Below are 57671 nucleotides of genomic sequence, written 5' to 3'. Positions count from 1 at the left end.
ACCTTGAGCTTCATCCGCTCGTAGTTGCTGGTCGTGTCGTTCCCGGCCTGGAAGCCGAGGCCGACCGCCTTGGAGATGTCCCGCGTCCCGAGGTTGGTCGTGAGGATCAGGATCGTGTTCTTGAAGTCCACGATCCGGCCCTGACCGTCGGTGAGCCGGCCGTCCTCCAGCACCTGCAGGAGCGTGTTGAACACGTCCGCGTGCGCCTTCTCGATCTCGTCGAAGAGGACCACCGAGAACGGCTTGCGCCGCACCTTCTCGGTCAGCTGGCCACCCTCGTCGTAGCCGACGTAGCCGGGAGGGGCACCGACGAGCCGGGAGACCGTGAAGCGGTCGTGGAACTCGCCCATGTCGATCTGGATGAGCGCGTCGTCCTCGCCGAACAGGAAGTTGGCCAGCGCCTTGGCCAGCTCGGTCTTACCGACGCCCGAGGGGCCGGCGAAGATGAACGAGCCACCGGGGCGACGCGGGTCCTTGAGGCCCGCGCGGGTGCGCCGGATCGCCTGGCTGACGCTCTTGATGGCCTCTTCCTGGCCGATGATCCGCTTGTGGAGCTCGTCCTCCATGCGCAGCAGCCGGGAGGTCTCCTCCTCGGTCAGCTTGAACACGGGGATGCCGGTCCAGTTGGCGAGGACCTCGGCGATCTGCTCGTCGTCGACCTCGGCGACGACGTCCATGTCGCCGGCCTTCCACTGCTTCTCGCGCTCGGCCTTCTCGGCCAGGAGGTTCTTCTCCTTGTCGCGCAGCGACGCGGCCTTCTCGAAGTCCTGGGCGTCGATCGCCGACTCCTTCTCGCGGCGGATGGCCGCGATCCGGTCGTCGAACTCGCGCAGGTCCGGCGGGGCGGTCATCCGCTTGATCCGCATCCGGGCGCCGGCCTCGTCGATCAGGTCGATCGCCTTGTCCGGCAGGAAGCGGTCGGAGATGTACCGGTCGGCCAGCGTCGCGGCGGCGACCAGGGCGCCGTCGGTGATGCTGATCCGGTGGTGCGCCTCGTAGCGGTCGCGCAGCCCCTTGAGGATCTCGATGGTGTGCTGCAGCGTCGGCTCGCCGACCTGGATGGGCTGGAAGCGGCGCTCGAGGGCCGCGTCCTTCTCCAGGTGCTTGCGGTACTCGTCGAGCGTGGTGGCGCCGATGGTCTGCAGCTCGCCCCGGGCCAGCATCGGCTTGAGGATGCTGGCGGCGTCGATCGCGCCCTCCGCGGCCCCCGCCCCGACGAGGGTGTGGATCTCGTCGATGAACAGGATGATGTCGCCGCGGGTGCGGATCTCCTTGAGGACCTTCTTCAGCCGCTCCTCGAAGTCGCCGCGGTAGCGGGAACCGGCGACGAGCGCGCCGAGGTCCAGGGTGTAGAGCTGCTTGTCCTTCAGCGTCTCGGGGACCTCGCCCTTGACGATCGCCTGGGCCAGGCCCTCGACGACGGCGGTCTTGCCGACGCCGGGCTCGCCGATGAGGACGGGGTTGTTCTTCGTGCGGCGGGACAGCACCTGCATGACCCGCTCGATCTCCTTGGCCCGCCCGATGACCGGGTCGAGCTTGGAGTCGCGCGCGGCCTGGGTGAGGTTCCGGCCGAACTGGTCGAGGACCAGCGAGGTCGACGGCGTGCCCTCGGCGGGCCCGCCGGCCGCGGCCGGCTCCTTGCCCTGGTAGCCGGACAGCAGCTGGATGACCTGCTGGCGGACGCGGTTGAGGTCGGCGCCGAGCTTCACGAGGACCTGGGCGGCCACGCCCTCGCCCTCGCGGATCAGGCCGAGCAGGATGTGCTCGGTGCCGATGTAGTTGTGCCCGAGCTGCAGCGCCTCGCGCAGGGACAGCTCGAGGACCTTCTTGGCCCGCGGGGTGAAGGGGATGTGGCCGGAGGGGGCCTGCTGGCCCTGGCCGATGATCTCCTCCACCTGCTGGCGGACACCCTCCAGCGAGATGCCGAGGGACTCGAGCGCCTTGGCGGCGACACCCTCACCCTCGTGGATCAGGCCCAGGAGGATGTGCTCGGTGCCGATGTAGTTGTGGTTGAGCATCCGGGCCTCTTCCTGGGCCAGGACGACCACGCGGCGGGCTCGGTCGGTGAACCGTTCGAACATCTGCTGCTTCTCCTTCGACCGGCTGGTCCGGCACTGCCCTCCCCGTCTGTGGGGAGGAGCACCCGACGTCCGTCGGCACGCGGGGGCACCGGTCTTTCCACTGTAGTCGCGGACTCCGACTCCCCGTCGGCACTCGGCCGGGGTGGGGAGGAGGAGCTGCCCGGTCCAACTGATGCTGACGGGACGGTGTTCCACCTCTGTTACGCCGACAGCGATACCGACGTCGGCCCACCGGCCTCCACCGCGGCCAGGTGCCGCGTCGAGCCACCTGGAGCCCCGACGAATCGACCCGCGGGTGGGGACGCTGCGCGCCCCCGCCACGCGGGTCGAGGTCCGACGACGTCGGGGTACTGCTGCGCTACGTCAGTGCGCGGCCTCGTAGGCCTCGACGACGCTGGCCGGGATGCGCCCGCGGTCGCTGACCGCGTGCCCGTTCTTGCGGGCCCAGTCGCGGATCGCGCCGGCCTGCTCGCGGTCCATCCGCCCGCCACCACCGGTGGCCCGCGACCGCCCGCCGCCGGAGGCGCGACCGCCGCCGCGGCCGACCTTGCGGGCGGCCTGCACGTAGCGGGAGAAGGCGTCGCGCAGCTCCGCGGCGTTCTTCCCCGACAGGTCGATCTCGTAGTTGGTGCCGTCGAGCGAGAAACTCACCGTCTCGTCGGCGGGGAGGTTCTCGTCGAGGTCGTCACTCAGGATGACCTGGACCTTGCGCGCCATTCGTGGATCCTCACTTCTCTATTCCCAGCCCCGTGATCGGATGGGTGCGTCACCGACGGCGACGGACACATCACACCACAACTCCCGACCATTCGGCGCTCATTCCACCGAGATTTCGGCGGAATGGGTGAGATCCGGATACGGCGGTGCCGGAATTGGCTCAGGAAGTGAGCGGCCGCACCAACGGGAAGAGGATGGTCTCGCGGATGCCCAGGCCGGTCAGGGTCATCATCAGCCGGTCCATGCCCATGCCGACGCCACCGGTCGGGGGCATGCCGTACTCGAGCGCCTCGAGGAAGTCCTCGTCGAGCACCATCGCCTCGGGATCGCCGGCCGCGGCCAGCAGCGCCTGCTGGGTGAAGCGCTCCCGCTGGACGACGGGGTCGACCAGCTCGGAGTAGCCGGTGCCGCGCTCGATGCCGCCGATGTACAGGTCCCACTTCTCGGCCAGGCCCGGCGTGGTGCGGTGCGCCCGGGTCAGCGGCGAGGTGTCGACCGGGTAGTCCATGACGAAGGTGGGCGCCTGCAGGTCGTGCTGGACCAGCGCCTCGAACAGCTCCTCGACGACCTTGCCCGGCAGCCACGCCGGGTCGACCCCGACGTCGTGCCGCTCGGCCAGGGCGCGCAGGTGCTCGACCGGCGTCTCGGGGGTGACCTGCTCGCCGACCGCCTCGGAGACGACGTCGTAGAGGCGCACCTGCGGCCACTCGCCGGACAGGTCGACCTCGGTGCCGTCGTGGTGGCGGGCGACGTGGTCGCCGAACAGGGCGGCGCAGCACTCCTGGACGAGTTCCCGCGTGATGACCGCCACGTCGGAGTAATCGGTGTAGGCCGCGTAGAACTCGAGCATCGCGAACTCCGGCGAGTGGGAGCTGTCGGCGCCCTCGTTGCGGAAGTTCCGGTTGATCTCGAACACGCGGTCCAGGCCGCCGACGATGCACCGCTTGAGGAACAACTCGGGCGCGATCCGCAGATAGAGGTCGAGGTCGAACGCGTTCATGTGCGTGCGGAACGGCCGCGCCGCCGCGCCGCCGTGGATGGTCTGCAGCATCGGCGTCTCGACCTCGAGGAAACCGCGCCCGGTGAGACCGGCGCGCAGGGCCGCGTTGACCGCCGCCCGCTGCCGGACCGTGCGGCGGGCCTCGTCGCGCACGATGAGGTCGACGTAGCGGCGGCGGACCCGCAGCTCCTCGCTCATCGGCTTGTGCGCCACGGGCAGCGGCCGCAGCGCCTTGGCGGTCAGCCGCCAGGAGTCGGCGAACACCGACAGCTCCCCGCGCCGCGACGTCCCCACCTCGCCGGTGACCAGGACGTGGTCGCCGAGGTCCACGTCGGCCTTCCAGGCCGCGAGCGCCTCCTCGCCCACCCGGTCGCGGGAGAGCATGACCTGCAGCTCGGCGTCGCCCTCGCGCAGCGTCGCGAAGCAGAGCTTGCCGGTGTTCCGCGAGAAGATCACCCGGCCGGCGACCCCGACGGTCTCGCCGGTCATCGTGTCCGGCGGCAGGTCCGGGTGCCCGGCGCGCACGGCGGCCAGCGTGGTGGTCCGGTCGACGTCCACCGGGTACGGGTCGGTGCCGGCCTCGCGCAGGCGGTCGAGCTTGGCCCGACGGACCCGCATCTGCTCCGGCAGTTCGTCCTCGAGGGTCCCCGGCGGTTCGTCCGTCACGGGGTGCGAGCCTACGGGGAGGCCGGACGGCGCCCGGCCGGGGAACGGTGTCCGGCCTGGTGACGCTCGAACGCCAGCCGCAACCCGTGCACGGTGAGGTCGGGCTCGCGCTCGGAGACGGTGCGGCAGCTGTCGACGACCAGCGGCGCCAGCCCCCCCGTGGCGACGACGACCGGCGCGGCGCCGAACTGCTCGACGAGCTCCGCCGAGATCCGGGACACCAGTCCGTCGACGAGGCCGGCGAAGCCGAGCACCAGCCCCGACTGCAGCGCCGCGACCGTGTTCTTGCCGATCGCGTGGTGCGGCACGGTGAGCTCCACCGAGCGCAGCTGCGCCGCCCGGCTGGCCAGCGCGTCGAGGCTCACCTCCAGGCCGGGGGCCAGCGCCCCGCCGAGGAACTGCCCGTCGGGGCCGACGGCGTCGACGTTGGTCGAGGTGCCGAAGTCGACGACGACGACCGGCCGCCCGCGGCCCGCGCCGTCGCGGCCGTACAGCTCGTGGGCGGCGAGCGCCGTCACCACCCGGTCCGCGCCGACCTCCCGCGGGTTGTCCACGTGCAGCGGGACGCCGGTGCGCACCCCGGGGCCGATGAGGACGACGGGCACGTCGAGGGAGTCCAGCAGCTGGCGCAGCGCCGGCAGCAGCGCCGGGACGGCGGAGCAGGCCGACACCCCGGTGACCTCGATGTCGCGCAGCAGCCCGCGCCACAGCATCCGGATCTCGTCGGCGGTCGCCCGCGCCTGCGTGGTGACCCGCCAGCCGCGGACGCACCGGTCGCCGTCGAACACGGCCAGCACGGTGTGGCTGTTGCCGACGTCCACGGTGAGCAGCAACGGTCAGCCCTCCCGCAGGTCCAGGGCCAGGTCGAGGATCGGCGAGGAGTGCGTCAGCGCCCCCACCGACAGGTAGTCCACGCCGGTCTCGGCGACCTCGCGCGCCACCGCGAGGGTGAGCCCGCCGGTGGCCTCCAGCTCCGCGCGGTCGCCCACGGCGGCGACGACCTCGCGGAGCTGCGCCGGGGTCATGTTGTCCAGCAGCAGGAACTGCGCCCCGGCCTCGACGGCCTCCACCGCCTGCGCCGGGGTGTCCGCCTCGACCTGCACCGGCACCCGCGGGGCCCGCTCGCGCACCGCGGCGACCGCGGCGGCCACCGACCCGGCGGCGGCCACGTGGTTGTCCTTCACCATGGCGACGTCGTAGAGGCCCATGCGCTTGTTGGAACCGCCGCCGCAGCGGACGGCGTACTTCTCCAGCGGCCGCAGGCCCGGCGTGGTCTTCCGGGTGTCGAGCACGGTGGCGCCGGTGCCGGCGACCGCGTCGGCCCAGGCGCGGGTGGCGGTGGCGATGCCGCTCGCGCGGCTGGCGATGTTCAGCGCGCTGCGCTCGGCGGCCAGCAGGGCGCGCACCGGGCCGCGCACGGTGAGCAGGACGTCGCCGCGGCGGACCCGGTCCCCGTCGCCGGCGCCCGCGGTGAGGGTCGCGCCGGGCGCCAGCCGGGTGAAGACGCGGGCGGCCACCGGCAGCCCGGCGACGACGCCGTCGGCGCGGGCGACCAGGTCCGCGGTGCCCAGCTGGGCCGGCGGCACGGTCGCGGCGCTGGTGACGTCGTAGGAGACGGCCAGGTCGGGGGCGCCGGGCAGCACCGCGCCGCCGGTGAGGTCCTCGGCCAGGGTGCGCTCGACGAGGGCGTCGACCCAGGCCTCGTCCAGCCCGGTCCCCTCCAGCGACCGCGGGTCGGCGGGGCTCACCACGGGACCACCACCGGCGTCCCGACCGGGCGGCGGGTCAGGTGCAGCTCGCCGCGGCCGTCGAGCCGGACGTCGAGGTGCACCCGCCAGTCGTCGGAGGTCCCCGGGTGGTCCTCGCGCCAGTGGCAGCCGCGGGTCTCCTCGCGGGCCGCGGCCGCGACGGTCACCGCGGCGGCCACCGTGAGCAGGTCGGTCGCCTCCCAGCCGGCCACGCCCGGCGGGGCGCCGGCGCCGTCGGCGAGCCCGCCGGCCAGCCCGCCGAGGACGGCGAGGGCGTCGGCGAGGCCGGCACCGCTGCGCAGGGCCGCGACCGAGCGTGACATCGTGTCGGTGACCTGCCGCCGGCCCTCCGGCTCGAGCAGCCCCGCGACCGCGGGCGCCCCGGCCAGGGGCGCGGCCGGCAGCGGCAGCGAGCGGGCCAGCTCGGCGCCGATGCGCGCGGCGAAGACCAGCCCCTCCAGCAGCGAGTTCGAGGCCAGCCGGTTGGCGCCGTGCACGCCGGTGCTGGCGACCTCGCCGCAGGCGTACAGCCCGGGCACCGTGGTGCGCCCGGCCAGGTCGGTGACCAGGCCGCCGGAGGCGTAGTGCGCGGCCGGGGTGACCGGCACCAGGTCGGTGACCGGGTCGACGCCGGCCTCGCGGCAGCGGGCGACGATGGTCGGGAACCGGGCCGGCAGGTCGGGGATCGACCGCGCGTCGAGCCAGACGTGCCGCACGCCGTCGCGCAGCTGCACCCGGGTGATCGCCTTGGCGACGACGTCGCGCGGCGCCAGCTCGGCCAGCGGGTGGACGCCGACCATGAACCGCTCCCCCGCCCCGTCGCGCAGGACCGCGCCCTCCCCGCGCAGCGCCTCGCTGACCAGGGGCTGCTGGCCGCGCGCGTCGGGGCCGAGGTAGAGGGAGGTCGGGTGGAACTGGACGAACTCCAGGTCGGTGGCGACCGCGCCGGCGCGCAGGCCCAGCGCCACGCCGTCCCCGGTGGACACCGCCGGGTTCGTGGTGGCCGCGTAGACCTGCCCCATCCCCCCGGTCGCCAGCACGACGGCGCGGGCGCGGACGGCGCCGACGCCGTCGGCGCTGCCCTCGCCCAGCACGTGCAGGCTGACCCCGGCGGCCCGGCCCTGGCCGTCGCGCAGCAGGTCCAGGACCATCGCGTGCTCGACGAGGGTGATCCCCGGGTCGGCGCGGACCGCCTCGTGCAGCGCGCGCGCCACCTCCCAGCCGGTGGCGTCGCCGCCGGCGTGCACGATCCGGTCGGCGGAGTGCCCGCCCTCGCGGGTCAGCAGCAGCCGGCCGGTGGCGTCCCGGTCGAACGCAGCGCCCCAGGCGATGAGCTGGGCCAGCCGCTCGGGGCCCTCGGTCACCAGCGCCCGGACGGCGTCGGGCTCGCACAGGCCGACGCCGGCGACCTCGGTGTCGGCGGCGTGCGCCTGCGCGCTGTCGGCGGGGTCGAGCACCGCGGCGATGCCGCCCTGCGCCCAGCGGGTGGAGCCGTCGTCGACGCGCACCTTGGTGACGACGGCGACCGACAGCCCCGCCGCCCGCGCGTGCAGCGCGACGCAGAGCCCGGCGATGCCGGAGCCGACGACGCAGACGTCGGCGGCGAGCCCCCAGCCCGGCTCCGGGGCGGCCAGCCGCAGCGGCAGGCCGGTGACGCTCGCGGCCGCCAGCGTCACCGGACCGGTACGCCGAGGTCGCTGCGCTTCTGGTCGGTCGCGCCGGGCACGGGGGCCGACGGGTCGCCGCCGAGCTCGACGATCCGGTTGGCGCCGTCGACGTGCACGACCTTGGGGATGTAGGCCTTGGCCTCGGTCTCGTCCATGACGCCGTAGCTGATCATGATCACCATGTCGCCGGGGTGCACGAGGTGCGCGGCGGCGCCGTTGATGCCGATCACGCCGCTGCCCCGCTCGCCCGGGATGACGTAGGTCTCCAGGCGGGCGCCGTTGGTGATGTCGACGATCGCCACCTGCTCGCCGGGCAGCAGGTCGGCGGCGTCGAGCAGGTCCTCGTCGATGGTCACCGAGCCGACGTAGTGCAGGTCGGCCTGGGTCACGGTCGCCCGGTGGATCTTGGACTTGAGCATCGTGCGCATCATCGGGGACCTCCGAGGGTGACCGGGACGTTGTCGAGGAGTCGGGTGCTGCCGGCGCGGGCGGCCAGCAGCAGGCGGGCAGGGCCGGCGGCGGGTGCCGGGCCGAGGTCGGGATCGGTGAGCTCGAGGTAGTCGGGCACGAGCTCCGGCGCGCCGGCGAGCACCGCGCGGGCGGCGGAGAGGACGGCGTCGGCGCCGCGCGGGCCGGCGTCCGCCCCGGCGCGCAGCGCCCGGTTCAGCGTGGCCGCGGTGGCCCGCTGTTCCGGGGTCAGGTAGCGGTTGCGCGAGGACAGCGCCATGCCGTCGTCCTCCCGGACGGTCGGCACGCCGACGACCTCGACGCCCAGCGCCAGCTCCCGGGCCATGGCCCGGATGAGGGTGAGCTGCTGGTAGTCCTTCTCGCCGAACAGCGCCACGTCGGGGCGGACCAGGCCGAACAGCTTGGCGACGACGGTGAGCACCCCGGCGAAGTGGCCCGGCCGCACCGCGCCCTCCAGCACCGAGCCCAGCGGCCCCGGCTGCACGGTCACGCCGAGCGAGCCGGGCGGGTAGACGTCGTCGACCTGCGGGTGGAAGACGACGTCGGCGCCCTCCTCGGCCAGCGCGGCCAGGTCGGCGTCCCAGGTGCGCGGGTAGCGGTCGAAGTCCTCGCCGGGGCCGAACTGCGTCGGGTTGACGAACACGGAGACGACCACGCTGCCGGCGCGCTCGCGGGCGGCGCGGACCAGGGTGCGGTGCCCCTCGTGCAGAGCGCCCATCGTCGGCACCAGGGCGACCGGGCCGGGCAGGGCGGCGCGCAGCCGCGCGAGGTCGGCCGCCGTCTCCGCGACGCGTGGGCCGGGGGCGGTGGGGCGGGTGGACATCGGCGTGGCGACGGTCACCGGGAGCCGGCCGGGTCGCCGTCGCGCGCGTCGGCCAGCAGGTCGAGCAGCGGGGCACCCTCGTGCCGCTTGAGCCGGCCGGCGGCCAGCGCGCGCTCCGTCGTCCGCTGCGCCATCGCGACGTAGGCGTCGACCGACCGTGGCGCCCGCTCGCCGAGCGTCTGCAGGTGGTCGCGGACGGTCCCGACGTCGCCCCGGCTGACCGGGCCGGTCAGGCCGCGGTCGCCGCGGCGCAGCCCGTTGTCCAGCGCCGCGGTGAGCAGCGGGGCCAGCACCCGGCCGGGCTCCCCCACCCCGGCGGCGCGCAGCAGGTCGGCCGCCTCGGCGACCAGCGTGACCAGGTGGTTGGCGCCGGTGACCAGCGCGGCGTGGTACAGCCGCCGGTCGTCCTCGGCGACGAAGAACGGCTCGCCGCCCATCTCCAGCACGAGCGTCTCGGCGACGGCGCGGAACTCCGGCGCGCTGGTCACCCCGAACGGGGCGCCGGTGAGCCGGTCGGCGTCCTCGGGGGCGCCGGTGAAGGTCATGGCGGGGTGCAGCGCCAGCGGCAGCACGCCGGCGCGGGCCGCGGGCTCGAGGACCGCCAGGCCGTGCGCGCCGGAGGTGTGGAAGGTCAGCTGACCGGCCCGCCAGACGCCGGTCTCGGCGAGCCCGGCGACCAGGCCGGGCAGCGTGTCGTCCGGGACGGCGAGGACGACCAGGTCGGCCGCGGCGACGACCTCGTCGGCCGGCAGCAGCGGGACGCCGGGCAGCAGCCGGGCGGCTCGCTCGGCGGAGTCGGTGGACAGGCCGGCGGCGGCGACCACGTCGTGGCCGGCGGCGGTGAGGGCCGCACCCAGCACGGCGCCGACGCGGCCGGCGCCGACGACGCCCACGCGGAGGCGGGCGGGTGCGTCGGCGGCCGCGGGCAGCCCGGCGGCGCGGGGGGTCCTGCGGGCAGCAGGCATGGAGCTTCTCCTCGTTCCAGTCCCGAACGGGTACCGGACGTCGGTCGGTCTCCCCCGTTGGAGACCGGTGGGGTGGTGCGGCGGTGCGGGTCGTGCGGTGGTGCGGGTGGCGCGGCCCCGCTGCGACCGGCTGTGTCACGCGGGTGTCGTGCCGATGGCGAGTGTGTGACCGCCCCCGGCGTCCTGCAACGCCGCGGCCCTGTGGGGTCCGTCACGGACACCGGCCGTGGGCCGCCGGAGCGGCCCACCTACCGTGGCGCCGCACCGACGACGGAGAGGCAGGATGCACGTGGGCGAGTTCGAGGGACGCACCGCACTGGTGACCGGCGCGAGCCGCGGCATCGGGCTCGCGATCGCGCAGAGCCTGGTCCGGCGGGGCGCGAAGGTCGTCGTCACCGCGCGCAGGCCCGAGGCGCTGACCGAGGCGGTGGCCGCGCTCGGCGGACCCGACGTCGCGGTGGGCGTCGCGGGCAACGCCGGCGACGCGGCCCACCGCGCCGAGGCGGTGCGCACCGCCGTGGAGACGTTCGGCAGCCTGGACCTGCTGGTCGGCAACGTCGGCATCAACCCGGTGTTCGGGTCGATGGTCGACCTGGACCTCGACGCCTTCCGCAAGATCCTCGACACCAACGTGGTCGGCACCCTCGGCCTGGTGCAGGAGGCGTGGCGGGCGTGGATGGCCGAGCACGGCGGCTCCGTGCTGGTCGTCGCCTCGGTGGCCGGCCTCAAGGCCTCCCCCGGCATCGCCGGCTACGGGGTGAGCAAGGCGGCGTTGGTCAACCTGGTCACCCAGCTGGCCGTGGAGCTCGGCCCGCGGGTGCGGGTGAACGCGGTCGCGCCCGCGGTGGTGAAGACGCGGTTCGCCGGCGCGCTGTACGAGGGCCGCGAGGCCGAGGCCGCGCAGGCCTACCCGGTGGGCCGGCTCGGCGAGCCGGAGGACGTCGGGGAGGCCGCGGCCTACCTGCTGGGCGACGGCGCGGGCTGGGTCACCGGCCAGACGCTCGTGCTCGACGGCGGCTCGCTCTCCCGCGGCCCCGCCTGACGGCCCTCCTGCAGGGGCCCGCCGCGAGCTGGCGAGCGGTGGGGGGCACGGGGGTCCTTCCTCAGTGCTTGCGCAGCACCCGGGCGAGGACGTCGTCGTCCTCGTCGTCGTCGCGGTAGCGGTGCCGCCGCCGGCCGCTCGACGGGGCGGCGCCGGCCGCGTTCTCGGCGAGGATCTGCGCGAGCCGGGCCTCCCCGGGCGTCGGCACGGCCGGTGCCTGGACGGTGAGCGGCTCGGGGGGCAGCGGCGCCGGCGGGCGCGGCCACGCCTCGAGGTCGGACGCCGCGGGGGCCGCCGCGGCCGTCCCGGAGGCGGCGGCCAGCGGCCGCTCGACGGTCAGCTGCTCGGCGGTGTCCGGGTCGTCGGTGCGCCGGCGCCGGCGGGCGGGGTCCGCCTCGGCCGCGACGACGGGAGGCTCCGGCGCGGGCGCGGGCGCGGGCGGCGCCGCCTGCTGCGCCCAGCTGCCGGCCAGGGCGTCGTAGGTGCGGGTGACCGGCCCCTCGACCGCCGGGACCGGGCTGTCCAGGCGGACGGCGGGCCACCCGCCGGTCAGCTCCCGCGGCGGCTCCTCCGCCGACCAGCCGACCGCCTCGAAGGAGCGGGTGCCCGGGCCCTCGACCGTCGGCACCGGGCCGCGGGAGGACTGGGTGCGCATGACGACGCGCTCGAGGAACATCTCGCTGGACAGCTGCTCGGTCAGCTCGGTGCGCAGCCGGCCGAGATCGGTGCGCAGGTCGGCGAGCTGGCCGAGCTCCGCCCGCATGGCCGCGAGCCGGGCCACCTCGTCGCGCAGGCCGCCGGGCCCGGCGACGTCCTCGCGCAGCGCCCCCAGCGCGGCGACGTCCTGCCGCAGCCCGCTCAGCGCCGTGAGCTCGGCGCGCAGCGCGCCGAGCGCGGCCACGTCGGACCGCAGGCCGGTCAGGGCGGCGACGTCGGCCCGGAGCGCGCCGAGCGCGGCCACCTCCTGCCGCAGCGCGCCGAGCGCCGCGAGGTCGTGCCGCAGGGCGGCCACGGCCGCGACGTCCCGGCGCAGGGCGGCGAGCTCGGCCCGCACCGCCTCGTCGGACTCCCGCCGCAGCCGGCTCTCGGTCTCGAGCTCGTGCTGCCGGTGGCCGGCCGCCTCGCGCTCCAGCTCCGGCCGGTGCGCGCGGCCCGGGTCGGCGGGGTCGGCGGCCGCGTCGCGGCGGCGGCCGGTGGCGAGCAGGGCCAGCACGAACGCCCAGGCGCCGGCCACGACGGCCACCCGGAGCAGCTGCGGGTCCTCGGTCAGGAAGACGACGACCGTGGCCGCGACCGCGAGGATCGCGCCCACCGCCAGGCCGACGGTCCGCCACAGCGGGGCGGGGGCGAGTGACGGGGCGCTGACTCGCTCGTCCCGTCCCCCGCGCATGGGCTCCAGCGTAACGGCGCGACGGCCGCTCATCACGCTCCGAACGTCCCTCGTGACACAGACGTCACGGGCCCCGGCGGATCTCCGCCGGGGCCCGTGGCGCGCCGCGATCAGTCCTGGGCGAGCGCCCCGTCCGAACTGAGCACGAGACCGAGGGAGATCTCCCCCTGCTCCAGCGCGCTCTTGGTCAGCGGGCCGCCGGCGGTGTCGAGCGGGACGAACTCGGCGAAGGAGAGCCCGTAGGTCTCCTCCAGCCCCTGCCCGCAGAAGGGCCGGGTCGGGCACTCCGCTGGGCCGCCGAGCACCAACGACCCGTCGCCGCAGGCGTCGGCCAGCTCCGACAGCGTCGCGACGCCCAGTTCGTCGGCGAACGCCTGGGTCACGGCGAAGGCGTTCTGGTCGGCCGCCTCGGACGGCTCGCCGAAGGTCAGCCCCACCTGGTCGGCCAGCGACTGCAGCGCGTCGCGGGTGGCCTGCACGTCCTGGCTGGCCACGGAGTCCGCGTCCGGCCCGTTGACCTGGGCGTTGAGCGCGTCGGCCACGGTGGCGAGGTACTCGGGGAAGACCTGCAGGTCCCCGCCCGAGATGAGGGCCGGCAGGTAGAGCTCGCGGTTGCCGACGGTCCGCACGCTCGCGTCGAAGCCGACCGCGTCGAGCACGTCGGCGTAGATGTTGGCCAGGATCGTCGACTCGGTGAAGCCGGCCTCGCCGACCACGACCGTCCCGCTCCCCTGCTCGAGGCCGTCGGTCACCCCGCTCTGCTCGACCCACTCGGCGGCGACCTCCTCGGCGCTGCGCCGCTCGAGGTCCACCGCGGCGTTGAGCTCGATGAGCTGGTCGGTGTCCAGCGCCGCGGAGACCGCGTTGAGCGCCGGGATGATGGCGGGGTTGTCGGTCGCCGTCGCCGTCGTCACCGCCGGGATGACGTTGTCCGCGTTCTGCAGGCCCAGGTCGTCCTCGAGGACGACGAGCCCCTCGCCGGCGATCGGCGCGCAGGCGTCGCCGCTGGCCGCGCTGCCGCTGGCCTCGCCGCCGCCACCGGTCCCGGAGGAGCCGGAGTCGCCGCAGGCCGCCGTGGCCAGCGCCACCGCGATCGCGAGAGGGGTGAGCACTCGGGTACGCCGTGACATAGCGCCCGCCTTCTGTGTCCCGTGCGGCGCCGGGCCGCACGCGTGTCTGGCGGGAGGTCTCCCGCGTCGGCCATGGAACCCCTCTCCCGAGGGCGGCTCCAAACCGACGGCCGATGTGTTGTGTGCTTGTTATCGAGCGGCGCGGGTCACAGCGGGACGCCGGACGCCGTCGGCTCCGGCTCGCCACGCACGGCGGACGCCCGGGTCACCGACCGGAACGGCAGCCGCTTCGGACCGGGGGTGATCGCCCATGAGATCGCGACGAGCACGGCCTCGGTGAGCAGCGCGAGCGCCGCGACGAGGAACGCCCCCGCGTACATCACGCCGTAGTCGCGCTGGCCGAAGCCGAGGTTGATCAGCCGGCCCAGCCCCGAGCCGCCGACCAGCGCGGCGAGCGTCGCCGTGGCCACGACCTGCACGGCCGCCGTCCGGATGCCGGTCAGCACCAGCGGTGCGGCGAGCGGAGCCTCCACCCGGCGCAGCACCTGCCCGCCGGACATCCCCATCGCGCGGGCGGCCTCCCGCACGTCGGCGTCCACGCCGCGGAACCCGACGAAGGTGTTGGTGAGGATCGGCGGGACCGCGAAGACCGCCAGCGCGATCATCGTCGCCCGGTCGCCGAAGCCGATCGGCGTGACGGCGAAGACGGTCAGCAGGGCCAGCGTCGGGATGGCCCGGCTGACGTTGGAGAGGACGACGACGGCGCCCGATCCCCGGCGCGCCCGGCCGAGGACGACGCCCAGCGGGAGGGCGACGGCCATGGCCCCGAGCACCGCGACGGCCGAGACCACCAGGTGGTCCTGCAAGAGGTCGAGGATGCCGCCGCGGCGGGTCCAGTTGAACGGGTCGTTGAGGTACTGGAACGCCCGCTGGAGCTCGTTCACGACCGGGCCGCCCGCGCCCAGGGCGTGAGCACCCGCTCGACCCCGGCGAGCAGCAGGTCGGCGACCAGGGCGAGCAGCACGCAGCCCACCGCCCCGGTGACGATCTCGGCGCGGTACTCGTTGGCGGCGAACCCGCCGGTGATCAGCTGCCCGAGGCCGCCGTGGCCGACGAGGACGCCGACCGTGACCAGCGCGACGGTCGACACCGTCGCGATCCGCAGGCCGGCCATGAACGCGGGCAGCGCCAGGGGCAGGTCCACCCTCAGGAACAGCTGCCGGGGGCTCAGCCCCATGCCCCGGGCCGCCTCGCGCACGTCGTCGGGGACGCCGCGCAGCCCGGCCAGGAAGTTGCGGACCAGGATCACCAGCGAGTACGCCGTCAGCCCGACCAGGACCGTCGTGGCCGACAGGCCGGTGACCGGGAGGATGAAGGCGAACATGGCCAGCGAGGGGATCGTGTAGATCACCGTCGAGAGGCCGAGGACGGGGCCGGAGAGCCACCGGCTGCGGCGCGCCAGCAGGGCCAGCGGCAGCGCGATCAGCGCGCCGAGCGCCACGGCGGCGACGGTCAACCAGACGTGCTCGCGCAGGTGCGCCAGGATGGTGTCCCAGTTGTCCGTGACGTAGGACGGGTCGAACCAGGGGTTCGGCGCCTCGTCCACCGCGAGCAGGTCGCCGCTCGCCGCGCCCAGCAGGGGGCGCACCGACAGGAGGGCCACCCCGTGGACGCTACTGCCGCACCCGCCCGTCCCGCTGCCCACCTCCCGGTGCAGGCCGCGGGCGAAGCCCCCGAGATCCGGCTGGAGGGGATCAGCAAGGTCTACGCCGACGGCACGGTCGGCGTGGCCGAGCTCGACCTGACCTTCGCCGCCGGCGAGCTCACCGTCCTGGTGGGCCCCTCCGGCTGCGGCAAGACGACGACGATGAAGATGATCAACCGGGTCATCGAGCCGACCACCGGCCGCATCCTGCTCGGCGGCGAGGACGTGACCCGCGTCGACCCCGACCGGCTGCGCCGCCGGATCGGCTACGTCATCCAGAACGTGGGCCTGTTCCCGCACCAGACGGTGCGCGCGAACGTCGCGACGGTCCCGCGGCTGCTCGGCTGGGACCGGCGGCGCACGCGGGCCCGGGTGGACGAGCTGCTGGCCACCGTGGGCCTGGACCCGGCGGTGCACGGCGACCGCTACCCCGCCCAGCTCTCCGGCGGCCAGCGGCAGCGGGCCGGGGTCGCCCGGGCGCTGGCGGCCGACCCGGGCGTGCTCCTCATGGACGAGCCGTTCTCCGCGGTCGACCCGATCGTGCGCGAGCGCCTCCAGGACGAGTTCCTCCGGCTCCAGGAGTCGGTGCGCAAGACGATCGTGTTCGTCACCCACGACATCGAGGAGGCGGTCCGGCTCGGCGACCGCATCGCCGTCATGAGCGCCGGCGGGCACGTGGACCAGTTCGCCCCGCCGGCGGAGCTCCTCGGCCGCCCCGCCAGCGCCTACGTCGCCGACTTCGTCGGCGCCGACCGGGGGCTCAAGCGCCTGGCGGTGACCGCGATCGACCGCGGCGACCTGGTGCGGCCCCCGGTCCTGCGGCCGGGGACGTCGCTGGCCGAGGCCGCCGCGGCGCTGGGCGGCGCCGCCGGGGCCGTGGTCACGGACGCCGCCGGCGGCCCCCGCGGCTGGCTGCCCGCGGCCCGCGCCGCCGGCGTGGGGACCGTCGAGGCGGCGATGCAGCCGCTCGAGGAGCCGGTGCCGGTGTCCGCCACGCTCAAGACGGGCCTGTCGGTGCTGCTGCGGTCCGACGCCGAGGTGGTGCCGGTCGTCGACGGCGGCAGCTACGTCGGCATGCTGACCGCCGGCGCGGTGCACGCCACGCTCCGCCGGTCGATCCAGGGCGGTTAGGCGCGGACGCGGCCGGCCGGGCCCTCCTCGTCGCCCTCGGACGGCGGGATCCGGCAGACGTGCTCCAGCCACAGCGCCGCGCCGGTGAGCGCGGCCGCGGCGACCACGCCGATCACCCCGGTCACCGCGTCGTCGGCCGCGGCGTCGAGCCGGTCCAGCGCGGGGACGACGTGCAGCAGCACCCCGGCCCACACCCCGACGAAGGCGGCGCCGACGTACGCGCTGGCCTGGGCCAGCACCGCGGCGCGGGCGACGAGCATCGGCTCGATCGGCCGCAGCTGCCCGGGGCGGGCCGGGGCGGCGCTCGCGGCCGGCCGCTGACCGCGGGCGGTGCGCCGGGCCTCGCGCAGCGCCGCCAGCCGCGTGCCGAGCGCGCGGGCAGCGAGCGCCTCGGCGACGGCGAGCAGGGCCAGCGGCACCGGCAGCCACCACCGCAGCGGCGGCAGGTCGCCGTAGGCGGAGCGGACGACCAGCCAGGCGGCCAGCGCCAGCCCGACGGCGACGACGAGCAGGTCGCGGCGCCGGACCGGCGTCACGGCCGCCCGTCCCAGGGCACCACCGCCGCGACGTCGTCCCGCGGCAGCGCGGCGAGCAGGTCGGCCACCGGCCCGTGCCCCGGCAGCACGGCCGCGGGGTCGACCGACGCCCACGGCACGAGCACGAACGCCCGCTCGTGCGCCCGCGGGTGCGGCAGCGTGAGCACCGGGTCGGCGGAGACCACCGGCGTGCCGTCGTCGGCGGTGACCGTGACGACGTCGACGTCGAGGGTGCGGGCGCCCCAGCGGACCTCGCGGGTGCGGCCGGCCGCCTGCTCCAGCTCGTGCGCGCGGGCCAGCCAGCCGGCTGCGTCCCGGGGGCCGTCGACCAGCGCGATCGCGTTCAGGTAGGGCGGCTGTTCGACCGGGCCCCACGGCGGGGTCTCGTACAGCCGGGAGGCGGCCACCAGGCCGTCGGCGGCCAGGCCGCCCAGCGCCTCGCGCAGGGTCGCGGCGCGGTCCCCGAGGTTGGCGCCCAGCGACAGCACCGCACGGGTCATCGGCGATCTCGCCGGATGCTCACGGTGACGTCGTCGAACGGCACGCCCAGCTCGGCGTCGGGCTTGTGCACGGTGATCTCCACGGCGTCCACCAGCGGGTTCGCCAGGCAGGCGTCGGCCATCCGCTGGGCCAGCGTCTCCAGCAGGTCCACCGGCTCGCCGGTGAGGATGCCGTGCAGCCCCTGGGCCAGCTCGGCGTAGTTGACGGTCTTCTCCAGGTCGTCGCCGGCCGCGGCGGGGGCGGTGTCGAGCTCCAGGACGACGTCGACGGAGAACGTCTGCCCCTTCTCCCGCTCCCAGTCGTAGACGCCGTGGTTCGCGTGGGCGGTGATGCCGCGGACGGTGATCCGGTCGGGGCGGTGGGGCGGGTGGTCACTGGGCACGGGCTCGGGTCTCCTGTCGGGCGCGCTGCACGGCGGCGACGGTACGGACGGCGTCCACCGAGGCGGCGGCGTCGTGCACCCGCACGCCCCAGGCCCCGGCCTCGGCGGCCAGCACGGTGGTGGCGAGGGTGGCGGCGTCGCGCCCCTCGGCAGGGCGCACGGTGCCGTCGGCGTCGGCGAGCTCGCGGCCCAGGAAGGTCTTGCGGGAGGCGCCGACCAGCACGGGCAGCCCGAGGCCGACGACGCGGTCCAGCCCGGCCAGCACGCGCCAGTTGTGCTCGGCGCGCTTGGCGAAGCCCAGCCCGGGGTCGAGGACCAGCTGGGCGGGGTCCACGCCGGCGGCGACGACGTCCTCCACCCGCGCGGTCAGCTCCGCGCACACCTCGGTCACGACGTCGCCGTAGCGCGCCGCGGCGTACATCTCCCGGCTGTGGCCGCGCCAGTGCATGAGCACCCAGGGCACGCCGGCCTCGGCGACGAGCTCGGCCATGTTCTTGTCGGCGAGCCCCCCGCTGACGTCGTTGACCAGTGCCGCGCCGGCCGCCAGCGCCGCCTCGGCGACCTCGGCGCGGGTCGTGTCGACGCTGACCCGGACGCCGGCGTCCGCCAGCTCCCGGATCACCGGTACGACCCGCCGGCACTCCTCGTCGGCGTCCACCCGGTCGGCGCCGGGCCGGGTGGACTCCCCGCCGACGTCGACGTAGTCGGCGCCGGCCGCGTGCATGGCCAGCCCGTGCGCGATCGCCGTCGGCGCGTCCGCGAAGCACCCGCCGTCGGAGAACGAGTCGGGGGTGACGTTCAGGACGCCCATCACCACGCAGCGCCCGGGCTGCGGGAGCTGGAGGGCCGCGGTCACTTCCCGAGGACGAGGCTCATCGCCTCGGCCCGGGTCGCCGCGCTGTCGCGGAACATGCCGCGCACCGCGGAGGTCACCGTCGACGAGCCGGGCTTGCGGATGCCCCGCATGCCCATGCACAGGTGCTCGGCCTCGATGACCACGATGACGCCGCGGGGCTTGAGGACGTCGTTGAGCGCGTCGGCGATCTGCCGGGTCATCCGCTCCTGCACCTGTGGGCGGCGGGCGTAGACGTCCACGAGCCGGGCGAGCTTGGACAGCCCGGTGACCCGGCCGTCCTCGCCCGGGATGTACCCGACGTGCGCGACCCCGTGGAAGGGGACCAGGTGGTGCTCGCACGTCGAGTACATCGGGATGTCCTTGACCAGGACCATCTCGTCGTGGTCCTCGTCGAACACCGTGGCCAGGACCTCGGCCGGGTCCTGCCAGAGGCCGGCGAAGGTCTCGGCGTAGGCGCGGGCGACGCGGCCGGGGGTGTCCTGCAGCCCGGGCCGGTCCGGGTCCTCCCCCACCGCGATGAGCAGCTCGCGCACGGCGGCCTCGGCCCGTGCCTGGTCGATCGTGCCGGGGACGGGGCGTACCTCGTCCTCGGCCTCCTCGGGGATCTCGCTCACGGCTGCTCCTCGCTGGGGGTCGTCGGCTACGACCGGGGAACGGACCCGCTCACCGTTGCACGGGCGCGCCGACGTCGCCGACCGGGCTGGACCCGCCGGTCAGGTGCCCGTTGCCGTTCTCGCTGCCGCCGGCGAGCTGGGCCCGCTCGGCGGGGGTGAGCACCGGCGGCTGGTCCGACGGCGTCCGCTTGCCGAAGCCGTTGTAGGGCGCCAGGGAGGGCCGCTTGGTGACCGGCGCGCAGATCCGCGCCATGTCCTCCTTGGAGAGGGTCTCCTTCTCGATCAGCTCGAGGACGAGCTGGTCGAGCACGGCCCGGTGCTCGACGAGGATCTCCCAGGCCTCGTCGTGCGCGGCCTCGATGAGGGCGCGCACCTCGGCGTCGATGTCGGCGGCGACGGCCTCGGAGTAGTCCGGCCGCGAGCCCATGTCCCGGCCGAGGAACGGCTCGGAGTCGGTGCTGCCGTACTTCACCGCGCCCAGCTTGGCGCTCATGCCGTACTGGGTGACCATCGCCCGGGCCATGGAGGTGGCCTTCTCGATGTCGTTGCCTGCGCCGGTGGTCGGCTCGTGGAAGACCAGCTCCTCGGCCGCGCGCCCGCCGAGGGCGTAGGCCAGGGTGTCGATCATCTCCGACCGGGTCTGGGTGTACTTGTCCTCGGTCGGCAGCACGAGCGTGTGCCCCAGGGACCGGCCGCGCGGCAGGATCGTCACCTTGTGCACCGGGTCCAGGTTGGGCAGCGCGTGCGCCACGAGGGCGTGCCCGCCCTCGTGGTAGGCGGTGACCTTCTTCTCCTTCTCGCTCATCGCCCGCGTCTTGCGCTCGGGGCCGGCGATGACCCGGTCGATCGCCTCCTCCAGCACCGCGTCGGTGATGACCGTGCTGTTGGTGCGGGCGGTCAGCAGGGCGCCCTCGTTGAGGACGTTGGCCAGGTCGGCACCGGTGAAGCCCGGCGTCCGGCGGGCCAGGGTCTCGAGGTCGACGTCCGGGGCGAGCGGCTTGCCCTTGGCGTGCACCGACAGGATCGCCTTGCGGCCCATCAGGTCGGGCCGGTCGACGGCGATCTGCCGGTCGAAGCGGCCCGGGCGCAGCAGCGCGGGGTCGAGGATGTCGGGCCGGTTGGTGGCGGCGATCATGATGACGCCGCCCTTGACGTCGAAGCCGTCCATCTCGACGAGCATCTGGTTGAGCGTCTGCTCGCGCTCGTCGTGCCCGCCGCCCATGCCGGCGCCGCGGTGCCGGCCGACGGCGTCGATCTCGTCGACGAAGATGATCGCCGGCGCGTTCTGCTTGGCCTGCTCGAACAGGTCGCGGACGCGGCTGGCGCCGACACCGACGAACATCTCGACGAAGTCCGAGCCGGAGATCGAGAAGAACGGCACCCCGGCCTCGCCGGCCACCGCGCGGGCCAGCAGCGTCTTGCCGGTGCCGGGCGGGCCGAACAGCAGCACGCCCTTGGGGATCTTGGCGCCGACGGCCTGGAACTTCACCGGGTTGGCGAGGAAGTCCTTGATCTCCTGGAGCTCCTCGATCGCCTCGTCGGCGCCGGCGACGTCGGCGAACGTCGTCTTCGGGGTGTCCTTGGTGATCTGCTTGGCCTTCGACTTGCCGAAGGCCATGACGCCGCGGCCGCCGCCCTGCATGGAGTTGAACAGCCAGAACAGCAGCAGCAGGAGGATGACGAACGGCAGGAAGCTGATCAGGACGCTGACGAAGACGTTCTCCTGCGTGACGTTCGTGTCGAAGTTCACGCCGTCGTTCTGGTCGCCCTGGCCGGACACCAGGTCGAAGACGTCGTCGGAGGCGCCGATCGGGTAGGAGGCGGTGATCCGGTCGCTGCCCTCGACCGGGTTCGTCAGCTCGATGTCGAGCGTCTGCTCCTTGTCGTTGATCGTGACCTTCTCGGCGTTGCCGTCCTCGATCTGCTCCAGAGCCGTGGCCGTGGAGACGCCTTCGTACTCACCGCCGCCGCGGAAGAGGGTCGAGAACCCCACCGCCAGCAGGATGACGAGGACGACCCAGAACCACACGGAGCGGAAGATCTTCTTGCGTTCCATACACCGATGCCGGGCGGCCCGGACGGGCCTGACCCGTCGACCCTCCTGATCGTCCGGGGGACGCGCCCTGCCCGGCGGGTGGGCACCCGCGCGTCGGTGCAGCGTCGTTGCGCTCGAAGGTACACCGGGCCACCTGTGCGAACCCTGGACGAGAGCCCGGAACGAGCCGGGATTCCCCCGTCGGGAGCACGCCCGGTGACGGGTCCTGGACGGCGGGGCACGGCACCCGGCCGGGGTGGCCCGGTCGCGGGGGCCCGGAGGGCCTCCCGACCGGGACACGGGCAGCGGCTCAGCGCAGGCCGGGGACGGCACCTGGCCGCGGTGCGGTCCGGAGGACCGCAGTGACACAGCCGTCAGGCGTAGACCTCGGGCTTGAGCGTCGCGATGTAGGGCAGGTCGCGGTAGCGCTCGGCGTAGTCGAGGCCGTAGCCGATGACGAACTCGTTGGGGATGTCGAACCCGATGTACTTCACGGGCACCTCGACCTTGACCGCGTCGGGCTTGCGCAGCAGGGCGCAGACCTCCAGCGAGGCCGGCGCGCGGCCGCCGAGGTTCTTCAGCAGCCAGGAGAGGGTCAGCCCGGAGTCGATGATGTCCTCGAGCACCAGCACGTGCTTGCCGGTGATGTCGCGGTCGAGGTCCTTGAGGATGCGGACGACGCCGGAGGAGCTGGTGGCGCTGCCGTAGGAGGAGACCGCCATGAACTCCATCTGGGTGGGCAGCTGGAGGGCCCGCGCGAAGTCGCTCATGAACAGCACCGCGCCCTTGAGGACACCGACGAGCAGGACCTCCTTGCCGGCGTAGTCGCGGGCGACGACGGCGGCGAGCTCGGTGATCTTGTCCTGGATCTGCTCCTCGCTGAGCAGGACGTGGTCGATGTCCGGCCCGTACCCGTGGTCGGGGCCGAGTGCCCCGGTGGCGATGGCGGGGTCCGTCACGGGAGGGGCTCCTCGAGGGGTGCGGGTCCAGGGTCCGCGCCGCGGCGTGCCGGCGGCAGCACGACCAGCCTGCCAGACGCCCGCAGCACCCCTGCCCCGCCGGGTAGGTCCACCCGCCCCTGCCCGCGCCAGCCTGTGACGAGGGTCTCGACCGCCCGCAGGTGCACCGCCTGCAGGTCGGGCACGCCGGCCGCGCGGAGCCAGCCGCGGAGCACCCGCCGGCGCAGCGCCGCGGGCAGCTCCGCCAGCGGCCGGGCCGGCAGGCCGCCGTCCCCGGCCTCCCCGGCGAGCCGGGCGAGGTGGCCGGCGGCGAGTCCGTCGAGGGCGTCGAGGTCCTCCCGGAGCAGGTCGGCGGTGCGGGCCAGCGCGGGCGCGACCCCGCCGCCGAGCACCTCCTCCAGCAGCGGCAGCGCCTCGGTGCGCAGCCGCACGCGGGTGTAGGCGGGGTCGGCGTTCCAGGGGTCGTCCCAGACCGGCAGGCCCTGGTCCGCGCACGCCTGCCGGGTGGTCGCCCGGCGGATCCCGAGCAGCGGGCGCCACCAGAGCACCCCGCCGTCCCTGCGCTCGGCGACCATGCCGGCCACCGAGCGGGGGCCCGATCCGCGGCCGAGCCCGAGCAGCACGGTCTCGGCCTGGTCGTCGAGGGTGTGCCCGAGGGCGACCCGCGCACCCTGGCCGGCCGCGGCGTCCGCCAGCGCGGCGTACCGGGCCGTCCTGGCCGCTGCCTCCGGGCCGCCGGTCCCCTCGACCCGCACCGTCAGGACGAGCACCGGGTCCAGGCCGAGGTCGCGCAGCAGCGCCGCCGCCCGCTCCGCCCGCCCGGCGGAGCCGGGCTGCAGGCCGTGGTCGACGGTCACGGCGCCGACCCGGACACCGGCCGACCGGCCCTCGAAGGCGAGGGCCGCGGCGAGCGCCAGGGAGTCCGCTCCCCCGCTGCAGGCGGCCAGCACCGGCCGGGAGCAGCCGCGCAGGCCGGGCCGGACCGCGGAGCGCAGCGCGGCGACCGCGGGCGGCGGCCCGCTCATGCCGGGGTCAGGCGGGGATGGCCGGGCGGCCGATGACGCGGTCCACCCAGCGCGCGGGGTCGGTGAGCTCCTCGACCAGCGGCAGCGCGTCCGGCCCCGACCACACGCGGTTGAAGCCCTCCATGCCGACCAGGTCGACGACGCCGCCGACGAACACGCGCCCGTCGGCGTACTGCTTCATCTTCTGCTCCAGGCCGAGCAGCCGGCGCAGCACCCGGTCGACGGGGCCGCGGCCCTTGCGCCGCTGGGCGAACCGCTTGCGCAGGGTGCGCACGGTCGGGACGACGTCCGGGCCGACGCCGTCCATCACGTACTCGGCGTGCCCCTCGACCAGGCTCATCACGGCGGTCACCCGGTCCAGCACCGCCCGCTGCTTCGGGTCGCTGACCAGCGCCATGAGGCCCTGCGGCTCGTCGTCGTCGCCGTCCCCGCCGCGGACGGCGTCCCCGAGGCTGCGCACGACGTCGCGCAGGCGGTCACGCAGGACGTCGGCGTCCAGGTCGGTCGCCTCGACGAACTCGGCGATCAGCGACTCCAGGTGCCCCTGCAGCCACGGCACGCCGGTGAACTGCAGCTGGTGGGTGACCTCGTGCAGGCAGACCCAGAGCCGGAAGTCGCTGGGGTCCACGCCCAGGCGGCGCTCGGCGTCGACGATGTTGGGGGCCACCAGCAGCAGCCGGCCGCCGGTGCCGAAGACCTCGTACTGCCCGAGCACGCGGGAGGCGAGGAAGGAGAGGACGGCGCCGGCCTGCACGCCGGTGGCGCGGGAGCCGATCGCGGTGGCGATCGGGCCGGGCCGGCTGCCCTGCTTCTCGGCGAGGGCGTCGACCAGGGGGTCCAGCAGCGCCGACATCCCGGCGGTGTTGGCGTCCACCCAGCCGGGCCGGTCGACGACGGCGACCTCGGGGACGGGGCCGCCCGGCGCCGGGCGCAGGCCGGTGAGGCCCTCGACGTGCGCGATCGCGGTGGCGGCGGCCTCGTGCAGCTCGCGGACGACGGCGGCGGCCTCCTCCCGCGTCGTCTGCGGACCCGGGCTGACCAGCCGGCGGGCGGTGCGTCCGGCGAGGTCCCAGTCGACCATCGAGGAGGCGCTGCTCATCGGCTCACCGTACGCGCGCAGACGGCCCGGTCGCCGCCCCGCGGACTCAGGAGCAGCCGCAGGCGGCGAGTGCGGCGGCGGCCGCGTCGAGGGCGTCCTCGGCGGGCTGCTCGCCGCCGGAGACGGCGTCGGCGACGAACGCGAAGGCCAGCAGCCGGCCGTCGGCGGTGACCACGGTGCCGGCGAGCGCGTGCACGCCGAGCAGCGTGCCGGTCTTGCCGCGCACGGAGCCGGGGGCGGTCGCCGGGTCATCGTCCCCGCGGTCGACCAGCGTGCCGTCGTAGCCGGCGACCGCGAGCCCGGACACGACCGCCGAGGTCTCCGGCGCGGAGCCGTCGGCGGCGGCGGTGACCAGCGCCGCCAGCAGCGAGGCCGGCACGCGGTCGGTGGCGGACAGGCCGCTGCCGTCGGCGAGGGTGACGCCGGACAGGTCGAAGCCGGCCTCCGCCAGCGCGGCGGGCACGGCCTCGGCGACCCCGTCGAAGGTGGCGGGCAGGTCGCGGGCCAGGGCCACGTGCCGGCCGAGCGCCTCGGCCAGCACGTTGTCGGAGAGGGCGATCGTCTGCTCGACCAGCCGGGCGATCGGCGCCGACTGCACGGTGCCCAGCACCCGGGCGCCGTCGGGGGCGTCGCCGAGGGCGACGGTCGCGGCGGGCGCGCCGAGCGCCGCGGCGAGCGCGCGGCCGGCGTCGGTGCCCGGCGAGCCGCTGCGGGCGGTGCCGCCGGGCGCGACCCGCGCCCCGTCGACGGCGGTCGCGGTGACGGGGGCGGCGTAGCTGGACGGCGCGTCGTCCGGCCCCCAGCCGGGCGCGGTGAGCGGGCCGGTGAACAGGCCGTTGTCGACCAGCACGCTGGTGACCGGCGCGCCGCCGAGCGCCGCCTGCACCTGGCCGGCGAGGTCGGCCACGGTGGCCGCCCCCGGGTAGGTGAGCGACGGGCTGGTGGTGGACAGCGTCGGGTCTCCCCCGCCCACCAGGACGACCTCGCCGGGGTTCGCGCCGGCCACGACCGTGGTGGTCAGCGTGTCGTCCGGGTCGAGGGTGGTCAGGGCCGCCACCGCGGTCAACAACTTCGCGGTGGAGGCGGGGACGGCGGGGCGGTCGCCGTCCCGGTCCAGCAGCACCTCGCCGGTGGCGACGTCCACCACCCGGGCGACGGGGGCGGCGCCGAGCGCGGGCCCGGCCAGCAGCGGCGACAGCGTCGCGTCCAGCGCGGCCGGGTCGGGGGTGGGCGCGTCGGCGGCCAGGGCGGCCAGCACGGGCGCGGGGTCCTCGACCTGCGGCAGCTGCGCCCCGGCGGCGGGGGTGTCCGCGGGGGCGCCGCCGTCCCCGTCGTCCGCGCCGACGGCCCGGACCACCAGGACGACGGCGACGGCGAGCACGCACAGCACCGCGACGCCCGCCAGGGCGAGCCGGCGACGGAAGCGCGAGTACTTCGGCGTGACGGTCGTCGACCCGCTCGACGCGATGGTGCCCACCCCCTGGGACGCCCTCCGGCTGAGGCACCGGTTGCCGTGGGTCACACTACGACCCGTGCAGTTCGACGTGACGGTAGAGATCCCCAAGGGCCAGCGGAACAAGTACGAGCTGGACCACGCCACCGGCCGCATCCGCTTGGACCGGATGCTCTTCACCTCCACCCGCTATCCGGCGGACTACGGCTACATCGAGAACACCCTCGGCCAGGACGGCGACCCGCTCGACGCCCTGGTGCTGCTCGAGGAGCCGACCTTCCCGGGGTGCCTGATCACCTGCCGGGCGATCGGCATGTTCCGGATGACCGACGAGGCCGGCGGGGACGACAAGGTCCTCACCGTCCCGGCCACCGACCCGCGGATGTCGCACCTCAAGGACATCAGCGACGTGTCGGAGTTCGACCGGCTGGAGATCCAGCACTTCTTCGAGACCTACAAGGACCTCGAGCCCGGCAAGTCCGTCGAGGGCGCCAACTGGGTCGGGCGCGCCGAGGCCGAGGCCGAGATCGAGGCCTCCCTGAAGCGGGCCCGCGAGGCCGAGCCCCACCACTGACCCCTCCCTGGCCCGCTCCGAGCGGCCGAGCGCACGAGGAACGGCGACGGCGGTGCACCCCCGGGGTGCACCGCCGTCGCCGTGTCGGTCCCGGGCCTCAGCAGTTGGCCTGACCCCACTCGTCGACCGCGGCGCCCGCGTCGACCAGCTCGGACTGCAGGTCGACCAGGTCACCGGCCAGCTCCTGGTTGGCGCCGGGGTCGCTCGGGTCCACCTGCTCGACGAGGTCCCGCAGCTCCCGCCACACGGCCACCAGGCGCTCCCACTCGTCGGCGGCGTCGTCGGGCGGCTGGACCTCCTCCATGCGGCCGACCGCGTCGTCGAGGACGCCGACGGCCGACGCCGGATCGGCCTGCACGTCCTCCAGCTGGGCGGTGATGTCGCGCAGCAGCGCGGGGACGTCGGTGCAGAACGCGTCGTGCCGCTCCTGGTCGGAGAGCGTCGGCGGGCCCGCGGGCGAGGCGCTGCCGGAGACCTCCGAGGAGCAGCCGGCCACCAGGGCGGCGGCCGCGAGCAGGGCCGGGGTGCAGGCGCGTCGTCTCACCGTCGAACCGTAACGGCGCAGGCCCAGCCCCCGCCGGGCGGAGACGACGGCGCCGCGCCGGCGCGCGTCCCGGACGGGACTGCGCGCCGACGCGGCGTCGGGGACCCCGGCGGGGAGGCCGCTCGCGTCAGGCGGTGGCGGCCTTCTGGCGCAGGTCGTACAGCTTCCGCCACTCGTGCTTGCTGCGGATGGTGGTGTCCACGTCCGGGCTCAGCGCGCGCAGGGCGCCGACCGTGGCGTCCTCCTTGGCGATGTGCTTGAACGGGTCGAGGCCGAAGAACCGGGTGGTGTTCTCCCACAGGATCTTGTGGACCTCGTCGTCCGGGACGCCGGAGCCCTTCATCTCCGCGTTGACGAACTCCGGCGCGTTCGGCCAGATCGAGTCGGAGTGGGGGTAGTCGCACTCCCACGCGATGATGTCGACGCCGATGTCGTGGCGGACCTTGAGCGCGGTCGGGTCGGTGACGTAGCAGGCCAGCGAGTGCTCGCGGAAGATCTCACTCGGCAGCTTGCCGCCGAAGTCGTGACCCAGCCACCGCTGGTTGGTGTAGTGCCGGTCGCAGCGGTCCAGGTAGAACGGGATCCAGCCGATGCCGGCCTCCGACCAGGCGATCTTCAGGTCGGGGTACTTGCGCATCGCGCCGCCCCACAGCAGGTCCTGCGCGGCGAAGGTCGACACCTGGGTGGCCAGGATGATCATGTTGTCGATCGGGGCGTCGGGAGCACCCTTGATGGCGCCGAAGCCCTGGCCGATGTGCAGGCACATGACGACCTCGAGCTCGGAGATCGTCTGGAAGAACGGGCCCCAGTACTCCAGGTCGTGGTAGCTGGGCAGGCCCTGGATGTGCGGCAGCTCGGGCATCGTGACGGCCTTGACGCCCTTGGCCGCGACCCGCTTCACCTCGTTCACCAGCTCGACCGGGTCCCAGACGGGGAGGATCGCGCAGGGGATCATCCGGCCCGGGTAGGCGGTGCACCACTCGTCGATGTGCCAGTCGTTGTAGGCCTTGAGGAAGACCAACGCCAGGTCCTTGTCCTTGGCCTCCTGGAAGTACCGCGCGCTGAACCCGGCGAAGGAGGGGAAGCACATCGAGGCCAGGATCCCGTTGCGGTTCATGTCCTTGATCCGCTCGTGGATGTCATAGGCACCCGGGCGCATCTCGGCGAAGGTGGCGGGGTTGAGGCCCCACTCCTCGTTGGGCCAGCCGACGACGGCGTTGAGGCCGACGGTGCCCATCGAGTTGCCCTGGAACCACCACTTCTCGTAGCCGTTCTCGTCCGCGATGGACTTGGGCGCCTCGTCCCTCCACTTCTCGGGCGTGTGGTTCTTGAACATGTCGGGCGGCTCGACGACGTGGTCGTCGATGCTGATCATGATCATGTCTTCGACGTTCATGCGCTGACCTCTCTCATCTGCGGCATCGGTGGCGGACTGGGTGCGGACGGGCGTGCGGCGGGTGGCCCCGCGGTCACCAGGAGCTGATCTCCGGGACGACCTTCGAGCCGATGAGCTCCAGCGGGGCTTCGGAACCGAGGTCCGGCACCCAGCCGTAGACGGTCGTGAAGCCGAGCTCGTGCAGCCGGCGCAGGTCCCGGAGGAGACCGTCGACGCCGCGGGGCCCGTCGACCTCGAACGTCCAGAGCGCCGTCTTCTCGATCTCGTCGGGGTCGCGGCCGACCTCCTCGCACCGCTCCCGCAGCCGGGTGATCTTCTGCCCGGCGTCCTCGCCGCCCCAGACGTTCATCGCGTCGGCGTACCTCGCGACGAGCTTCAGCGTGCGCAGCTCGCCGCCGCCGCCGATGAGCAGCCGCGGCCGGGGCTGCGACACCGGCGCCGGCACGTTGAGGGTCTGGCCGAGCTGGTAGTGCTCGGTGACGATCGGGTCGTCGCTGCCGCTCCACATCTGCAGGCAGATGCGGACGGTCTCCTCGAGCCGGTGGTAGCGGCCGTCGTGGTGGTCGTACGGGAGGCCGAGGCCGGTCGCCTCCTGCTCGTTCCAGCCCGTGCCGATGCCCAGCCAGGCGCGGCCGCCGGAGAGCACGTCGAGGGTGGTGACCATCTTGGCGAGCAGCCCGGGCGCCCGGTAGGTCGCCGCGGTCACCAGGGTCTGCAGCTCGATGCGGGAGGTCTGGCCGGCGAGGTAGGCCAGCGTCGTGTAGGCCTCCAGCATCGGCTCGTCCTCCTCGCCGATGAGGCTGATCTGCCACAGGTGGTCGGTGGTGCTGAGCCGGGCGAAACCGGCGTCCTCCGCCGCGCGGGCGATGCGCGCCAGCGCCGGGCCCATCTGGCGGGGCTCACCGAGGTGCGAGTAGTCGTTCAGGTGGAGACCGAGTCTCATGCAGCGCTCCCCGGCACCCGGCGGTCCCCGCGGATGCTTCGACGTGTTGACATCGGTCACATCTTCACTCGCCGACGGCCCGAAGGCAATCGTACGGCTTGCGATATCCGAGTGTGACCCAGGTCATCGCCTGTGGGCAAGCACGTCCCGGCAGCTCGGAGGGGGTGTGGGGGTCGGTCGACCTGCCGCAGAGACGACACGACCCCGTCCGCGGGGACGGGGTCGTGGAGGAGGAGAGCCGCCTGTCGGAATCGAACCGACGACCTTCTCATTACGAGTGAGATGCTCTACCGACTGAGCTAAGGCGGCGGACGTGCGCAACCAGCCTACGACACCGCCCTCGCGGGGCCGCGCACCGGTCAGTCCCGGTCGACGGGGAGTCGCAGCGCGACGGTGAGCGCCTCGACGGCGATCTGCGGCTTCACGTTCTGCTCCAGCGCCGTCCGGCAGGCGAGGACGGCGTCGATGCGCCGCAGGGCGCCCTCGGCGCCGATCCGCGCCGCGAGCTCCTCGGCGTCGGCCCGCCGGTCGGGGTGGGCCAGCGGCGGCGGCTCTCCCCCGTCGCCGCGGACGGCGGCGAGCACCAGCGCGTCCCGGTACAGCGCGGCGAGGTCGACCAGCGCCCGGTCCAGCGAGTCGCGGCCGAGCCGGGTGGCCCGCGACTTCTGCCGCTTCTCGAGCTCCTTGAGCTGCCCGGCGCCCCGGCTCGCGGCGGCCACCCCGGGGCCGCGGGCGCCCACCCCGAGGCTGGCCTTGACCGCCTCGGTCTCCGCCGCGTCCAGGACGGCGGTCGCCTGGTCGGACTCCTCCTTGGCGGCGGCGACCAGGTCGTCGGCGGCGTTGAGGCAGGCGGCCAGCGAGACCAGCGACAGCGGCACGTCGAGCACCGCCTTGCGGGCCAGCCGCGCCGCCTCGTCCCGCGCCAGGCGGCGGGCCCGGCCGACGTGCCCGCCGGAGGCCGCCGCGGACCAGGCGGCCATCGCCGGGTCGACACCGTCCCGCCGCACCAGGACGTCGGCGATCGCCTCCACCCGCGGCGTCCGCAGGCTCACCACGCGGCACCGGGACCGGATGGTCACCATGATGTCGTCGGGGTGCAGGCTCGGCGTGCAGAGCATGACCACCGTCCGCGGCGGCGGCTCCTCGAGCATCTTGAGGACGGCGTTGGCCGCGTGCTCGGTCATCCGGTCGGCGTCCTCGACCACGATGACCTGCCAGCGGCCCTGCGAGGGCGCCCGCCCGGCGAGCCGGACCAGCTCGCGGGCCTCCTTGGCCCCGATCGAGAGCCCGTCCGGGACGATGACCGAGACGTCGGCGTGGGTGCCGGCCAGCACCGTGCGGCAGGCGTGGCAGGTGCCGTCCCCGCCGGCCGGGCACTGCAGCGCGGCGGCGAACGCGCGCGCCGCCACCGACCTGCCCGACCCGGGTGGGCCGGTGAACAGCCAGGCGTGCGTCATCGCCGCCGGGTCCTCGATCGCCCCGCGCAGGACGGCGATGACGTCGTCCTGACCGACCAGGCCGGCCCACACGCCCTCGGTCACGGCGCGACCGCCGGGTCGAGCAGCGCGGCCACGCGGTCGCGGACGGCGGCGGCCAGGTCGTCGACCGGCCGGGTGGCGTCGAGCACCAGGTAGCGGTGGGGTTCGGTGGCGGCCAGCACCAGGAACGTCGCCCGTACCCGCTCGTGGAAGTCCAGCGACTCGGCCTCGATGCGGTCGGCGGCGGCGCGGCCGCGGGCGCGGGCCAGGCCGGTCGCCGGCGGCAGGTCCAGCAGCACGGTCAGGTCGGGCACCAGCCCCTCGGTCGCCCAGCGGGACAGGGCGGCGACCTCCTCGCGGGCGATCTCCCGGCCGGCGCCCTGGTAGGCCAGCGAGCTGTCCACGAACCGGTCGGTGACCACCACGTCGCCGGCGGCCAGCGCGGGCAGCAGCACCTCCGCGGTGTGCTGCGCGCGGTCGGCGGCGTAGAGCAGCGCCTCCGCGCGCGGGCTGAGCGCCAGGTCGGCCCGGTCGAGGACGAGCTGGCGCACCACGGCCCCGGCCGGGGTGTCGCCGGGCTCGAACGTGGCCCGCACCCGGCGGCCGGCCGCGATGAGCCACTCGGTGAGCAGCCGCACCTGGGTGGACTTGCCCGCGCCCTCCCCGCCCTCGAAGGCGAGCAGCAGCCCGGGACGGTGGTCGGGGGACGCGGGGATGACGGGCTCCCGGGAGGTGTGCGGTGCGACGGTGGCGCGGGTCGGCCGCGCGGCGCCACGGTACCGGCCGGGGGTGACGGTCCCGGGTCGCTCGTAGGGTCGGTGCCGTGGCTGACCCGGGCGAGAGCCCTCTCCCCGGCGCGGGCCCCGGCGCGGGCCCCGACTCGGGCCCCGGCGCCTGGGACCCGGGCCAGTACCTGCGCTTCGGCGACGAGCGCGCCCGGCCGTTCGGGGACCTGCTGGCCCGGGTCGCCGCCGCCGACCCGCGGGTCGTGGTGGACCTGGGGTGCGGCGAGGGGGCGCTCACCGCCTCGCTGGCCCGGCGCTGGCCGCGGGCGCGGGTCACCGGCGTCGACTCCTCGGCCGAGATGCTGGCCGCGGCGGCCGCGCACGCGGTGCCCGGGCGGGTGGGCTTCGTCCGCGGCGACGTCCGGGACTGGGCCGCCGACGAGCCGGTCGACGTCCTGGTCACCAACGCCGTCCTGCACTGGGTGCCCGGCCACGCGGACCTGCTGCGCCGCTGGGCCGGGCAGCTGGCGCCGGGCGGCTGGCTGGCGCTGCAGGTGCCGGGGAACTCCGGCGCCCCGACGCACCGGCTGCTGGCCGAGCTGTGCACCTCCCCGCGGTGGGGCGACCGGCTGGCCGCGGCCGCTCCCCCGCCGGCGCCGGTGCTGGACCCGGCCGGCTACCTGCGCGTGCTCGAGGAGGCGGGGCTGCGCGCCGACGCCTGGGAGACCACCTACCTGCATGTGCTGACCGGCCCGGACCCGGTGCTGGGCTGGGTGCGCAGCACCGTGCTGCGGCCGGTGCTGGCGCTGCTGCCCGGCGACGAGGCCGCGGAGCTGACCGCCGCCTACGCCGCGGCGCTGCGGACCGCCTACCCGCCGCGGCCGGACGGGACGACGCTGCTGCCGTTCCGCCGGGTGTTCGCGGTGGGGCGGCGCGCGGGGTGAGCTACACCGGCTCCAGCCGGTAGGCGTCGGTGCGGTACGGCAGCTCGAGGACCGCCCGGCCGCGGGTGTCCGGGTGGCGGGCCAGCAGCTCGCGCAGGCCGCCCAGGAAGCCCGCCCGCGTGGCGTCGTCCATCGTGGCGACGTAGCTGCGGGTGCCGATCCCGGCCACGACCTGCTCCGGGGTGACCCGCTGGAGGACGGCCGACTCGGCGTGCGCGACCCGCGCGGGCAGGGCGCGGGCGAACGCGTCGACGACCCCCTGGTCGGCGTCGTGCCCGCGGGCCTCGGCGGCCAGCGCCTCCCCCAACGCGCGCACCCAGGGCACCCGCTCGTCGCGGGTGTTCCAGACGAACCCGGCCACCCCGCCCGGGCGCAGCACCCGCCGCAGCTCCGCCGCGGCCTCGGCCGGCCGGAACCAGTGTGCCGCCTGGCCGGCGACGACGGCGTCGACCGAGGCGTCGGGCAGCGGGACGTCCTCGGCCCCGCCGGCCGCCGTCCGCACCTGCGGCAGGCGGGCCCGCAGCTGGGCGAGCATCTCCGCCGACGGGTCGACGGCGACCACCTCGTGCCCCGCGGCCAGCAGCACCTCGGTGAGCAGGCCGGTGCCCGCGCCGAGGTCGAGCACGCGCCGCGGGTGGCGGCCGAGGAGGAAGGCGACCGCCTCGGGCGGGTAGCCCGGCCGGAGCGCGGCGTAGTCGGCCGCGACCGACCCGAAGGACGTCCGGCGGGCCTGCCAGGCCGCCGGGTCCAGCGAGTCGGTCACGGCCGGGTCAGCTCAGGGGGACGGCGTCGGCCGGGCTGGCCGCCTTCTTCTTCGCCGGGGCCTTCTTGGCCGTGGCCTTCGCGGCGGTCTTCTTGGCCGTCGCCTTGGTCGCCTTCTTCGTGGCCTTCTTCTTCGTGGCGGCGGGCCGGCTGCGCCGGTCGGCGAGCAGCTCGGCCGCACGGTCGAGGGTGATCGACTCGACGTCGTCGCCCTTGCGCAGGCTCGCGTTGGTCTCGCCGTCGGTGACGTACGGGCCGAAGCGGCCCTCGCGGACCGTGATCGCGCCCTGGGTCACCGGGTCCGGGCCGAGCTCCTTGAGCGGCGCCGCGGCCGCGCGCCGGCCCCGCTGCTTGGGCTGGGCGAAGATGGCCAGCGCCTCCTCCAGCGTGACGCTGAACAGGCGGTCCTCGCTCTCCAGGGACCGGGAGTCGCTGCCCTTCTTCAGGTAGGGCCCGTAGCGGCCGTTGAGCGCCTGGATCTCCTCGCCGTCGGGCGCGGCGCCGACGGTGCGCGGCAGGGTCAGCAGCTGCAGCGCCTGCTCGAGGGTCACCGTCTCCGGCGACATCGAGGAGAACAGGCTCGCCGTCCGCGGCTGGTCCTTGCTGCCCTCGGGCACCACGGTGGTCACGTAGGGCCCGTACCGGCCGGCCTTGACCACCACGGGGTGGCCGCTGCCGGGGTCGGTGCCCAGCTCGCGGTCGCCCGAGGGCGCGGCCAGCAGCTCGGCGACCTTGTCGCTGGTCAGCTCGTCCGGCGGCAGGTCCTCGGGGAGGCTGACCCGCCCGCCGTCCTCGCCGGCCTGCAGGTACGGGCCGTAGCGGCCGACCCGGACCACGACCGGCTCGCCGCCGGGCCCGGTCGCGCGCAGCGGGATCGAGTTGACCCCGCGGGCGTCGATCTCCTCCAGCCGCTGCCCGATGACCTGCTTGAGGCCGCCGGCCTGCGCGATGGCTCCGGCGTGCCGGCCCTCGCCGCCGAAGTAGAACTCGGTCAGCCAGTCGACCCGCTGCAGGGTGCCGCCGGCGATCTCGTCGAGCTCCTCCTCCAGCGAGGCGGTGAAGTCGTAGTCGACGAGCTGCGCGAAGTGCTGCTCGAGCAGGTTCACCACGGCGAAGGCGACGAAGGAGGGCACCAGCGCGGCGCCCTTCTTCCACACGTACCCGCGGTCCTGGATGGTCTGCATGATCGACGCGTAGGTCGACGGGCGGCCGATGCCCAGCTCCTCCAGCCGCGCGACCAGGCTCGGCTCGGTGTAGCGGGACGGCGGCGTGGTCGTGTGCCCCTTGGGGTCCAGCGCCCGGGTGTCCAGCTGCTGGCCGCGCTCGACGCGGGGCAGCCGGCGCTCGGAGTCGTCGGCGCCCTGGTCGTCGTCCCCGCCGTTGCTGCCCTCGTCGCGGGACTCGACGTAGGCGCGCAGGAAGCCGGGGAAGGTGATGGTGCGGCCGCTGGCGGTGAACTCGACGGCCTCGTCGGTCGCGCTGCGCCCGGCCAGCCGGATGCTCACGGTCTGCCCGACGGCGTCGGCCATCTGCGAGGCGACGGTGCGCTGCCAGATCAGCTCGTAGAGCCGGAACTCGTCGCGGGCGAGCTGGCCGGCGAGCTGGCCGGGGGTGCGGAAGCTGTCGCCGGCGGGGCGGATGGCCTCGTGCGCCTCCTGCGCGCCCTTGGCCTTCTTCGCGTACCGCCGGGCCTCGGCCGGCACGTAGGCGTCGCCGTAGAGCTCGCGGGCCTGGGTGCGCGCGGCGTTGATCGCCTCGTTCGACAGGTTCGTCGAGTCGGTGCGCATGTAGGTGATGTGGCCGTTCTCGTACAGCCGCTGCGCCACCCGCATGACCTGCGCCGAGGACCAGCCGAGCTTGCGGCCGGCCTCCATCTGCAGGGTGGAGGTGGTGAACGGCGCGTAGGGACGGCGGCGGTAGGGCTTCTCGTCGACCCGGCTCACCATGACCTGACGGCCCTCGAGGCGGGCGGCCAGGCCGCGGGCGCCGGCCTCGTCCAGGTGCACGACCTCGCCGGTGACCCGGCCGGTCGACGGGTCGAAGTCGCGGCCGGTGGCGACCCGGCTGTCGTCGACGCTGACCAGCTTGGCGCGCAGCGTCGTCGGCTCGCCGTCGTCGCCGGCGGTGCGGCCGGGGACGGCGAAGGTGCCCTCCAGCGACCAGTAGTCGGCGGCGTGGAAGCCCATCCGCTCGCGCTCGCGCTCGACGACGATGCGGGTGGCGACCGACTGCACCCGGCCGGCCGACAGCTTGGGCAGGACCTTCTTCCACAGCACGGGGCTGACCTCGTAGCCGTAGAGCCGGTCGAGGATGCGGCGGGTCTCCTGGGCGTCGACCAGCGCGGTGTCGAGCTCGCGCGGGTTGGCGACGGCGCGGGCGATCGCCTCCGGGGTGATCTCGTGGAACACCATGCGGCGCACCGGGACCCGCGGCTTGAGGGTGTCGACCAGGTGCCAGGCGATCGCCTCGCCCTCGCGGTCCTCATCGGTGGCGAGGTAGACCTCGCTCGCCTCCTTGACCAGCTGCTTGAGCCGGCTCACCTGCTGCTTGCGGTCGGGGCTGACGACGTAGAGCGGCTCGAACTGGTTGTCCACGTCCACCCCGAGCCGCGCCCACGACGCGCCCTTGTGCTCGGCGGGCACGTCGGCGGCGTTGCGCGGCAGGTCGCGGATGTGGCCGACGCTGGCCTCGACGACGTAGCCGCCGCCGAGGTAGCCGGCGATCTTGTTCGCCTTGGTCGGCGACTCCACGATGACCAGCGGCCGGCCGCCGGCCGCCGAGGTGCGGCGGCGGGCAGGGGTACGGGTCCCGCCGGCCGTCTCGGTGGCGGGGTCGCTGCCGTTCTTCGCGGTCTTCGTGGGGGGCACGGTGCTCCTGTCGGTGCTGCTCTGGCTCGGGCTCCGGCGCGGGACGCCGGGGGACGCCGTCGTGCGCGTCCGCCCTCGGCGACCGCCACGGTAGGCCACGACCCCGGTGCGGCACCGGGCGGCGACCGTCCGTGGGCGTGCCGACACCCGGTCCAATGGCCGACCGGGGCCCGGTGTTCCCCGGCTCGCCCGCGCCTCGCTCGTCCGGGTCACGGGTCGAACCCGCCCACGAGCACCTCCCCCATCGCGACCAGCGTCGGCCGGTCGGGGTCGTAGTAGTCGGAGTGGCTCATGTCCTCCTCGACCGGCAGCGCGGTGGCGCCGTAGTCCTCGTCCCAGACGGCGTCGGCGAAGACCGGGTGGCCGGGCAGGTCGGGCATCAGCGGCACGAACCGGATGGGGTCGTCGCCCCCGGTGGCCTGGTAGACGTCGCCCACCTCCAGGTCGCCGGCGTCCCCCTCCATGCCGGGACTCCCGGCGAGGACCACGTCGTCGGCGGCCAGCCGTCCGGGCTCCTCCGCGGCCGCGGCCACGACCTGGCTGCCGTAGCTGTGCGCGAGGACCACCGTGTGCGCCCGGCCGCCGCTGGTCGACCGGGCGGCCGCCAACCCGTCGAGGGTGCCGGCCAGCGGTCCCCCGCCGGCCTGCGCGTACGCGGGGATCCAGGCGTACCCCAGGTCCGGCGGCGTCCGGTACCCGAGCCACGCGACGGTGGCCACGGCCGCCCCGGGGGCCGCGGCGAGCGCGGCGCCGGCGACGGCCGCCGCGTCGTCCACGACGGCGTCGAGGTCGTCGGTCACCGTGGTGGCGGTGCCCGGGACCAGCACGCCGACGTGGTCGGCGGTGTCCAGGTCCCCGAGCGCCAGCGCCACGAGACCCTGCTCGGGCGCGAACTCGTAGAGCTGCACGGCCTCGCCGGCGGCCTCGCGCGCCGCGATCTCCCGGAACGTGGCCTGGGCGACGTCCGCGCCGGGGGCACCGGCGTCCACCAGGAGGCGCCCCAGCAGCAGCCGGTTGGCGCGGTCGCGGGCCCAGGCCGGCAGGCCCGCCGTCGCCCCGATGAGCTCGGGGTGGCCGGTGATCCAGGCGTTCCGCTGTTCCTCGGACAGGGCCGCCCACCACCCGGCCGCGCGGGTGGGCCCGGCGGGCGGTGCGACCGTCGCCGGGACACCGGCCAGCCCCACGACCGCCATCAGGTCCCCGAGGTCCGCCGGGACGGAGCCCCCCACGACCCCCACCCCGCCCAGGGCGGCGACCGCGTCCTGGGCCGCGAGCGCCGCCTGCCCGGCCGAGCGGAGCGCGTCGCCGGCCAGCTCGGCGGCGACCGCCGCCGCGCGGGACTGCGCGGTGATCGCCTCGAACTGCTGCTGCAGGGCGACGGCCGGGTCGACCGAGGGGTCCAGCGGGACGTCCGGCAGCGGGCCGAGCCGGCCCTGCTCGTCCAGGGAGACCGGTACCGCCGCGGCGGCGGCCAGGGCCTCGCCGGCCAGGCCGGCCGCGGTGGCGACCGCGGCGACCATCCGATCGGCGTCGTCGAGCGACGTGGCGAGTGCGGCGGACACCTGGGTGACCACGGTGGAGACGTGGACCAGGGCGTCCGCGGTGGCGGTGGCGGCCGGGCCCGACCAGGAGCCGGTGTCCCCCAGCGCCCGGCCGACGTGCTCCACCCGCGCCCGCCAGGCGACCAGCCGCTCGCCGACGTCGCCCAGCGTGGTGACCGCGTTGCGCAGCGGCGCGGCGTCCCACCGCGCCACCCCGGACAGGCCCGAGCCGGTCACGGGACCGGCACCCCCGCCCGCGCGAACAGCACCCGGTCGGACAGCGCGGCGTCGTGCAGCCGGTACGCCTGCACCGCCTGGCGGAGCGTGCCGGCGAGGGCACCGGTCCCCTGCGCGACGACGTCGACCAGCCCCGCCCAGCCGGTCCCGAGCTGCCCGGCCGCGGCCGCGGTGTCGCCGTCCACGGCGGAGGCGAGGGTGTAGGTGGCCGAGCGGCACAGCTCGGCTTCGGTGGCGAGCTCGGCGGCCAGCGCGGCCAGTTCCTCGGCGAGGTCCTGGACGGCGCGCAGCTCGATGGAGACGGTGACGGACACGAACAGGACCTCCCGGCGGCGGCGCCGGCCCACTCGGACCGGCGCCGCGGCACGTTAGGGAGGTCCGGGCTCGGAGGGCCGTCCGTCGTCCACATCCGCCGCCCGCGTCCACAACGTCCCGGCCGCGGGTCCCGCGGCGCCCCCGGCACCGCAGGATCCGCGGCGTGGGATCACGGGACGGTCGCCTTCACCTCCGCACCCGCCGGCTGGCTGCTGGCCCCGCCGACGACCACCGACCGGCGCTTGGAGACGACGACCGCGGCCACGATCACCGCGGTGGCCGCGAGCGCGATGAGCACCCGGACCGCGTCGTTCTGGTCCTCGCCGAGGGACAGGCCGACCACCGCGGGCGCGATGAGCAGCGCGACCAGGTTCATCACCTTGATCAGCGGGTTGATGGCCGGCCCGGCGGTGTCCTTGAACGGGTCGCCGACGGTGTCGCCGATGACGGTGGCGGCGTGGGCCTCGCTGCCCTTCCCGCCGTGCTCGCCGTCCTCCACCATCTTCTTCGCGTTGTCCCAGGCGCCGCCGGAGTTGGCGAGGAACACCGCCATCAGCGTGCCCGCGGCGATGGCCCCGACCAGGTAGGCCGCCAGCGGGCCGATGCCCAGCCCGAAGCCGACCGCCACCGGGGCGAGGACGGCGAGCAGGCCGGGGGTGGCGAGCTCGCGCAGCGAGTCCTTCGTGCAGATGTCGACGACGGCGCTGTAGTCGGGTCGCTCGCTGAAGTCCATGATCCCGGGGCGGGTGCGGAACTGCTCCCGCACCTCGAACACGACCCGCCCAGCGGCCCGGGACACCGCGCTGATGGCCAGCCCGCTGAACAGGAACACCACGGCCGCCCCGATGAGCGCGCCCGTGATGTTGTTCGGGTTGACCAGACTGAACGCGTCGCCGAGGGTCGCCCCCGCCTCCTCCAGCGCCACCCCGACCTGGGCGTTGTACGAGCCGAACAGCGCCGTGGCGGCGAGGACGGCGGTCGCGATCGCGATGCCCTTGGTGATGGCCTTGGTGGTGTTGCCGACCGCGTCGAGGTCGGTGAGCACGCGGGCGCCGTCCTCGTCGATGTCGCCGGACATCTCCGCGATGCCCTGCGCGTTGTCGCTGACAGGGCCGAAGGTGTCCATCGAGACGATGACGCCGGCGGTGGTGAGCAGCCCGCAGCCGGCGAGCGCGACCGCGTACAGGGCCGCGCCGCCGCCGATGAGGAAGGCCACGTACACCGCGCCGCCGATGAGCAGCGCCGCGTACACGGCGCTCTCCAGGCCGAGCGAGATGCCGGAGAGGATCACCGTGGCCGGGCCGGTCAGCGAGCTGCGGCCGACGTCCTTGACCGGCTTGCGCGAGGTCTCGGTGAAGTAGCCGGTGAGCTGCTGGATGGCCGCCGCCAGCACGATGCCGACGAGGACCGACAGGAAGCCGAGCACCTGCGGGCTGACCACGGTGTCCTCGAGGTCGGCGACGCTGGGCAGCACGGTGAACGACGCCGCGGCCACCAGGACCAGCGAGACGACCGCCGAGGTGAAGAAGCCCCGGTTGATCGGCGCGAGCCCGCTGGAGTCGTTGCGGCCCGGGTTGCTGGCGAGCACCCCGACGACCGACGCGATCACCCCGATGGCCGCCACCACCAGCGGGAACACCATCCCGTCGGCGCCCAGGAACACCTGGCCGAGGATCAGCGCGGCGACCAGCGTGACGGCGTAGGACTCGAACAGGTCCGCGGCCATGCCGGCGCAGTCGCCGACGTTGTCCCCCACGTTGTCGGCGATCGTGGCGGCGTTGCGCGGGTCGTCCTCGGGGATGCCCGCCTCGACCTTGCCGACCAGGTCCGCGCCGACGTCGGCGGCCTTGGTGAAGATGCCGCCGCCGACGCGCATGAACATCGCCAGCAGCGCCCCGCCGAACCCGAAGCCCTCCAGGACCACCGGTGCGGTCTCGTCGAAGAACAGCAGCGCCAGCGCGGCACCGAACAGGCCGAGGCCGATGGTGATCATCCCGACAACGCCGCCCGTGCGGTAGGCGATCCGGAAGGCGGGGACGTACCCGCCGCCGCGCGCGGCCGCCGCCACCCGGACGTTGCCCCGGGTGGCCAGCGTCATGCCGATGAACCCGACCGCCGCGGAGAACAGGGCGCCGACGAGGAAGAACACCGCGCGTCCCGCCTTGGTCCCCCAGCCGCCCTCGGCGACGGGCAGGACCAGGAGCAGGACGAAGACGATGACGGCGAACACGGCCAGGGTGCGGAACTGTCTGCGCAGGTAGGCCGCCGCGCCTTCCTGGACCGCCCGCGCGATCTCGCGCATGGTCGTCGTCCCCTGGTCGGCGGCCATGACCGCTCGGACCAGGTACGCGGCGAAGGCGAGGGCGGCGAGGGAGATGGCGAGGACGACGACGACGAGCGCGACGTCCCCGCCGGACAGAGCGGTCTCCAAGGTGGTTCCTCCCAGCGGTCAGCGACTGCCGGGACACACGCGCCCCGGACGGCGGAGGTCTCGTCCGCACGGCGGTCCTCGCCGGGTCGGACGCCGCGTGAGTGTAAGCGAGATCACACCCCGTAGCGGTAGTCCTTCCTCGGGACCATTGCCGGCGCGGGTGTCTCGTGGCCGCCCGTCCGCGCCCGCCCCTCCCTTGCCCGGAGGTGTGACAGTGGAGGGGTGACCACGCTCCACCCGGTCCGGTCGGCTCCCCCTCCCGGCACGGACCATGGTCCCGAGGGGCGTGCCGCACCCGCCGGGCTGCTCCCCGGCGCCGACCTGCTCGACGACCTGCTGGTGGGCACCCCGGAGGAGGAGCACCCGGTCACCCACGTGCACCGGCTGCCCGTGCGGGAGAGCCGGACGCTGCCCTGGCCGGAGTGGGTGGCCGCGGACCTGCGCAGCCGGCTCGAGGAGCAGGGGGTCACCGCGCCCTACCGGCACCAGGTCGAGGCGGCACAACTCGCCCACGACGGCACGTCGGTGGTGGTCGCGACCGGCACCGCCTCCGGCAAGTCGCTGGCCTACCAGCTGCCCGCGCTGAGCCGGCTCGCGGAGGACGACCGCGCCTGCGTGCTGTACCTGGCGCCGACCAAGGCCCTGGCCCGGGACCAGCTGGCGTCGGTCGCCGCGCTGGCCGACCGGTCCGTGCGGCCGGCGGCCTACGACGGCGACACCCCCACCGAGGAGCGCGACTGGGTGCGCCGGCACTCGCGGTGGATCGTGACCAATCCGGACATGCTGCACCGCGGCGTGCTGCCCGCCCACCAGAAGTGGTCGTCGACCCTGCGCCGGGTCGCCTACGTCGTCGTGGACGAGTGCCACGCCTACCGCGGGGTCTTCGGCTCGCACGTCGGGCACGTGCTGCGGCGGCTGCGCCGGATCTGCCGCCGGTACGGCGCCGAACCGGTGTTCGTGCTGGCCTCGGCCACGGTCAGCGACCCCGCGGGGGCCGCCAGCCGGCTGGTCGGCGCGCCCGTGGTCGCCGTGACCGAGGACGGGTCGCCGCGGCCGGGCGCCACCTTCGCGCTGTGGGAGCCGCCGCTGACCGAGCGCCTCGGGGAGCACGGTGCCCCGCTGCGCCGCTCCGCGGCCAACGACGCGGCGACGCTGCTGGCCGACCTGGTGGAGCGGCAGGCCCGCACCCTGGCGTTCGTGCGGTCGCGGCGCAGCGCCGAGTCGGTCGCCGACCAGGCGCGCCGGGTGCTGGTCGAGCGCGGCCGCGCCGACCTCGCCGCCCGGGTCGACTCCTACCGCGGCGGCTACCTGCCCGAGGAGCGCCGCGAGCTGGAGCGGGCCCTGTCCTCCGGTGAGCTGCTCGGGGCGGCCACCACCAACGCCCTCGAGCTGGGCATCGACATCGCCGGCCTGGACGCCGTCGTCCTCGCCGGGTACCCGGGGACGCTGGCCTCCCTCTGGCAGCAGGCCGGCCGCGCGGGCCGCGCCCAGCGGGAGTCGCTGGTCGTGTTCGTGGCCCGCGACGACCCGCTGGACCACTACCTGGCCCACCACCCCCGCGCCGTCTTCGGCCGGCCGGTCGAGGCGACGGTCACCGACCCCACGAACCCCTACGTGCTCGGGCCCCAGCTGTGCTGCGCGGCCGCCGAGCTGCCGCTGGTGCCGGCGGACCTGCCCGAGTTCGGTGGCCCGGCCGCCGAGGCGCGGCTGGCGGAGCTGGTCGAGGAGGGCCTGATCCGGCGCCGCCCGGCCGGCTGGTACTGGGCCGGGCGGGGACGTCCCGACGTCGACATCCGCGGCGACGGCAACGCGCCGGTGTCGATCATCGAGGGTGCGACCGGCCGCCTGCTGGGCACCGTCGACGGCGGCGCCGCGCACTCCACGGTGCACACCGGTGCGCTGTACGTGCACCGTGGCGAGACCTTCGTGGTCGACGAGTTCGACGTCGAGGACGCGTGCGCGGTCGTCCACGCCGACTCCCCGGAGTGGACCACCGTGGCGCGCGACGTCACCGATCTGTCGGTGGTCGACGTCGACCGGTCCCGCCGGCTGCGCACGGTGACCGCGCACACCGGCGTCGTCGACGTGGTGAACCAGGTCGTGGCCTACCAGCGGCGGCGGCAGGGCACCGGGGAGGTGCTGGCCGAGTTCCCGCTCGACCTGCCGGCCCGCCAGCTGCGCACCCGCGCCGTGTGGCTGACCCTCGACCCGACGGCGATCGCCCGCGCAGAGGTCGACGACGCGACGCTGCCCGGCGCGCTGCACGCCGCCGAGCACGCCGCGATCGGCATGCTGCCGCTGCTGGCCACCTGCGACCGGTGGGACCTCGGCGGGCTGTCCACGGCGCTGCACCCGGACACCGGCACGGCCACCGTGTTCGTCTACGACGGCCACCCGGGCGGGGCCGGCTTCGCCGAGCGGGGCTTCGCCGTCCTGCGGCGGTGGCTGCAGGCGACCCGGGCGACCATCGCCACCTGCGAGTGCGAGAGCGGCTGCCCCTCGTGCGTCCAGTCGCCCAAGTGCGGCAACGGCAACGACCCGCTCGACAAGGCCGGCGCCGTGCGGGTGCTCGACGTCGTGCTCGACGAGCTCGCGGCCGCCGACGAGCGGCGCCACCTCGACGGCACCGCGACCGGGGCCGACGAGGACCCCGACGCCGGCCGTGACAGCGACCCCGGGGGCGACCTCGCCGGTGACGTCGACCGCGCCGAGGAAGCGGTCGCCGACGAGGACGACCTCGTCTTCTGAGGAGCCGGGCCCGACCGTGCCGCGGGGCGCGGCGGCCGGGCCGTCGGGGGCGACCGGGCCGGCGCGGGCCCGGGCGGCGGCGTGCCGGGTGCCCAGCGGCCCGAGCCGGACGGCCACGTCGACGGCCACCGACACGACCGCGCCGGCGCCGACCGAGCAGCTTGCCAGCGCGGCCCCGTTCGCCTGCGCCACCTCGGCGGCCACGGCACAGGCGGCCGGATCCCCGGCGACCGCCCGCCCGGCGGCCGCGAGCGCGGCCAGGTCGGCGGCGGCCGCGGCCCGGTGCCGCGCCGTGACCGCAGCACCGACGAGGACCGCCGCCAACCCCAGCGCGGCCAGGACGCCGCTCAGCGCGACCACCCAGACCGTCGCCGACCCGCGCTCGCCCCGCAGCCGGCTCATCCCGCCCCCGGCAGCGCGCCCGGCTCCACCTCGGCGACCGCGGTGGCGGTGACCTCGACGGTGAGCGGCACGGGCCCGAGCGGCGGCACCGCCACGCTCACCGTCACCCGCACCCGAGCGCCGTCGACCTCGACGGCCGTGGTCGCCCCGTCGGGCGCGGCGGCCGCCGCCACCGCGCGCACCGCCGCGGCGTCGTCGCCCCGCGCGGCGGCCCGGGCGCCCTCGCGGGCGGCGTCGACGCAGCGCAGGTGGGCGCCGACGACCGTGACCGCCGCGACCGCGGCGGCCAGCACGACGAGCAGCACCGGGAGCACCACCGCCGTCTCGGCGGTGACCATGCCGGCCTCGCCGCGCAGCCGCCGCGGCCCCCGGGAGCGGGCGTGCACGGTCAGGAGAGCGCGGCCAGCGCCGACGCGACGAGGTCGGTCAGCGCGGTGACGATGGACCCGCCGGTGACGACCTTGTAGAGCACGGCCGCGAAGGCGGCGGCCGCGATCGTCCCCACGGCGTACTCGGCGGTGCTCATGCCGGCCTCCGGCTCCGCGGTCAGCCGGGCCCAGCGGCCGGCCGGGCCGCGCGCGGCCCGGGGCGCAGCGCCGTCGCCGGCCTCGGCGGGGACGGCGGTCAGGGCCTCGTGCGGTGCGGTCATGGGTCCTCCTCGGTCCGGGCCCGCCCCTCGCGGGCTCCTCCCCCGACCCTCGGGGCGGCCGTGGCCGGGATCCACCGGCCGGGCGGTCCTGTGGAGAGGGCCGGGGCATGTGGACGGCGGGCGGGTGGACGGCGGGCACGGGGGCGACGCGGCCGCGCTCACGGCAGCACGTCGGCCGCGATGCCGAGCACGACCGGCGCCACACCGAGGCAGACGAAGGCCGGCAGGAAGCAGGCACCCAGCGGCGCCAGCACCCAGACGCCGGCCCGGCGCACCCGCACCTCGGCCCGGGCGCGCAGCGCCGCCCGCCCGTCCACGGCCAGCGCCCGCAGCGCCGCGACGACGGTCGAGCCCGACTCGCCGGCGCGGGCCACCACGCGGCCCAGCGCCGCGACCGGAGCCGGCACGCCGGCCCACGCCGCCCGCGCCGGCGAGCCGAGCCGGTACCGCCCGGCCACCGCCGCCAGCTCGCCGCCCAGCGGTCCGGGCAGCGCGGCGGCCACCGCGGCGAGGGCACCGCCGACCGGCAGGCCCGCGGTCAGGCAGACGGCCAGCAGGTCGCACGCCACGGGCAGCTCGTCCTCCAGCGCCGCGCGCGCCCGCCGCTCCCCGTCGTCGCCCGCGCGGCGGAGCGCCCGCTCGACCCCGACGGCGACGACGAGGCCGCTCACCACGCCGGCGGTCCCGCCCACCAGCAGCAGCGCCGCGGCCCCGGCTGCCGCGGCGAACGCCCACCGGCGGCGCGGGCCCGGCTCATCGGGGACCGCCGCCGTGGCCGGGGCCGGCGCCCGGGCCAGCGCACGCACGCGGGCGCGGAGGCGCCACCGCGCCGGCGGCCAGGCCAGCAGGGCCGCGGCGCCCAGCGCCAGGGCCGCGGCCGTGCTCACCGCGCCACCCGCCGGACCAAGCGGCCGGTCCAGGCCAGCCCGGCGCACTCCAGCGCCACCCCTCCGACGAGCAGGACCTGCCCGGTGCCGGTCGTCGTCAGCACCCGCCAGGGGTCGGCGCCCACCCCGCTGCCCATCAGCAGGGCGAGCAGCGGCAGCCCGGCGAGCAGCGCCGCGCTGGCCCGCGGACCGGCCAGCGCCGACCGCAGCTCGAGCCGGTGCCGCCGCCGCGCCCGCAGGTCGTCCTCCACGGCGCCCACCACCGCCGCCAGCGAGCACCCGGTGCGGACGCTGAGCTGCACGGCGGAGGCGAGCCGGGCGACGGCCGCGTCCCACGCCCCGGCGTCCGGCGCCGGCGCGGGCACCGCCGCCGGAGCCCGGACGGCCCGCACCAGGGCCTCCGCGCCGGCCGGGTCCCCGCACGCCGCGCCGGCCGCCGCGGCGGCCTCGTCGAGCGGCCGCCCGCTGCGCAGCTCCGCGGCGAGGGCGCCCAGGGCCTCCGTGAGCGCGTCCACCCGCTCCTCCTCGGCGCCGGCCCGGCGCCCGCGCTGCCGGACCAGCACCGCCGCGCCGGCGACGCCGCCGGCCAGCGCCGCGACCAGCGGAGTGCCCACCAGCAGGCCACCGACGACCGCCGCGCCGACGGCGACCCCAGGGGACCACCGACCGGCCGGGAGGCGCAGAGCGTTCCCCGGGCGGGCCGGCGGCCGCCCCGGTGCCCACGGCCGGCCGGCCGGCCACACGAGCACCGCGGCGGCCAGCAGGAGCGGCACCCCCGGAGCGAGGGCCGGGCCGGTCACCGCCCGCCACCGGCGGCGAGCAGCTCGTCGAGCCGGCCCCGCCCGGGGCAGGCCCCGCCGTCGGCCCGCCAGGCCGGCTCCACGACGACCAGGTCGCCGGCCCGCCGGACGACGCCCAGCTCCTCGACCCGGCGGACCCCGGCGGTGCGGCGCAGGTGCACGACGACGGACAGCGCCGCGGCCGCCTGGCTGTGCACCGCCGCCTGGTCCAGGCCCGCCGCCACGCCCAGCGCCTCGAGGCGGGCCGGCACCTCGGCGGAGCGGTTGGCGTGCAGGGTGCCGCAGCCGCCGTCGTGGCCGGTGTTCAGCGCGGCGAGCAGATCGGTCACCTCCGCGCCGCGGACCTCGCCGACCACCAGCCGGTCGGGGCGCATGCGCAGGGCCTGGCGGACGAGGTCGCGCAACCCCACGGCCCCGACCCCCTCGACGTTGGGCGGCCGGGTGACCAGCCCGACCACGTGCGGGTGGGCGGGGGTCAGCTCGGGGGCGTCCTCGCAGAGCACGATGCGCTCGGCCGGGGCGACCTGCCCGAGCAGCGCCGACAGCAGGGTGGTCTTGCCGGAGCCGGTGCCGCCGGTGACGAGGAAGGCCAACCGCGCGGCGACCACCGCCCGCAGCAGCGCGGCCGACCCGCCCGGCAGCGTCCCCCGGTCGGCGAGGTCGGCCAGCCCCAGCGAGCAGCGCCGCAGCACCCGCAGCGACAGGCACGTGCCCCGCGCGGACACCGGGGACAGGACCGCGTGCAGCCGGGTGCCGTCGGGCAGCCCGGCGTCCACCCACGGGGCGGCGTCGTCCAGCCGGCGCCCGGCGGCCGCCGCCAGCCGGACGGCCAGCCGCCGCACCGCGTCGTCGTCGGGGAAACGGACGGCGGCCCGCTCCAGGCCGGCGCCGCGGTCGACCCACACCTCGTCCGGGCCGTTGACCAGGACGTCGCTGGTACCCGGCGCGCGCAGCAGGTCCTCCAGCGGCCCGGCACCGGACAGCTCGTCGACGGCGGCGCGCACGGCCGACAGCACCGCGGCGTCACCGGCCAGCGTGCCGGCCTCCTCGCGGACGAGGGCGGCCACCGTGGACCGGCTCGGTGCGGTGGGCTCGGTGGCCAGCCGCGCCCGGACCCGCTCGACCAGCGGCGCCCCGCTCACGGCTGCGCCCCGACGGGCTCGGGCAGCGCGGCCAGGACCGCCCGGGCGGCGGCGCCGGTCGGGGTCCGCGGCCCGGTCGGCGGCGGCTCCCCGCGCTCGCTGCGGGCCACCGCCACGCGGTCGTGCGCGAGCTCGGCGACGACCGGCCGGCCGACCAGGTCGGCCACCTCCGCAGCGGCCAGGCCGCCGGGGACCCGGCGCACGACCAGGCGCGCGGCCCCCCAGCCGGACCCGCCGTCGACCAGCGCGCGGGCCGCGCAGGCGGCGCGGACCCGGGCCGGCACCACCAGCACCGCCAGGTCGGCGTCGGCCAGCACCGCCTCGGCGAACGCGACGCCACCAGGCTCCGGGCCCCGCGGCAGGTCGACGACGACCGGCCACCCGCCGGAGCGCCCGGCCTCGACGACCGCGGCCACCGCCTCCGGTGGCGGGGCGGCGGGCGAGGCCCGGGAGGCGGCGAGGACGCCGGCCCCGCCCACGGCCGGCAGCGCGGCCATGACCGCCTCGCCGGACACCCGGCCGCGCAGGCCCGCCAGCTCCGGCCAGCGCAGCCCCTCGACCGCCTCGGCGCCGACCACCAGGTCCAGCCCGCCGCCGAGCGCGTCGCCGTCGACGAGCAGCGCCCCGCGCCCGCCCGCCGCGGCGGTGAGGGCCAGCGCCGCGGCCAGCGTGCTGGCGCCCGCGCCGCCGCAGGCGCCGCCCACCGCGACCAGCCACCCGCGCTCCACCGGCGCGCGCAGCGCGGCGCCGGCCCGCTGCAGCACCCACGCCTCGTCGGCGGGCAGCACCGCGACCCGCTCGGCGCCCAGCTCCACCGCCGCCGCCCAGCCGGCCGCCGGCAGCTCGCCCCGGGCGACGACCACGACGCCGGGCCGCCGCGGCAGCGCGCGGACCGGGCCGGTTCCCAGCACGTCGGCGCCGAGGAGGACCAGCGGCGCCTCGCGGTGGGCCCGCCGCAGCGCCGGCCCGGCCGTGGCGACCTCGGGCTCGGCGCCCGCGGCGGCCAGCAGCCGCAGCGCGTCGTCGAGCAGGTCGTCGTCGGCACTGACGAGGAGTGGGCGGGGCGCGGCGAGGTCGGGCACCCGGCCAGCCCACGGCGCGACGGCGGGAGACGCGAGGGGCCGGTGGGATCTGTGGATGACCCGAACGGGTGTGGACGACGGCATGGCCCCGGTCACACCCCGGGTGTCCGCTTACAGTCGTGAACCGTGACCCGCGCAGCGGCGTTCTTCGACCTGGACAAGACGATCATCGCCAAGTCCAGCACCCTGGCCTTCGGGCGGCCGTTCTTCGAGGGCGGGCTGATCAACCGCCGCACCGTGCTGAAGGGCGCCTACGCGCAGTTCGTCTTCTCGCTGGCCGGCGCCGACGCCGACCAGATGGAGCGGATGCGCTCGCAGATCACCCGGATGTGCACCGGGTGGGACGTCGCGACCGTGCACGAGATCGTCCGGGAGACGCTGCACGACATCGTCGACCCGCTGGTCTACGCCGAGGCCGCCGACCTGATCGAGGAGCACCGGGCCGCCGGCCGGGAGATCGTGATCGTCTCCAGCAGCGGCGCGGAGATGGTCCAGCCGATCGGCCAGATGCTCGGCGCCGACCGGGTGGTCGCCACCCAGATGGTGACCGAGGAGGGCCGGTACACCGGCGAGATCGACTTCTACGCCTACGGCGAGAACAAGGCCGCGGCGATGCGCCAGCTGGCCGCCGACAGCGGCTACGACCTGGCCGACTGCTTCGCCTACAGCGACTCGGTCACCGATCTGCCGATGCTCAGCGCCGTCGGCCACCCGACGGCGGTCAACCCCGACCGCGGGCTGCGGCGGGCCGCGGCCGAGCGGGGCTGGCCGGTCCTGGAGTTCAGCCGCCCGGTGTCGATGCGGGCCCGGTTCGCCGTGCCGACCGCGCCGGTCGTCACCGGTGCCGCGATGGGCGTCGGCGCCGCGGTCGTGGGCCTGGCCTGGTACGCCCGCCGGCGCGCGCTGCGCGAGACGGCCGGCCCGCCGCTGACCCCGGCCCCGGCGACCGGGCGGCGCCGCCGCCGCGGTGCCTGACCGGCCGCACCCCCGGCACTCCGGCGGGTCACCGCCACTCCCCCGCCGCGCTGGGCCATCCTGCGCGTCGTGCTGACCGTTCCGCTGGCCTGGACGGCGGTGCTGGGCGCCGTCGTCGGCGCCGCGCTGTTCGGGCAGACGGCGCGTACGGCGGCCCGCCCGCGCCGGCGGCGCAGCCCCGTGCGCACCCGGATCGGGCTGGCGGTGTCGATGTCCGGCCCCTGGCTGGCCCTGCTCGCCGGGGCCGCGGCGGGCGCGGCGACGGGCGCGTGGCTCCCCGCGGCGGCGGCCACCGTGGCCGCGGTGGTCGTGGTGGCTCTCACCGGGCTGGCGCTGGCGCCCCGCTGACGGCGGGCCGGTCAGCCGCGCAGGATCGCCTCGGCGACCGCCAGCCCCTCCACCGCGCCGTGCTCGGTGGCCCGGCAGCAGTGCACCAGCCACGCGGCCACGCCGTCCGGGCGGCCGGAGGCGAAGCCGGCGAGCGCGGCGTCGTAGGCCTCCCGGCCCAGCTCGACGAACCCGACCTCGGGCACGGAGACCGCCTTGGGGTCCAGGCCGCGCACGATGCCGGTGAGCCGGCCGGCGGCCCGCGCCACCACGCCGTCCGCGGTGCCGAAGGGCGCCAGCGACGCGAGCTCCCCGTGCACCACCGCGGCCACGAGGACGGCGGGCACCGTGCTCGTGCCGGTGACCACCGCCGACAGCGCCGACAGCCGCGGCCCGGCGTGCGGCCGGGGCCGGCCCAGGTCGGCGCGGTCGGCCAGGTCGGCCGCGGCCAGCACGTGCAGCCGGGCGAGCACCTGACCGGGCGCCCGCGACCACGTGTCGACCAGCGAGCCCAGCGCCACCGAGGCGCGCAGCGCGCCCTGCACGACCGGGTCGGTGACGCTCCCGGCGCGGACGTCGGCCAGCGGGACGTCGACGCCCTCGAGCGCCGCCGACGCGCGGGCGCCGCGCAGCGCGGACTCGCCGCTGACCTCGGCCGACCGGTTGCGCATCAGCCGGTGCCGGAGCAGCCGGTCGATGGCCGCCCGCGCCTGCTCGGCGGCGTCGCGCACGCCGGGCAGCTCCAGCAGCGGGGCCAGCGGGTCGGGCGCGGTCGGGCGGGCGGCGGGCGAGGCGCCGGGGCGGACGGGGATGGTCACGCCGACGACGGTACGAGGGCCGCGCACCCCCGGGGGCACCCGATCCGGGGACGACGCCGCGACAGGGGCCTCGTCTACGCTCCGCACGCCATGTCGCGACCGCTCACCCTCCTGCTGGTGCGCCACGGGCAGAGCGAGTGGAACGCCGCCGGGCTCATGCAGGGCCAGACCGCCGACGTCCCGCTGACCGACCTCGGGCACGCCCAGGCCGCCACCGCCGCCCGCGAGCTGGCCGGGCTGCGCCCCGGCGCCCTGGTCTCCAGCGACCTGCGCCGCGCCGTGCAGACCGCCGAGCACTGCGCTCGCGCCACCGGTCTGCCCCTCAGCACCACCCCGGCGCTGCGGGAGCAGGGGTACGGCGTGCTCGAGGGACGGCCGTCGCGGGAGCTGTGGGACGTCGTCGACTGGACCGATCCGCACTGGGCGGCCGAGGGCGGGGAGAGCCTCGCCGAGCTGCACGGCCGGGTCGCCGCCTACCTCGACCAGCTGTGCGCCGACCGCCCCGCCGACGTCGTCGCGCTGGTGACGCACGGGGACACGATCCGGGCCGCGCAGGCCGTCGCGGGCGGCCTCGGCCCGGACGCGATGCCGGCCGTCACCCCGCACAACGGCACCGTGACCCGCCTGGAGATCTGCCGGTGAGCCGGGTGCTGGTGCTGGGCGGGTCGCGGTCGGGCAAGTCCGCCCACGCCGAGTCGCTGGTCGCCGACCGGTCCGACGTCGTGTACCTGGCGGCGTCGGCACCGGCGCCCGGCGACGCCGAGTGGGCGGCGCGGGTGGCCGCCCACCGGGCCCGGCGCCCGGCCTCCTGGACGACGCTGGAGACGACAGCGCCCAGCGACCTGCTGCGCGGCGGCACGGTGCTGGTCGACAGCGTCACCACGTGGGTGGCCGCGCTCATGGACGAGACCGGCGTCTGGGACGACGCGCCGGGCTCGGCGCAGCGGCTGGCCGGCCGTTGCGACGCGCTGGTGAACGCCTGGGCGATGACGCCGGCGCACGTGGTGGCCGTCAGCGACGAGGTGGGGCTGGGGGTGGTCCCCGAGACCCGGTCCGGGCGGCTGTTCCGCGACACCCTCGGGGCGGTCAACCAGCGGCTGGCCGGCACCGCCGACGAGGTGTGGTTCGTGGTGGCCGGGCTCCCCCAGCGCCTGCGGTGAGGTGGACCGGGCCGCTGGAGTCGGCGGCGCTGCTGACGGTGCTGCGGGTCCCGGCCGCGGCAGCCGCGTCGACCCGCGGGGTGCTGCCGTGGGCGCCGCTGGTGGGGCTGGTGCTGGGCGGCGCGGCGACCGGCGTCGCCGTGGCCGGCACGCACCTGGTCTCGCCGTTGACCGGGGCGGTGCTCGGCGTCGCCGTGCTGGCCGCCCTCACCCGCGGCCTGCACCTGGACGGGCTGGCCGACACCGCCGACGGGCTGGGCCCGCTGCGCGGCCGCGAGCGTGCGCTGCAGGTCATGCGGCAGGGGGACGTCGGCCCCTTCGGGGTGCTCGCCCTGGTGCTGACCGTGCTGCTGCAGGCCGCGGCGGGGGCGGCCCTGCTGGCGGTCGACGGCGGCTGGGTGGCGGTGTGGACGGCGCCGGTCGTCGCGCGGCTGGCGATGGCCCGCACCGGGCTGCCGGGGGTGCCCACGGCGGAGGGCTCGTCGCTGGGCCGGGCGGTGGCCGGCACGGTGTCGGCGCCGTGGCTCACCGGCTGCGCCGCGGCGGCCGCCGCGCTCGCCGGCGGCGCGGCCTGGCTGGTCGGCGGGCCCGGCGCCGCGTGGCGGCTGCTGGTCGCGGCGGCCGCCGGGCTGCTCGCCGCCGAGGTGCTGCGGCGGCGCGCCGGCGCCCGGCTCGGCGGGGTCAACGGGGACGTGATGGGGGCGATGGGCGAGACGACGGCGACCGTCGTCCTGCTGGCCGCGGCCGCCCTGGACGGGTAGCGGGCCCCGCCCCCCTCAGGGGACGGGGCCCGTCGGGTCCCGAGGCGCCGGGCGCGGTCAGCCGCCCGGCCCGGCAGGGCTCAGCGCCGCCCGGTCAGGGAGCCGATCAGGCGGCCCAGGCCGCCACCGGCCGGTGCGGCCGGTGCGGCCGGGGTGCGGCGGCCGAAGCCGGCACGGGGCATGGTGCGCCCGGTGGACATGCGGCCCATCCGGCCGCTGGGGGCGGCCGACCGGCGCATGCCGCGACCGGACGCGGCACCCCGCGCAGCGCCGCGGGCAGTGGACTCTGCAGTGCCGAGGATGCGGTTCAGGATGCTCATGGGCCGATGTGTGCCCCGGTCACCGACGGCTATCCCTCGCCCCGCACCTCCCCGGCGTGGCGTCACGCTGAGCAACGGGCATCAGGCGGGAGCGCCCTGCTGCGCCGGTGTCTCCCCGCCCTCCAGGTCACCCTCGGTGTCCAGGTAGGCCTGCCGCAGCTCCGCGAGCAGCGCCGGGTCCGGCTGCGCCCACATCCTGCGGTCGACCGCCTCCAGCAGCCGTTCGGCGATGCCGTGCAGCGCCCACGGGTTGGACTGCTCGAAGAACTCGCGCTGCTCGGGGTCCAGCACGTAGGTCTGGGTGAGCTTCTCGTACATCCAGTCGTCGACGACGCCGGTCGTGGCGTCGTAGCCGAACAGGTAGTCGACGGTCGCCGCCAGCTCGAAGGCGCCCTTGTAGCCGTGCCGCCGCATGGCCGCCAGCCACTTGGGGTTCACCACGCGGGCGCGGAACACCCGGGCGGTCTCCTCCCCCAGCGAGCGGGTGCGCACCGACTCCGGCCGGGTCGAGTCGCCGATGTAGGCCCGCGGCGCCCGGCCGGTCAGCGCCCGGACGGTCGCGACCATCCCGCCGTGGTACTGGAAGTAGTCGTCGGAGTCGGCGATGTCGTGCTCGCGGGTGTCGACGTTCTTCGCCGCGACCGCGATCCGCCGGTAGGCCGCCTCCATGTCCGGCCGGGCCTGCACGCCGTCCAGCCCCCGGCCGTAGGCGTAGCCGCCCCACACCGCGTACACCTCGGCCAGGTCGGCGTCCCCGCGCCAGTCCCGGCTGTCGATCAGCGGCAGCAGCCCGGCCCCGTAGGCGCCCGGCTTGGAGCCGAACACGCGGGTGGTCGCCCGGCGGCGGTCGCCGTGGGCGGCGACGTCGGCCTCGACGTGGGCCCTGACGTGGTTCTGCTCGTCGGACTCGGCGGACAGGCCCGCGACGAGGGTCACCGCGTCGTCCAGCATCGTCACCACGTGCGGGAAGGCGTCCCGGAAGAAGCCGCTGATCCGCACGGTGACGTCGATCCGCGGCCGGCCCAGCTCCTCGAGCGGGATCGGCTCGAGGCCGGTGACCCGGCGGGAGGCGTCGTCCCACACCGGGCGGACGCCGAGCAGCGCGAGCACCTCGGCGACGTCGTCCCCGGAGGTCCGCATCGCCGAGGTCCCCCACACCGACAGCCCCACCGAGCGCGGGTACTCGCCGGTGTCGGCCAGGTAGCGGGCGACCAGGGACTCGGCCATCGCCTGGCCGGTCTCCCACGCCAGCCGCGACGGGACCGCGCGCGGGTCGACGGAGTAGAAGTTCCGGCCGGTCGGCAGCACGTTGACCAGCCCGCGCAGCGGCGAGCCGGACGGCCCGGCCGGCACGTAGCCGCCGTCCAGGGCGTGCAGGGTCGCGTCGAGCTCGTCGGTGGTGCGGGCCAGCCGCGGCACCACCTCGTCGACGGCGAACCGCAGCACCGCGGCCACGCCGTCGTCGTCGCGGCCCAGCACGTCCCGCACCACGCCGGGCACGGCGTCGGCGGTCCAGCCGGCCGACTCCATCCCGGTCACCAGGGCCGTCGCCGTCGCCTCGACCGCGTCGGTCGCCCGTAGCCCCGCGGAGCCGTCCTCGACCAGCCCCAGCGCCTCGCGCAGGCCGGGCAGCGCCACCGAGCCGCCCCAGATCTGCCGGGCGCGCAGCATCGCCAGCACCAGCCCCACCCGGTCGTCGCCGACGGGCGGGGAGCCGAGCACGTGCAGGCCGTCGCGGATCTGCGAGTCCTTGATCTCGCACAGCCACCCGTCGACGTGCAGGATCATCTCGTCGAAGTGCTCGTCGGCCGGGCGCTCGTTGAGCCCGAGGTCCGCGTCGAGCTTGGCGGCCTGCAGCAGCGTCCAGATCTGCGCGCGGACGGCGGGCAGCTTCGCCGGGTCCATCGCGGCGACGTTCGCGTGCTCGTCGAGCAGCTGCTCCAGCCGGGCGATGTCGCCGTAGGTGTCGGCGCGGGCCATCGGCGGCACCATGTGGTCGACCAGCGTGGCGTGCGCCCGGCGCTTGGCCTGCGAGCCCTCGCCCGGGTCGTTGACCAGGAACGGGTAGACCAGCGGCAGGTCGCCGATCGCGGCGTCGGGCGCGCACGAGGCCGACAGCCCCACGGTCTTGCCCGGCAGCCACTCCATGTTGCCGTGCTTGCCGACGTGCACCAGCGCGTGCGCCCCGAACACCGACCGCAGCCACCAGTAGGCGGCCAGGTAGTGGTGCGACGGCGGCAGGTCGGGGTCGTGGTAGATCGCGATCGGGTTCTCGCCGAAGCCGCGCGGCGGCTGCACCATCACGACGACGTTCCCGGCCCGCAGCGCCGCGAAGACGATCGAGTCGTCGGTCTCGTCGACGAACAGCGAGCCCGGCGGCTGCCCCCAGTGCTCGACCATGGCCGCGCGCAGGTCCTCCGGCAGCGTGTCGAAGAACGCCCGGTACTCGGCCGCGGCGATCCGCACGGGCTGCCCCGAGAGCTGCTCCGACGTCAGCCAGTCGGCGTCCTGCCCGCCCGCGGCGATCAGCGCGTGCACCAGCGCGTCGCCGTCGAGGTCGGCGACGCCCGGCAGCGCGTCCGGCCCGTCGAACGGGCCGATGTCGTAGCCGGCGCCGGCCATCGCCGCGAGCAGCCGCACCACCGACGCCGGGGTGTCCAGGCCGACGGCGTTGCCGATCCGCGAGTGCTTGGTCGGGTAGGCCGACAGCATCACGACGATCCGCCGCTCGGCGGGCGGGGTGTGCCGCAGCCGGGCGTGGGCCACCGCGGTGCCGGCCACCCGCGCCGCGCGCTCGGGGTCGGCGACGTAGGAGGTCAGGCCGTCGGCGTCGGTCTCCTTGAAGGAGAACGGCACGCTGATCAGCCGGCCGTCGAACTCGGGGATGGCGACCTGGTTGCCGACGTCCAGCGGCGAGAGCCCGTCGTCGTCGGCCAGCCACTCCTCCCGCGAGCGGGTCAGGCACAGGCCCTGGATCACCGGGACGTCGAGCGAGGCGAGCGCGCCGACGTCCCAGGCGCCGTCGTCCCCACCGGCCTGGGCGGTCGCCGGCCGGGCGCCGCCGGCGGCCAGCACCGTGACGACCAGCGCGTCGGCGCCGCGCAGCGTCTCCAGCAGGCCCTCGTCGACCGACCGGAGGCTGGAGGTGAACACCGGCAGCGCCGAGCCACCGGCGGCCTCGATCGCGGTGCACAGCTCCTCGACGAAGCCGGTGTTCCCGGACAGGTGGTGGGCCCGGTAGTAGAGGACGGCGATCCGCGGGCCACCACCGGCGGACGACGGACGCTCGAGCACGCCCCAGTCCGGCGCGACCGACGGCGGCTCGAAGCCCTCCCCCGTGAGCAGCACCGTGTCGGAGAGGAACCGGTGCAGCTGCACGAGGTTGTCCGGGCCGCCCTGCGCCAGGTAGCCGTGCGCCTCGGTGGCCACGCCCATCGGCACGGTCGACAGCTCCATCAGCTCCGCGTCGGGCAGCTGCTCCCCGCCGAGGACGACGACCGGCGCCGGCCCGGCCAGCAGCGGCGCCAGCACGTCCTCGTACTGGCGGCGCACCCCGAGGATCCGGACGACGACGAGCTCGGCGCCGTCCACCAGCTCCGCGATCCCCTCGTCGCCGAGCCGGACCGGGTTGCCCAGCCGCCACGGCGCGCCGCTGGCGCGGGCGGAGAGCAGGTCGGTGTCACTGGTGGAGAGGAGGGCGAACACGCGGCCGACGCTACCTGCGGGGCGCCCGCCGCCCCGCGGCTCAGCCCAGCCGGGCGGCGACCGCGGCCCGGAACCGGGCGTACTGCTCGGCCCCTCGGCGCGGCGGGCCGGGCGGCCGGGCCACCACGCGGGGGGCCCGGACGAGTTCGGCGGGCGCGAACTGCTCGCGGGTCAGGTCCACCTCCGAGCCGTCGGGCAGGCGGTTCCACCAGTGCACCCCCTGGCGGGAGCCGTCGGCGCGGAGCACCTCGGCGACCAGCAGGTCCCCGCCGAGGAGGTCCTGCACGGTCAGCGCGGTGACGCCGCACTGGCCGCGGGCGGGGTTCGCGGGCGTCCAGTCGGCCAGGTCGACCTCGTCGCAGGTCGCCTCCGACCAGGCGGCACGGACGGCGGCGGTCACCTCGGGCAGCGTCGGCACGCGCGCAGCATCGCCGGCAGCACCGACACTCAGCGCAGCAGCAGCCGCTCCAGGGCGTCGACCAGGAAGTCGGCGTACTGCTCGACGCTCCAGCCACGCACCCCGACGAGGTTCGCGATCGGCGCGTGCGTGAACAACCCCCAGGCGATGTCCGTGGCCCGGTCGGCGTCGAGCCCCTCCCGCAGCCACGGCTCGAGGGAGCCGATCATCACCCGCTGGTCGGCGTACCGACGGCGCTCGTACTCGGCCCAGGCCCCGGCGATCTCCGCGTCGCCGGCCGCGGCGGCGGCGAAGACCTGGATCATCGGCACCGTCTGCGGGACGTAGCGCAGCACCAGCTCCCGGGCGGCGGCCAGCTTCCCCGCCCGGTCGGGCGCCTCGACCAGCCGGAGGAACAGCTCGCGCTGGGCCAGCGGCGCCTCCTCGTCGTCCCCCACGACGGCCCGGTCGACGCAGGCCAGGAGGAGCGCGGACTTGCCGCCCTGCGCGAAGACCGTCGGCACGGAGACGCCGGCGGCCGCCGCGACGTCCTTCATCGTCGTGCCGGCGTACCCGTGCTCCAGGAAGCAGCGCCCCGCCGCGTCGAGCACCGCGACTCGCGTCTGCCGCGCCTGCTCGGCCCGCAACGAGGAGCGGTAGACCCTCTTGCCCTCCGTCATGCTTCGACCTTACCGTGCCACTGTTCGTTTTACTCAGGCTCTACCCAATATGGAGGACGCCATGACGACCACGGCACCCGCCGTCCCGCAGCTGCTGCTCGAGGGGCAGGCCGCCGCCCCCGAGGGAC

General features: G+C 76.2%; 55 protein-coding genes, 1 tRNA gene and 1 pseudogene (2 of these 57 running past the window's edge). 11 read left to right on the top strand and 46 right to left on the bottom strand.

The features are described 5' to 3' along the window. The 9 genes from ACI79F_RS12815 to ACI79F_RS12775 form a co-directional block, all read right to left on the bottom strand. Positions 1-2081, bottom strand: partial view of an ATP-dependent Clp protease ATP-binding subunit gene (locus tag ACI79F_RS12815; protein WP_456543091.1) — the 5' portion only. 457 nt of this gene lie to the left of the window's left edge; the window shows 2081 of its 2538 coding nt (coding positions 1-2081); the start codon lies at positions 2079-2081; its stop codon lies beyond the left edge, outside the window. A 363-nt stretch (positions 2082-2444) separates the two neighbouring features. After that, the gene (locus tag ACI79F_RS12810; protein ID WP_456543092.1) at positions 2445-2798 is read right to left on the bottom strand and encodes a histone-like nucleoid-structuring protein Lsr2; all 354 of its coding nucleotides are present in this window, start codon (positions 2796-2798) and stop codon (positions 2445-2447) included. Between the two features lie 160 nt (positions 2799-2958). Further along, complete coding sequence (gene lysS / locus ACI79F_RS12805) at positions 2959-4464, bottom strand: lysine--tRNA ligase (protein WP_456543093.1); 1506 nt, start codon at positions 4462-4464, stop codon at positions 2959-2961. Between the two features lie 11 nt (positions 4465-4475). Next, positions 4476-5297, bottom strand: a complete 822-nt coding sequence (locus ACI79F_RS12800; protein ID WP_456543094.1) for a type III pantothenate kinase — start codon at positions 5295-5297, stop codon at positions 4476-4478. A 3-nt stretch (positions 5298-5300) separates the two neighbouring features. After that, a complete protein-coding gene (nadC, locus tag ACI79F_RS12795; protein WP_456543095.1) occupies positions 5301-6215 on the bottom strand; it encodes a carboxylating nicotinate-nucleotide diphosphorylase in 915 nt (304 codons plus the stop codon). Continuing rightward, a complete protein-coding gene (locus tag ACI79F_RS12790; protein WP_456578910.1) occupies positions 6209-7888 on the bottom strand; it encodes an L-aspartate oxidase in 1680 nt (559 codons plus the stop codon). Before ACI79F_RS12790 ends, nadC begins: the two co-directional genes overlap by 7 nt. Continuing rightward, the gene (panD, locus tag ACI79F_RS12785; RefSeq protein ID WP_456578909.1) at positions 7885-8310 is read right to left on the bottom strand and encodes an aspartate 1-decarboxylase; all 426 of its coding nucleotides are present in this window, start codon (positions 8308-8310) and stop codon (positions 7885-7887) included. Before panD ends, ACI79F_RS12790 begins: the two co-directional genes overlap by 4 nt. After that, entirely contained in the window at positions 8307-9170 is an 864-nt protein-coding gene (gene panC / locus ACI79F_RS12780; RefSeq protein ID WP_456543098.1) for a pantoate--beta-alanine ligase, read from the bottom strand. Before panC ends, panD begins: the two co-directional genes overlap by 4 nt. A gap of 14 nt (positions 9171-9184) precedes the next feature. Then, positions 9185-10135 carry a Rossmann-like and DUF2520 domain-containing protein gene (locus ACI79F_RS12775; RefSeq protein WP_456543099.1) on the bottom strand — a complete coding sequence of 317 codons (951 nt, stop codon included), beginning with the start codon at positions 10133-10135 and terminating at the stop codon, positions 9185-9187. 289 nt (positions 10136-10424) lie between these two features. Here ACI79F_RS12775 and ACI79F_RS12770 point away from each other — a divergent pair, with 289 nt between their 5' ends. Next, entirely contained in the window at positions 10425-11177 is a 753-nt protein-coding gene (locus ACI79F_RS12770; RefSeq protein WP_456543100.1) for an SDR family oxidoreductase, read from the top strand. 61 nt (positions 11178-11238) lie between these two features. Here the strand turns inward: ACI79F_RS12770 and ACI79F_RS12765 are convergent, their stop codons facing one another. The 4 genes from ACI79F_RS12765 to ACI79F_RS12750 form a co-directional block, all read right to left on the bottom strand. Beyond that, positions 11239-12567 (bottom strand): DUF6779 domain-containing protein, encoded by a 1329-nt coding sequence (locus ACI79F_RS12765; protein ID WP_456543101.1) that lies wholly within the window; start codon positions 12565-12567, stop codon positions 11239-11241. 110 nt (positions 12568-12677) lie between these two features. Then, positions 12678-13679, bottom strand: a complete 1002-nt coding sequence (locus ACI79F_RS12760) for a glycine betaine ABC transporter substrate-binding protein (RefSeq protein ID WP_456543102.1) — start codon at positions 13677-13679, stop codon at positions 12678-12680. Positions 13680-13843: 164 nt separating this feature from the next. Then, on the bottom strand, positions 13844-14581 hold the full coding sequence (locus tag ACI79F_RS12755; RefSeq protein ID WP_456543103.1) for an ABC transporter permease: 738 nt from the start codon (positions 14579-14581) through the stop codon (positions 13844-13846). Next, the gene (locus tag ACI79F_RS12750; protein ID WP_456543104.1) at positions 14578-15300 is read right to left on the bottom strand and encodes an ABC transporter permease; all 723 of its coding nucleotides are present in this window, start codon (positions 15298-15300) and stop codon (positions 14578-14580) included. The genes ACI79F_RS12755 and ACI79F_RS12750 overlap by 4 nt, the downstream gene beginning before the upstream one ends. Before the next feature lie 3 nt (positions 15301-15303). Between ACI79F_RS12750 and ACI79F_RS12745 the strand changes: the two genes are divergently transcribed. Further along, positions 15304-16473 (top strand): ABC transporter ATP-binding protein, encoded by a 1170-nt coding sequence (locus tag ACI79F_RS12745; protein WP_456543105.1) that lies wholly within the window; start codon positions 15304-15306, stop codon positions 16471-16473. On the opposite strand, the gene ACI79F_RS12740 is transcribed toward ACI79F_RS12745, so the two are convergent. From ACI79F_RS12740 to dacB, 10 genes are all read right to left on the bottom strand, one after another. Next, on the bottom strand, positions 16470-17009 hold the full coding sequence (locus ACI79F_RS12740; RefSeq protein ID WP_456543106.1) for a DUF3180 domain-containing protein: 540 nt from the start codon (positions 17007-17009) through the stop codon (positions 16470-16472). The two genes, ACI79F_RS12745 and ACI79F_RS12740, sit on opposite strands and share 4 nt — an antisense overlap. Next, entirely contained in the window at positions 17006-17509 is a 504-nt protein-coding gene (folK, locus tag ACI79F_RS12735) for a 2-amino-4-hydroxy-6-hydroxymethyldihydropteridine diphosphokinase (RefSeq protein WP_456543107.1), read from the bottom strand. The genes ACI79F_RS12740 and folK overlap by 4 nt, the downstream gene beginning before the upstream one ends. After that, on the bottom strand, positions 17506-17892 hold the full coding sequence (folB, locus tag ACI79F_RS12730) for a dihydroneopterin aldolase (protein WP_456543108.1): 387 nt from the start codon (positions 17890-17892) through the stop codon (positions 17506-17508). The genes folK and folB overlap by 4 nt, the downstream gene beginning before the upstream one ends. Next, the gene (gene folP, locus ACI79F_RS12725; protein ID WP_456543109.1) at positions 17882-18748 is read right to left on the bottom strand and encodes a dihydropteroate synthase; all 867 of its coding nucleotides are present in this window, start codon (positions 18746-18748) and stop codon (positions 17882-17884) included. The genes folB and folP overlap by 11 nt, the downstream gene beginning before the upstream one ends. Continuing rightward, a complete protein-coding gene (gene folE, locus ACI79F_RS12720; protein ID WP_456543110.1) occupies positions 18745-19362 on the bottom strand; it encodes a GTP cyclohydrolase I FolE in 618 nt (205 codons plus the stop codon). Before folE ends, folP begins: the two co-directional genes overlap by 4 nt. 49 nt (positions 19363-19411) lie before the next feature. Continuing rightward, entirely contained in the window at positions 19412-21418 is a 2007-nt protein-coding gene (gene ftsH, locus ACI79F_RS12715; RefSeq protein ID WP_456543111.1) for an ATP-dependent zinc metalloprotease FtsH, read from the bottom strand. A 353-nt stretch (positions 21419-21771) separates the two neighbouring features. Beyond that, positions 21772-22356: a hypoxanthine phosphoribosyltransferase gene (gene hpt / locus ACI79F_RS12710; RefSeq protein WP_456543112.1), complete on the bottom strand. Its 585-nt coding sequence runs from the start codon at positions 22354-22356 to the stop codon at positions 21772-21774. After that, positions 22353-23381, bottom strand: coding sequence for a tRNA lysidine(34) synthetase TilS (tilS, locus tag ACI79F_RS12705; protein WP_456543113.1), 1029 nt, complete (start codon positions 23379-23381; stop codon positions 22353-22355). The genes hpt and tilS overlap by 4 nt, the downstream gene beginning before the upstream one ends. Positions 23382-23388: 7 nt before the next feature. Next, positions 23389-24480, bottom strand: a complete 1092-nt coding sequence (locus tag ACI79F_RS12700; protein ID WP_456543114.1) for a zinc-dependent metalloprotease — start codon at positions 24478-24480, stop codon at positions 23389-23391. Between the two features lie 46 nt (positions 24481-24526). After that, complete coding sequence (gene dacB, locus ACI79F_RS12695) at positions 24527-25957, bottom strand: D-alanyl-D-alanine carboxypeptidase/D-alanyl-D-alanine endopeptidase (RefSeq protein WP_456543115.1); 1431 nt, start codon at positions 25955-25957, stop codon at positions 24527-24529. A gap of 55 nt (positions 25958-26012) precedes the next feature. Between dacB and ACI79F_RS12690 the strand changes: the two genes are divergently transcribed. Next, a complete protein-coding gene (locus tag ACI79F_RS12690) occupies positions 26013-26507 on the top strand; it encodes an inorganic diphosphatase (protein ID WP_456543116.1) in 495 nt (164 codons plus the stop codon). Between the two features lie 97 nt (positions 26508-26604). Here ACI79F_RS12690 and ACI79F_RS12685 read toward each other — a convergent pair whose 3' ends face one another. The 6 genes from ACI79F_RS12685 to tmk all read right to left on the bottom strand — a co-directional run bounded on the left by ACI79F_RS12685 (position 26605) and on the right by tmk (position 31551). Beyond that, positions 26605-27051 (bottom strand): hypothetical protein, encoded by a 447-nt coding sequence (locus ACI79F_RS12685; protein ID WP_456543117.1) that lies wholly within the window; start codon positions 27049-27051, stop codon positions 26605-26607. Positions 27052-27178: 127 nt separating this feature from the next. Beyond that, the gene (locus ACI79F_RS12680; protein WP_456543118.1) at positions 27179-28447 is read right to left on the bottom strand and encodes an amidohydrolase family protein; all 1269 of its coding nucleotides are present in this window, start codon (positions 28445-28447) and stop codon (positions 27179-27181) included. Between the two features lie 73 nt (positions 28448-28520). After that, positions 28521-29390: an LLM class F420-dependent oxidoreductase gene (locus ACI79F_RS12675; protein WP_456543119.1), complete on the bottom strand. Its 870-nt coding sequence runs from the start codon at positions 29388-29390 to the stop codon at positions 28521-28523. A gap of 236 nt (positions 29391-29626) precedes the next feature. Further along, positions 29627-29699 (bottom strand) — tRNA-Thr (locus tag ACI79F_RS12670). A gap of 50 nt (positions 29700-29749) precedes the next feature. Then, positions 29750-30931, bottom strand: coding sequence for a DNA polymerase III subunit delta' (locus tag ACI79F_RS12665; protein WP_456543120.1), 1182 nt, complete (start codon positions 30929-30931; stop codon positions 29750-29752). After that, positions 30928-31551 carry a dTMP kinase gene (gene tmk / locus ACI79F_RS12660; protein WP_456578912.1) on the bottom strand — a complete coding sequence of 208 codons (624 nt, stop codon included), beginning with the start codon at positions 31549-31551 and terminating at the stop codon, positions 30928-30930. Before tmk ends, ACI79F_RS12665 begins: the two co-directional genes overlap by 4 nt. 140 nt (positions 31552-31691) lie before the next feature. Here tmk and ACI79F_RS12655 point away from each other — a divergent pair, with 140 nt between their 5' ends. Further along, a complete protein-coding gene (locus ACI79F_RS12655; protein ID WP_456543121.1) occupies positions 31692-32537 on the top strand; it encodes a trans-aconitate 2-methyltransferase in 846 nt (281 codons plus the stop codon). 1 nt (position 32538) lies between these two features. Here ACI79F_RS12655 and ACI79F_RS12650 read toward each other — a convergent pair whose 3' ends face one another. The 5 genes from ACI79F_RS12650 to ACI79F_RS12630 all read right to left on the bottom strand — a co-directional run bounded on the left by ACI79F_RS12650 (position 32539) and on the right by ACI79F_RS12630 (position 40690). Continuing rightward, the gene (locus ACI79F_RS12650) at positions 32539-33300 is read right to left on the bottom strand and encodes a class I SAM-dependent methyltransferase (protein ID WP_456543122.1); all 762 of its coding nucleotides are present in this window, start codon (positions 33298-33300) and stop codon (positions 32539-32541) included. 7 nt (positions 33301-33307) lie between these two features. Then, a complete protein-coding gene (gene topA, locus ACI79F_RS12645) occupies positions 33308-36166 on the bottom strand; it encodes a type I DNA topoisomerase (RefSeq protein WP_456543123.1) in 2859 nt (952 codons plus the stop codon). 209 nt (positions 36167-36375) lie between these two features. Beyond that, the gene (locus ACI79F_RS12640) at positions 36376-37944 is read right to left on the bottom strand and encodes an alpha/beta hydrolase (protein WP_456543124.1); all 1569 of its coding nucleotides are present in this window, start codon (positions 37942-37944) and stop codon (positions 36376-36378) included. After that, on the bottom strand, positions 37941-38258 hold the full coding sequence (locus tag ACI79F_RS12635) for a hypothetical protein (RefSeq protein WP_456543125.1): 318 nt from the start codon (positions 38256-38258) through the stop codon (positions 37941-37943). Before ACI79F_RS12635 ends, ACI79F_RS12640 begins: the two co-directional genes overlap by 4 nt. A gap of 170 nt (positions 38259-38428) precedes the next feature. Further along, positions 38429-40690 carry a sodium-translocating pyrophosphatase gene (locus ACI79F_RS12630; RefSeq protein ID WP_456543126.1) on the bottom strand — a complete coding sequence of 754 codons (2262 nt, stop codon included), beginning with the start codon at positions 40688-40690 and terminating at the stop codon, positions 38429-38431. 222 nt (positions 40691-40912) lie between these two features. Here ACI79F_RS12630 and ACI79F_RS12625 point away from each other — a divergent pair, with 222 nt between their 5' ends. After that, complete coding sequence (locus ACI79F_RS12625; protein WP_456543127.1) at positions 40913-43438, top strand: DEAD/DEAH box helicase; 2526 nt, start codon at positions 40913-40915, stop codon at positions 43436-43438. A 66-nt stretch (positions 43439-43504) separates the two neighbouring features. On the opposite strand, the pseudogene ACI79F_RS12620 reads toward ACI79F_RS12625, so the two are convergent. From ACI79F_RS12620 to ssd, 7 genes and pseudogenes are all read right to left on the bottom strand, one after another. Beyond that, positions 43505-43840: pseudogene (locus ACI79F_RS12620) on the bottom strand (Rv3654c family TadE-like protein); the annotation flags it as partial. Continuing rightward, entirely contained in the window at positions 43837-44226 is a 390-nt protein-coding gene (locus ACI79F_RS12615) for a TadE family type IV pilus minor pilin (protein ID WP_456543128.1), read from the bottom strand. The gene ACI79F_RS12615 and the pseudogene ACI79F_RS12620, both read right to left, overlap by 4 nt. A gap of 2 nt (positions 44227-44228) precedes the next feature. Beyond that, entirely contained in the window at positions 44229-44489 is a 261-nt protein-coding gene (locus ACI79F_RS12610) for a DUF4244 domain-containing protein (RefSeq protein WP_456543129.1), read from the bottom strand. 158 nt (positions 44490-44647) lie between these two features. Next, the gene (locus ACI79F_RS12605; protein ID WP_456543130.1) at positions 44648-45376 is read right to left on the bottom strand and encodes a type II secretion system F family protein; all 729 of its coding nucleotides are present in this window, start codon (positions 45374-45376) and stop codon (positions 44648-44650) included. Then, positions 45373-46149, bottom strand: a complete 777-nt coding sequence (locus ACI79F_RS12600; RefSeq protein ID WP_456543131.1) for a type II secretion system F family protein — start codon at positions 46147-46149, stop codon at positions 45373-45375. The genes ACI79F_RS12605 and ACI79F_RS12600 overlap by 4 nt, the downstream gene beginning before the upstream one ends. A gap of 23 nt (positions 46150-46172) precedes the next feature. Beyond that, positions 46173-47318 (bottom strand): TadA family conjugal transfer-associated ATPase, encoded by a 1146-nt coding sequence (locus ACI79F_RS12595; protein ID WP_456543132.1) that lies wholly within the window; start codon positions 47316-47318, stop codon positions 46173-46175. Next, positions 47315-48400: a septum site-determining protein Ssd gene (gene ssd, locus ACI79F_RS12590; protein WP_456543133.1), complete on the bottom strand. Its 1086-nt coding sequence runs from the start codon at positions 48398-48400 to the stop codon at positions 47315-47317. The genes ACI79F_RS12595 and ssd overlap by 4 nt, the downstream gene beginning before the upstream one ends. Positions 48401-48526: 126 nt before the next feature. Between ssd and ACI79F_RS12585 the strand changes: the two genes are divergently transcribed. Both ACI79F_RS12585 and ACI79F_RS12580 read left to right on the top strand, forming a co-directional pair. Next, on the top strand, positions 48527-49375 hold the full coding sequence (locus tag ACI79F_RS12585) for an HAD family hydrolase (protein ID WP_456543134.1): 849 nt from the start codon (positions 48527-48529) through the stop codon (positions 49373-49375). A 69-nt stretch (positions 49376-49444) separates the two neighbouring features. Continuing rightward, positions 49445-49723, top strand: coding sequence for a hypothetical protein (locus ACI79F_RS12580; RefSeq protein WP_456543135.1), 279 nt, complete (start codon positions 49445-49447; stop codon positions 49721-49723). An 11-nt stretch (positions 49724-49734) separates the two neighbouring features. On the opposite strand, the gene ACI79F_RS12575 is transcribed toward ACI79F_RS12580, so the two are convergent. Continuing rightward, the gene (locus ACI79F_RS12575; protein WP_456543136.1) at positions 49735-50520 is read right to left on the bottom strand and encodes an oxidoreductase; all 786 of its coding nucleotides are present in this window, start codon (positions 50518-50520) and stop codon (positions 49735-49737) included. Positions 50521-50610: 90 nt separating this feature from the next. Here ACI79F_RS12575 and ACI79F_RS12570 point away from each other — a divergent pair, with 90 nt between their 5' ends. From ACI79F_RS12570 to ACI79F_RS12560, 3 genes are read left to right on the top strand one after another with little or no spacing between them, the layout of a single operon-like run. After that, entirely contained in the window at positions 50611-51162 is a 552-nt protein-coding gene (locus ACI79F_RS12570) for a histidine phosphatase family protein (protein ID WP_456543137.1), read from the top strand. Further along, positions 51159-51680, top strand: coding sequence for a bifunctional adenosylcobinamide kinase/adenosylcobinamide-phosphate guanylyltransferase (cobU, locus tag ACI79F_RS12565; protein ID WP_456543138.1), 522 nt, complete (start codon positions 51159-51161; stop codon positions 51678-51680). The genes ACI79F_RS12570 and cobU overlap by 4 nt, the downstream gene beginning before the upstream one ends. Continuing rightward, on the top strand, positions 51677-52441 hold the full coding sequence (locus tag ACI79F_RS12560) for an adenosylcobinamide-GDP ribazoletransferase (protein ID WP_456543139.1): 765 nt from the start codon (positions 51677-51679) through the stop codon (positions 52439-52441). Before cobU ends, ACI79F_RS12560 begins: the two co-directional genes overlap by 4 nt. Positions 52442-52521: 80 nt before the next feature. Here ACI79F_RS12560 and ACI79F_RS12555 read toward each other — a convergent pair whose 3' ends face one another. The 4 genes from ACI79F_RS12555 to ACI79F_RS12540 all read right to left on the bottom strand — a co-directional run bounded on the left by ACI79F_RS12555 (position 52522) and on the right by ACI79F_RS12540 (position 57543). After that, a complete protein-coding gene (locus ACI79F_RS12555; protein WP_456543140.1) occupies positions 52522-52680 on the bottom strand; it encodes a hypothetical protein in 159 nt (52 codons plus the stop codon). Between the two features lie 162 nt (positions 52681-52842). Continuing rightward, positions 52843-56466: a cobaltochelatase subunit CobN gene (cobN, locus tag ACI79F_RS12550; RefSeq protein WP_456543141.1), complete on the bottom strand. Its 3624-nt coding sequence runs from the start codon at positions 56464-56466 to the stop codon at positions 52843-52845. 40 nt (positions 56467-56506) lie between these two features. Further along, positions 56507-56884: a YunG family protein gene (locus ACI79F_RS12545; RefSeq protein WP_456543142.1), complete on the bottom strand. Its 378-nt coding sequence runs from the start codon at positions 56882-56884 to the stop codon at positions 56507-56509. Between the two features lie 29 nt (positions 56885-56913). Beyond that, positions 56914-57543, bottom strand: coding sequence for a TetR/AcrR family transcriptional regulator (locus ACI79F_RS12540; protein WP_456543143.1), 630 nt, complete (start codon positions 57541-57543; stop codon positions 56914-56916). 61 nt (positions 57544-57604) lie between these two features. Here ACI79F_RS12540 and ACI79F_RS12535 point away from each other — a divergent pair, with 61 nt between their 5' ends. Next, positions 57605-57671 carry the start of a hemerythrin domain-containing protein gene (locus ACI79F_RS12535; RefSeq protein WP_456543144.1) on the top strand. The gene runs 641 nt beyond the window's last position, so only the first 67 of its 708 coding nucleotides appear in the window; it begins with the start codon at positions 57605-57607; its stop codon lies beyond the right edge, outside the window.

It is taken from the genome of Blastococcus sp. SYSU D00868 (assembly GCF_054050575.1).
Note: the sequence above shows the minus strand (reverse complement) of the source record. Positions and strands in the feature narration are given on the sequence as shown.

Bases quoted from the DNA above. Each gene is read 5' to 3' on its own strand.
- panD (WP_456578909.1), bottom strand. From the start codon at position 8,310: ATGATGCGCACGATGCTCAAGTCCAAGATCCACCGGGCGACCGTGACC.
- ACI79F_RS12680 (WP_456543118.1), bottom strand. From the start codon at position 28,447: ATGAACGTCGAAGACATGATCATGATCAGCATCGACGACCACGTCGTC.
- ACI79F_RS12700 (WP_456543114.1), bottom strand. From the start codon at position 24,480: ATGAGCAGCGCCTCCTCGATGGTCGACTGGGACCTCGCCGGACGCACC.
- tilS (WP_456543113.1), bottom strand. From the start codon at position 23,381: ATGAGCGGGCCGCCGCCCGCGGTCGCCGCGCTGCGCTCCGCGGTCCGG.
- ACI79F_RS12610 (WP_456543129.1), bottom strand. From the start codon at position 44,489: ATGACCGCACCGCACGAGGCCCTGACCGCCGTCCCCGCCGAGGCCGGC.
- folK (WP_456543107.1), bottom strand. From the start codon at position 17,509: ATGACCCGTGCGGTGCTGTCGCTGGGCGCCAACCTCGGGGACCGCGCC.
- ftsH (WP_456543111.1), bottom strand. From the start codon at position 21,418: ATGGAACGCAAGAAGATCTTCCGCTCCGTGTGGTTCTGGGTCGTCCTC.
- ACI79F_RS12570 (WP_456543137.1), top strand. From the start codon at position 50,611: ATGTCGCGACCGCTCACCCTCCTGCTGGTGCGCCACGGGCAGAGCGAG.
- panC (WP_456543098.1), bottom strand. From the start codon at position 9,170: ATGTCCACCCGCCCCACCGCCCCCGGCCCACGCGTCGCGGAGACGGCG.
- ACI79F_RS12810 (WP_456543092.1), bottom strand. From the start codon at position 2,798: ATGGCGCGCAAGGTCCAGGTCATCCTGAGTGACGACCTCGACGAGAAC.
- ACI79F_RS12540 (WP_456543143.1), bottom strand. From the start codon at position 57,543: ATGACGGAGGGCAAGAGGGTCTACCGCTCCTCGTTGCGGGCCGAGCAG.
- ACI79F_RS12675 (WP_456543119.1), bottom strand. From the start codon at position 29,390: ATGAGACTCGGTCTCCACCTGAACGACTACTCGCACCTCGGTGAGCCC.
- ACI79F_RS12555 (WP_456543140.1), bottom strand. From the start codon at position 52,680: ATGCGCCGGTCGGCCGCCCCCAGCGGCCGGATGGGCCGCATGTCCACC.
- ACI79F_RS12775 (WP_456543099.1), bottom strand. From the start codon at position 10,135: ATGCCTGCTGCCCGCAGGACCCCCCGCGCCGCCGGGCTGCCCGCGGCC.
- ACI79F_RS12765 (WP_456543101.1), bottom strand. From the start codon at position 12,567: ATGCGCGGGGGACGGGACGAGCGAGTCAGCGCCCCGTCACTCGCCCCC.